Genomic DNA, 57338 nt, shown 5'->3' with positions numbered 1-57338 from the left:
TCGGCCGCCAGGCCCGCCCAGTCGACGGCCTTCGCGGACTCGGCGCGCTCCAGGGCCTCGTGGATGCGGTAGCGGAGGATGACCCACTTGGGGCTGACGCCGACGTGGGCGGCGAAGAGGCGTTGCAGCGAGCGCACGGACAGCCCCTCGGCACGCGCGAACCCGGCCACGCGCAGGATGCCGCGGTCGTGCCGGATCCGCTCGGCGAGTGCCATCGCCAGGGCGGCCTGGGGATCGGGTGCGGGGGCGAGCGACAGCAGGAAGGCGTCCAGGGCGGCGACCCGGTCGTCCTCCCCGTCCGGCCCGAGCACGGCAGCGGGCGCGGCGGCGTGGCCGGGCAGCGCCTCGTCCAGCGCGACCCGGCGCCCGGTCCAGTGGGACACCGGCACCGCCGGGGCGAACGGCCGGAACCCGCCCGGGCGGAACTGCACCCCGCACACCCGCCCCGCGCCCTCCAACTTCTGCGTGAACAGGCCCAGTCCGACGCCGGCGACCTCCCCGAGGTCCGGCGCGCCCGCGAAGCGCTGGAAGACGACGTTGACCGAGGGGTGCGGCACGACGTGCGAGGCGTACGGCTCGCCCAGGTCCCAGTCGATGAGCCAGTAGTGCTCCAGGTACGGCCGCAGTTCCGGCGCGGGGGCCCGCCGCCGGAAGCGCACACGGGCGAAGAGTTCCGGGGCGGCGACGATGCCCCGGGTGTCGCGCCGCGGTGTGTCCTGACCGGCCATGAGGGCGATGGTACGGCGGCGGGGTGTCGCGTTTGTTCAAGCCGGGCGCTCGCGGCCCGCCGTAGCGTCGCGGCATGACAGACACCATCGGTGAATTGCCGGCAGCCGTCCGCGACCGGGCTCTGCCCGTGGTGGCAGGAGTGCCGGACGACCGGTTGGCGGCGCCGACGCCGTGCGCCGAGTACGACGTGCGGGACCTGCTGAACCACCTCTTCCACGTGGTCGTCGGCTTCCGGGCGATCGCGGCGAGGCAGCCGGCGGACTTCTCCTCCACGCCCGACCGTCTCGCCGCCCTCGGCGACGGATGGCGCGACCGTTTCGCGGAGGAGGCCGCGCTGTTGGTGGAGGCGTGGGCCGTGCCCGGTGCCGACGAGGGGGTGGCCGGCTCGATGAACCTCCCGGCGCGCACCGTCGGCGGCATGGTCCTGCTCGACCTGACCGTGCACGCCTGGGACCTGGCCCGGGCCACGGACCGCGCCTTCGTGCCCGGCGAGGACGCGGTTCGGGTGCTGGCGGCCCTCGTCGACGAGATGGGTCGACGGCGCGCTCCATGAAGTTCTTCGGTGAGCCGGTGTCGTTGCCGCCGGGGCAATCGGGCTTCGGACGGCTGCTCGCCGCGACGGGCCGCGACCCGCGATGGAGCCCGCCGCGGCCCACACCCTGAACCGCGGGCCGCGGCCGAGGCGCGCCACCTCGCGGCCGTCGCCGCCGAAGCCCGGCACCCCCGAGCCGGCCGGGGCCCTCGCAGCGCCGAGGCGACGTTCACGCGGTTCCTGAACCGGCTGGTCGACGGCCTCGACATCGGCTGACCCGGTGCGCTGTGCGGATCCCGCGGCGCAGCCGCCGGGTCTTGTGCAACTAGTTGCACAAATCAGGGCCCGCGGTCTACAAAGGACGGGCGGCACTCCGCCGCGCCGATGCCCGAGGAGACCTCGATGAGCCGCTACCCGCATCTGCTGCGCCCGCTCGACCTCGGGTTCCTCACCCTCCCCAACCGCGTCCTCATGGGCTCGATGCACGTGGGGCTGGAGGAGGCCGAGCGCGGCTTCGAGCGCATGGCCGCCTTCTACGCCGAGCGGGCCCGGGGCGGCGTCGGGCTGATCGTCACCGGTGGCATCGCACCCAACGACCCGGGCCGCCCCTACCCGGGCGGCGCGCGGATGACCACCGAGGAGGAGGCGGACCGGCACACCGTCGTCACGCGGGCGGTGCACCGCGAGGGCGGCCGCATCGCGATGCAGATCCTGCACTTCGGGCGGTACGCCTACCACCCCGAACTGGTCGCGCCGAGCGCGCTCCAGGCGCCGATCAGCCCCCACGTCCCGCACGCCCTCACCGGCGACGAGGTCGAGCAGACGATCGAGGACTTCGTACGCGCCGCCGGACTCGCCCGCGCGGCCGGCTACGACGGCGTCGAGATCATGGGCTCCGAGGGCTACCTGATCAACGAGTTCGTCGCACCCGCCACCAACCACCGCGAGGACCGCTGGGGCGGGCCGTTCGAGAACCGCACCCGCTTCCCGCTGGAGATCGTCCGCCGCACCCGCGAACGGCTCGGCACCGACTTCGTGATCGTCTACCGTCTGTCGATGCTCGACCTGGTCCCCGGCGGTTCGTCCCTGGAGGAGGTCGTCGCCCTCGCCCGGGCGGTCGAGGCGGCCGGCGCCACGATCATCAACACCGGCATCGGCTGGCACGAGGCCCGCATCCCCACCATCGCCACCTCCGTGCCGCGCGCCGCGTACACCTGGGTGACGAAGCGGCTCATGGGCGCGGTCTCGGTGCCGCTGGTGACCAGCAACCGCATCAACACCCCCGAGGTCGCCGAGCGGTTGCTCGCCGACGGCTACGCCGACATGGTGTCCCTGGCCCGCCCGATGCTCGCCGACCCCGAGTTCGTCGCCAAGGCCCGGCAGGGCCGCGCCGAGGCCATCAACACGTGCATCGGCTGCAACCAGGCCTGCCTCGACCACACGTTCAGCGGCCGGCTGACCTCGTGCCTGGTCAATCCGCGGGCCTGCCACGAGACCGAACTCGTCCTCCTGCCCACCCGGTTGCGCAAGCGTGTCGCGGTCGTCGGCGCCGGGCCCGCCGGACTCTCCTGCGCGGTCACCGCGGCCGAACGCGGCCACGCCGTCACGCTCTTCGACTCCGCCGACCGGATCGGCGGGCAGCTCACCGTCGCCCGCAACGTCCCCGGCAAGGAGGAGTTCGACGAGACGCTGCGCTACTTCCGCACCCGGCTGGCCGAGGAGGGCGTGGAACTGCGCCTGAACACCCTTGTTACGCCGGAGACGCTGGCCGCGCACGAGCCCGGCTTCGACGAGGTCGTCCTCGCCACCGGCGTCGCGCCGCGCACGCCGCGGATCGAGGGCGTGGACCACCCCAGCGTGCTGAGCTACCTCGACGTCCTCCGCGACGGCGCCCCGGTGGGCGAGCGGGTCGCGATCGTCGGTGCGGGCGGGATCGGCTTCGACGTGGCCGGGTTCCTCACCGACGGCGGCGAGGGCGCGAGCCGGGACCCGGAGACGTACTTCCGGCAGTGGGGCGTGGACACCGGCTACGCGAACCGGGGCGGGCTGCGGGCTCCCGAGCGGCCGGCGCCGCCGCGCACCGTGCACCTGGTGCAGCGCAAGGCCGGCAAGGTCGGCGCGGGCCTGGGCAGGACCACCGGGTGGATCCACCGCACCGAGCTGAAGCACCGGGGCGTCACCATGGTCGCGGGAGCCGCCTACGACCGGATCGACGACGACGGGCTGCACATCACCGTCGGCGGCGAGCGCCGCACGCTGGCGGTCGACACCGTGGTCCTGTGCGCCGGGCAGGAACCGCGCCGCGACCTGTACGACGCCCTGCGCGCCGCCGGGTACGAGGTCCACCTCATCGGCGGCGCCGACGAGGCCGCCGAACTCGACGCGAAGCGGGCCGTCCGCCAGGGCACCGAACTGGCCGCGGCGCTGTGACCGCGGCCCGTCCGTAGGATGCGGGCATGTCGCTCCCGCACGCCATCCTCACCGCCCTCCTGGAGAAACCGTCCTCGGGGCTGGAGCTGGCGCGGCGCTTCGACCGTTCCATCCGCTACTTCTGGTCCGCGACGCACCAGCAGATCTACCGCGAACTCGGGCGGCTGGAGGAGGCGGGACTGATCCGCGCGCTGCCCGCGGCGCACCCCGCCCGGGGACAGAAGAAGGAGTACGAGGTGCTGCCCGCCGGGCGGCAGGAACTGGCGGGCTGGGTCGCCGCCGGTGACGAACCCCGGCCGATCCGCGACCCGCTGCTGCTGCGCATGCGCGCGGCGGCGGTGGTCGGGGGCCGCGGCCTGGCGGAGGAACTGCGCAGGCACCTGGCGCTGCACGAGGCCCAGTTGGCCGAGTACGCGGACATCGAGCGGCGCGACTTCCCGCCCGGCCTCGTGGCCGACGAGGACCGGCTGCGGCACCTCGTGCTGCGCGGGGGCATCGAACTGGAGACGTTCTGGACGCGGTGGCTCCGGGAGGCGCTGGCCGAGGTCGGGACGATGGACCTGGTCTGACGGGCCCGCCACGCGGCGCGGTCGGCGCGGGCGCCGCGTCGTCGCCGGGCCCGGTACCGGTCCAGGACGCGGTCGAGCAGCGTCTGCGGGTCCTGCGCGGGCATGTCCGCGACCCGCTCGGCCAGCAGATGGAAGAGGCCGCGCCGGTCGCGCGCTTCGCGGCCGACGAGGACCGGCTGCGGGACCTCGTGCTGCGCGGGGCCATCGAACCGGAGGCGTTCTGGACGCGGTGGCTCCGGGAGGCGCTGTCCGACCGACCCGCCACCCGGCGCGGTCAGCGCGGGCGCCGCAGGGCCAGCAGCGCCGCGTCGTCGCCGAGCCCGCCGCCCGTCCAGGCGTGGAGGTCGATCAGGACGCGGTCGAGCAGCGTCTGCGGGTCCTGCGCGGGCATGTCCGCGATCCGCTCGGCCAGCGGATAGAAGAGGCCGCGCCGGTCGCGCGCCTCGGACACACCATCGGTGTGGAGCAGCAGCAGGTCGCCCGGGCGGTAGGGCACGGACTGGGGACGGTAGCGGCCGCCGGTGAGCGGCAGCAGTCCGAGCGGCGCCGCGTACGCCTCCGGTACCACCTCCGCCACACCGCCGTCGTGGCACAGCAGCGGCGGAGGGTGGCCGCAGTTGACCAGGACGGCGGTGTCACCGGCGGGGGGTACGGTCAGCAGGACGGCGGTGACGAACTCCTCGGCTCCGCCGCGGCGCACCAGCGCGCCGTCCAGCCGGGTCGCCACCACGTCGAGGGCGGGTTCCGCGCGGGCGGCGTCGCGGAAGACGCCCAGCACGTCGGCGGCGGTCTTGACGGCGTCCAGGCCCTTGCCGCGCACGTCGCCGAGCAGGACCCGTACACCGAACCCGGTCTCCACGACCTCGTACAGATCCCCGCCGATCCGCGCCTCGGCCTCCGCCGCCACGTAGCGCACGGCCACCTGGAGTCCGCCCACCCGCGGCGGCGGGGGCCGCAGCAGCGCCCCCTGCGCGGCCTCGGCGACGCCGCGGACCTGCGCCAGTTCGCGTTCCCTGGCGGTGACGAGGACGACGGCCCCGGTGATGGTGAAGGTCACGGCCAGGACGGCGACCCCGGAGGTGACGTGCACCAGGGCGGGGACCCCTCTGTCGACCACGGCGAGGAGGAAGACCAGGCCGATCGCCACGACGCCCGCCAGCAGCGGCACGCGGGCCCGGCGGGACTTGACCCCGGCCAGCACCGGCAGTGCCGCCAGGACCGGTGACACGGTCGTCTCCGGACCGCTGATGATGTCGACGGCGACGCAGGCCGCGATGAGCGCGTACGAGGCGAAGAGGAACCACCAGGCCCACCGGGGCAGCGGCAAAGGGCGGGGGCGGGGGCGCGGGGTGCCGGGGCCGCGGGCCATGGGTGTCAGCCCTCCTGTCACCGCCGCCGACGGGTGCCGGCGGCGCCTGGTTCCATCTTCGCCGCAGCGGGCGGGGAGTGCGGGAATGAGCGGGGGGTGCCCCGCGTTGAGAGGGACATCCGATGGAAATGAAAACCATTGCGATGGCAGAAAGGACCCGCTCATGGCCCGCAGCGAGCAGCGCCCGGTGATCAGGCTCCGGTCGACCGCCGGTACCGGCACCACCTATGTGACCCGGAAGAACCGGCGCAACGACCCGGACCGCATGGTCCTCAGCAAGTACGACCCGGCCGTCGGCCGCCACGTGCCGTTCCGCGAGGAGCGCTGACCCAGCGCCGTCCCGGCAGAGCCCCACCGCCGTCCGTCCCACCACCGCACCTGACTGGAGGAGCGTCATGCAGCACGCGATCCACCCCGCCTACCGTCCGGTCGTCTTCCGCGACCGCAGCGCGGACCACGCCTTCCTCACCCGGTCCACGCTGACCAGCGACAAGACCGTCGTCTGGGAGGACGGCAACACCTACCCCGTGTTCGACGTGGAGATCTCCGCGGCGAGCCACCCGTTCTACACCGGCAATGCCCGGGTCATGGACACCGCCGGCCGCGTCGAGCGCTTCGAGCGCCGCTACGGACGCGCCGCCGCGCGCGGCTGACCCCGCCGCGGCCGGGAGCCGCGGGAACAGGGGAACAGGGGAACAGGGGAGCAGGGAGCACCGACGGCCGTCGCGGACCATCGCGGCGGCCGTCGCCGTGCCCGGGGCACCTCGGGGGATCAGCTCTTGCGGAAGCTGTACGCCTCCTGGGCCGCCGCCACGACGGCGTCCAGATCCCCACCGGCCGACGCCGTCACCACGGCGGCCACCGCGCCCTCCACGAAGGGCGCGTCCGCCAGGCGGGTGCGGGGCGGCAGACCGTCCTCCTCGGCCAGCAGGGTCTTGACCGTCAGCACGGCGCTCCCCAGGTCGGCGATGACCGCCACACCCTCGCCGCGGTCGACGGAGCGCGCCGCCGCGACGATCTTCTCCGCGTCGGTGCCCAGCCCGCCGTCGGGGGTACCGCCCGCGGCGGCCACCGGCACCTTCGCGCCGCCGCCGTTCAGCCCGGCGGCCATGTGAGCCACCGACTCCGCGACCGTCGCGCTGTGCGACACCAGCACCACGCCCACGGTCATTCCGCGCCCTCCCGCGACGTCATCGCGAGGACGCCGAGGAGCAGCGCCGAGGAGGTCGCCCCCGGGTCCTGGTGACCCGCGCTGCGCTCACCCAGATAGCTCGCCCGCCCCTTGCGCGCCACCAGAGGCGTGGTGGCGGTCGCGCCCTCGTCGGCGGCGATCGCGGCCGCCGACAGGGCCTCCGCCAGTCCCGCGCCCTTGTCGAGCGCGAAGGACAGCGCCTCCACGGCCGGGGCCAGCGCGTCCACCATCGTCTTGTCGCCCGGCGCGGCCCCGCCCAGCGTCGCGACCGCGTCGACCCCGTCGCGCAGCGCCTGGGCGAACTGCTCGGGGGTGACGTGCTCCGCGTCCCCGAGCGCCTTGCCGGCCTTGCGCAGAAGGGTGCCGTACAGCGGACCCGACGCGCCGCCGACCGTGCTGATCAGCTGCCGGCCGACCAGCACCAGGACGCCGCCGGGGGTGTCCGGCGGCTCCTTCTCGACGGCCGTGCGCGCCGCGATGAAGCCGCGCCGCATGTTGGCCCCGTGGTCGGCGTCACCGATGGGGGAGTCGAGCTCGGTGAGCCGGTCGGCCTCCCGCTCGATCACCGAGGCCGCTGAGACGAGCCAGCGGCGTATGAAAGCCGTGTCGATCGCCGCAGCCCCGGACGGTCCCTCGCTCATCTGTCGTGCTCCTCCTGCTTCTCAGGCGCCCCAGCACAGCGCCGGTGTGCTCACCGGCGCGTCCCACAGGCGCAGCAGTTCGTCGTCCACCTGGCACAGCGTCACCGAGGCGCCCGCCGCGTCCAGCGACGTGACGTAGTTGCCGACCAGCGTGCGGGCCACCGCGACGTGGCGGGCCGCCAGCACCCGGTGCACCTCGGCGTTGAATCCGTACAGTTCCAGCAGCGGCGTCGCGCCCATACCGTTGACCAGGAGCAGCACCGGCCCGTTCGGGCGCAGGTCGTCCAGGATCGCGTCGACCGCGAACTCCGCGATCTCCCCCGAGGTCATCATCGCCCGCCGCTCCCGGCCGGGTTCCCCGTGGATGCCGATGCCGAGTTCCAGCTCCCCGGCGGGCAGGTCGAACGTGGGGCTGCCCTTGGCGGGCGTGCTGACCGCGGTCAGCGCCACCCCGAAGCTCCGCGTCATCTCGTTCACCTGCCGTGCGACGGACTGCACGCGCTCCAGCGGCGCGCCCTCCTCGGCCAGCGCCCCGGCGATCTTCTCCACGAACAGCGTGCCGCCGGTGCCGCGGCGTCCGGCCGTGTAGAGGCTGTCGGTGACCGCCACGTCGTCGTTGACCAGGACTTTGGCGACCTGGATGCCCTCGTCCTCGGCCAGTTCCGCGGCCATGTCGAAGTTCAGCACGTCACCCGTGTAGTTCTTCACCACGAACAGTACGCCCGCGCCGCTGTCGACGGCCGCGGCCGCCCGCACCATCTGGTCGGGCACCGGTGAGGTGAAGACCTCCCCGGCACAGGCCCCGTCCAGCATCCCCCGCCCCACGAACCCCACGTGCAGCGGCTCGTGCCCCGACCCGCCCCCCGACACCAGACCGACCTTTCCGGCGACCGGCGCGTCCTTGCGGACCACCACCCGGTTCTCGATGTCGACCGTCAACTCCGGATGCGCGGCGGCGACTCCCCGCAGCGCATCGGCCACCACGGTCTCGGGGACATTGATCAGCATCTTCATTGGACGGTCCCTCCGGGGCACGGGATTCGTACACATGGCGAACAATCGCTGACATCAGCCTACGATCCACCGACTCCGGGGCAGGGCTGATTCCGCACAGAGTTCCGGATCGGCCACGTGGCCCGGCCGGGTTCCGCGGGGCCCGGACCGCGTGATCACGCCATTTGACGGCGGACGAGTTCGCGGAGCCGGCCCCCGGGGTCCGCGAGGAGGTCGGCGGGGCGTCCCTGCTCCACGACCCGGCCGTCGGACATGACGACGACGCGGTCCGCGTCCATGACCGTGGTGAGCCGGTGCGCGATGACGACGCGGCTGGCGCGCAGGGCGCGGGTGCTCTCGATGACGACCCGCTGCGTCTCGTTGTCGAGCGCGCTGGTGGCCTCGTCGAAGAAGAGGATGCGCGGGCGGCGGACGAGGGCCTGGGCGATCATGAGGCGCTGCCGCTGGCCTCCGGAGACCGTCGCGCCCCCGGAGATCATGGTGTGCAGCCCCATCGGCATCCGTTTGATGTCCTCCGCCAGGCCCGCCATCGCGGCCGCCTCCCACGCCTCCTCCTGTGTGAAGGCCTCGGCGCCGCAGATGCAGTCCAGGATGGAGCCGGTGAGCGGCTGGGCGTTCTGCAGGACGACGCCACACTGCCGGCGCACCGCGGCCTGGTCCAGGGCCGCGAGGTCCTGGCCGTCGTACAGCACGCTGCCGGCCGCGGGCCGGTCGAAGCCGATGAGCAGCCGCAGCAGGGTGGACTTGCCGCAGCCGCTGGGACCCACGATCGCCACGAACTCGCCGGGCCGCACCTCCAAGGACACGTCGTCCAGGACCAGGGGGCCGTCCGCGGACCAGCGAAAGGAGAGCCCCCGGGCCTCGATCGCCCCGGACAGCTCGCCGGGCTGGGTGCTGGCGCCCCGCACCTCGGGGAGCTGGTCGAGCACCGGCTTGATGTGCTCGTACATCGGCAGCGCGGCGGCGGCCGAGACCAGCGCCCCGGTGAGCTGGGTGACCGCGGTGAGCAGCATCGTCACGGCGGTGCTGAAGGTGAGGAAGCCGCTCGCGGACAGCGAGCCGCGGGCCGGTCCCGCCAGCAGCACGAACAGCAGCAGCGAGCACAGCGGGAGGTAGACCGCGTTGAGCACGCCCGTGAGGTTCCTGATCCGCCCGGTGCGCTGCTGGAGGTCCCGGCTGCGGGCGAACTCGCGGGCCCAGGCCGCGTAGGCGAAGCTCTCGGCGGCCGCGACGCGCAGCTTCGGCAGCCCGCGCAGGGTCTGGAACGCCTGGTTGTTGAGCTTGTTGCCCAGCTCGACCAGCTGCCGCTGCCACCGCAGTTGCCACAGCCCGAGGCCGAGGAAGACGGCGGCGATCACGATCAGCATGCCGATCGCGACCAGCGCCAGCGGGACGCTGAACACCAGCAGCAGGACGATGTTCATGGCGCCGACGGTGCCCGACTGGACGGCGACCGGGCCGACGCCGGCGAGGACGCGGCGGATGGCGCTGACGCCCATCGCGGCGCTCGCCAGTTCACCCGTCGAGCGCTCCGAGAAGAAGGACGTCGGCAGCCGCAGCAGCCGGTCCCAGACCGCGGGCTGCAAGGTGGCCTCGATGCGGCCCTCCACCCGCAGCAGCGTGAGGTTCTGCAGCAGCATGAAGGCCGCCGACACCACGCTGCTGACGATGATCGCGCACGAGACCTGCACGATCAGCCCGGTCTCCGCGCCGGGCACGTACCGGCCGAGCACCTGCCCGGTGGCGATCGGCACCAGCGCGCCGAGCAGCACGGTGATCAGCCCGCTGAGGATCAGGGCGCGCAGGTCGGAGCCGGTTCCGCGCAGGCTGAAACGCAGCAACCGCCAGGGGCGCAGGGGGTGTTCGGGCAGCGGCCGGTAGAACATCACCGCCTGCGGGGCGAACTCCGCGGCGTTGCCGGCCGTGACGCGGATGCGGCTGCCGCTGGCGGGGTTGACCGCGTCGTAGCCGCCCCGCCGCCACAGCAGCGCGACCGGCGTCCCCGACGCTGCCCGGTGCCCGACCAGCGGGCCGGCGTTCTCCCGCCACCACCGGCCGTCGAGCCGCACGGGGCGGGTGCGGATCCGCGACCCGACCGCGATGCGCTCGACCGGGTCGACGCGGTCGACCACGTCGACCCGGCCGACCCGGCCGACCCGGTCCCCGGCCGTTCCGCTCGCGGACGGGGACACGAGCGTGATCCCCGCGGCGCGGGCGACCACCCGGCAGACGGCCCAGGTCGTGTCGTCCGAGGCCGCCGAGGCACGGGACGGCGCCTTGCGGGAGCGGGCGATGGACGCGAGGAGCGCCTGGTCGGCCTGCTCGCGGACGGCCTCGCCGGCCCGGATGCCCGCGGCGGTGCGGTCCTCGTGGGCCTGCTCCAGCCGCTCGATCCAGCGGTCGAGCGTGGACAGCAGCCGGTACTGCTGGTTGACCATGCCCTGCCACATCGCGGCGTCGAGCAGCAGGTCGCCCGCCGCCTCGGTGCTGTAGGCCGCTCCGTACTGGACGCTGCCGGGGGCGACGGGGAGCCAGAGGATGTCGTCGTCCGCCACGGCCTCGTCCGCCGAGGTGCGGCCGTCCAGGGGGGCCTCGTACAGCACGCGCTGGCTGCGCCCCACACCGAGCGCGAACGCCTGCTCCAGCAGGCTCAGCGCCTGCTCCTGGGTGTCGTACGCCCAGGCGCCGTCGTACCCGGGGCGGTGCAGTTCGCGCAGCGGGACGCGGCGCAGGACGCAGGACGGCAGCGGGCGCCCGACGAGCGTGTGCTGCGGGCCCTCGACGGGTCCCAGCAGCAGGGTGCCCGCCTCCAGCCGGCCGAGGAAGTGCCAGTGCCCCTGCTGGGCCGCGTCGACGGCGAACAGGTCGAGGGAGCCCGCCACGACCAGCCACAGGACGTGCGGCCCCTCCAGGGGCAGGCTGCGCAGTCCCGCGCAGTCCACCGGCGTGCCGAGGCCGCCGAGGGCCGCGATCACCGGGTCGCCGGTGGTGCCGGCGGCGTCGGCAGCGTCGGCGGGTTGTACGGGGATCACGTCAGTGCTCCTTGACCAGGTGGGCGTAGGCCCCGCCTGCGGCGACGAGGTCCTCGTGCCGCCCGCGCTCCACGACGGAGCCGTGGTCGAGCACCACGATCTCGTCGCTGTCGCGCACGGTGCTGAGCCGGTGCGCGATCACCACGCAGGCGCAGCCGCGCCGCCGCAGGTTGTCGATGATGAGCTGCTCGGTCGTGGCGTCCAGGGCGCTGGTCACCTCGTCCAGCACCAGGATGCTGGGGCGGCGCACCAGCGCCCGCGCGATCTCCAGCCGCTGCCGCTGCCCGCCGGAGAAGTTGCGGCCGTCCTGCTCGACACGGCTGTGGATGCCGCCGGGACGGCGGGCGATCACGTCGTCGTACAGGGCGGCGTCGCGCAGGGCGGTCACCACGTCCTCGTCGGGGATGGACGGGTCCCACAGCGCCACGTTGTCGCGCACCGTTCCCTCGAAGAGGAAGACGTCCTGGTCGACGAAGGAGACGGAGGCGGCGAGCACACTGCGCGGGATGTCCTCCAGGCGCTGTCCGTCGATGCGGATCGCGCCCTTCCAGGGGCTGTACAGACCCGAGACGAGGCGCGAGACCGTCGACTTGCCGCTGCCGGAGCCGCCGACCAGCGCCACCTGCTGCCCGGGGGCGACCGAGAGCGAGAACCCCGTCAGCAGCGGCTTGTCGAGCGGGCTGTAGCCGAACGTGATCTCCTCCAGCGTCACGTGGCCCTTGAGCCGGCGGGTGCCGGCCTCGGCCTCGGGCCGCGAATAGAGCGCGTCCACGGGGAAGTTCTCCACGTCCTTGAGCCGGGCGACGTCCGCCGCGAAGTCCTGGATGCGTCCCGCGACACCGTTCAGCCGGGTCACGGGCGCGGTGAAGCGGGTGACCAGCGCCTGGAAGGCGACGAGCAGGCCGATGGAGATGTGGCCCTCCACCGCCCGCAGGCCGCCGATCCAGAGGATGAGCGCGCTGTTGAGCGTGGCGAGCGTGGGCGCGACCACCGACAGCCAGGCGCTCGGCACCCCCAGCCGCTGCTGCTCCTCCAGGGTGACCGCGTGCTGGCCCGCCCAGCGGCGGAAGTAGCCGTTCTCGCCGCCGGTGGCCTTCATGGTCTCGATCGACTGGAGGCCGGTGTAGGCGGTGTTGGTCAGCCGGGCGTTGTCGGCCCGCAGCTTCTGCGTCCGGGTCGCCCGCAGCCGGACCACGACCCGCATGGCGACGACGTTGAGCAGCGCGATCCCCACGCCCAGGACGGTCAGTTGCGGGTCGTAGCTCCACAGCAGCAGGGCGTAGAGGACGACCACGATCCCGTCCACCGCCGCGGAGGCCAGGTCGCGGGCCAGGGTCTCGGCGACGGCGTCGTTGGACTGCAGGCGCTGCACCAGGTCGGCGGGGCTGCGCTGGGTGAAGAAGGCGACCGGCAGCCGGAGCAGGTGGCGCAGGAAGCGGGCGCTGCCCAGCGTCGAGGAGATGACGCGGCCGCGCAGCAGGTTGGACTGCTGCACCGCGGTGAGGGCGGCGGTGAGCGCCACCATGGCGGCCATCCCCGCGAACAGCACACCGAGCAGCGAGGTCTGCTGCCCGATCAGGAACAGATCGATGTACGTGCGGCTGAGCGCGGGCAGCGCCGCGCCGACCCCGACCAGCAGCAGGCTGGCCAGCAGGGCCGTCAGCAGGGTGCCGCCGGTGCCGCGCAGGCGGGTGGGCAGTGCGGCGAGCACACCGGGTCTGCGGCCGCCGCGCTGGAAGTCCAGACCGGGTTCGAAGGTGAGGACGACACCGGTGAAGCTGGTGTCGAAGTCCTCCAGCGGCACGAAACGGCGGCCCTTGTCGGGGTCGTTGACGTGCACGCCGCGCCGGCCGAGGCGGCGGCCCGTGCCGTCGTAGACGACGTAGTGGTTGAACTCCCAGAACAGGATGGCCGGGGCGCGCACGCCGGTCAGCGCGGCCGTCTCCATCTGCATGCCCTTGGCGCGCAGCCCGTATCCGCGGGCCGCCTTGAGCAGGTTGCTGGCCCGGGAGCCGTCGCGGGAGACACCGCAGGCGATCCGCAGTTCCTCCAGCGCCACGTGGCGGCCGTAGTGGCCCAGCACCATGGCCAGGGAGGCGGCGCCGCACTCCACCGCCTCCATCTGGAGCACGGTGGGGGTGCGCACCGACGGGTAGCGGCGCGGTTTGCGGGACTTGGGCCGGGGGCGGGTGTCGCCCCGCCGGTGGCCGACCTGGGGCGGGGGAGCGGTCGCGGTCACGGGAGCAGCCAATCGAGCGGGCGCTGGGCGGCGAGGTGCACGGCGCCGTCGGCCAGGGTCATGGAGTCGAGGGCGTACGGCGGCCCGTCGGAGGACGACCACGCGTAGCCGGACGCGGTGCGGCGCGAGGTGTCCAGCCGCACCTGGACCGCGACGGGGCGCCCGGCGCGGGCGAAGGCCTGTGCGAGCTGGCCGTCCCCGAGGTAGGCGGTGATCTGCCGGGCCGTCTGCACGGTCCGCCCCACGGCCTGCACATGGCCGCGCAGCACGCCGTAGCGCTGCTGGGAGACCGATTCGACGGTCAGGTCGACGGCGGCGCCGACCGGCACGGTGGAGGCGCTGCCCGCGGGCACGTACAAGGTGGCGGTCAGCGGGTCGCCGGTGTGGGCGACGCGCTCCACGGCCGCCACGTCCGTACCGACGGTGACGACCGTGCCGATGGTGGCCGCCAGCGCGGTCACCCGGCCCGCGTCCACGGTGCGGATCAGGACGTCGCCGTCCGGGGTGCGCACTTTGAGCAGGGGCGCGTCGGCGGGCAGTCGCCCGCCTTCCTCGGCGAACACCCGGGTGACCTGTCCGGCCACCGGGCTTTGCAGCACATAACTGCCCTGGCCGTGTGTGAGAATTCCCGGGGCGTCCATTGTGGATGCGACGGAACCGGTGACCGCCCAGAATGCGGCGGCGGCCGTCGCGACAATCGCGACGGACATCACGAGGACGCCCCGCGGTTTTGCGAAACGCACCGGGAGATCGAGCTCCTCGGGCGATTGCAGCTTGGTGAGGGCTTTTTGTCGGAACTGCACTGGACTCTTCCCTCGGCCGTATTATTCGTTGTCGGTCGCCGGGGCCCTGTGCGTACAGCCCGCGGGCACGCCCGTGGGCCCCGGAAGGGAGGTTGCCGGGGCCCACGGTTGCGGTGCCGTCTCAGAGACCGGCGACGAGGCCGGTGGCCAGGCCGGTGACCGCGCCGGTGTTCAGGCCGGTGAGGCCCTCGACCGTGCCGACGACGCCGGCGACGGTGCCCGAGACCGGGGCGATGGAGTCGACGGTGCCGGTCACGTTGCTGACCAGGCCGCCCACCAGGCCACCGGAGACGTTGTCGAGGTCGGCGTCGGAAATCTCGCGGGTCTCGACCTGCGGGGTGAAGTTCATGATGGTGCTTCCCTTCGTGCTGACAGATATCGAGTGGCGAATCAGGGAGGACCTCCCGCCACCGCTGAGGATCCAAGCACGGGGTCGCGTGGCCCAGCCAATTGCCGGTGCGCGTGTTCGAATGTGGTTCGGATTGTCGACTTCACGTCGGGTCCCGAATTCCCACGGCTTGGTGCCAGGTTCTTCACGCGGAAGTGATGGACCGGCCCCGGCGGAACCGGGCACTCCGGATCAAAGGCCGCGCGGCGGAGGGTAGACCGGACGGCCGGTCGGGCGCGATATGTCGTCGGCGTGTGCGGTGTGCAGATTTACCGGAGGTAATGCGCCGGGCGGTAGCGTGGCACCCGGTGATCGACTCGGTTCGGGAGGTCTCGCATGCCCCACAGCGCACCGGTGGACGGATTCCGGCTCGCCTACGACCGCTGGGGTGCGGGCGCGCCGGTCGTGCTGCTCCACGGGTGGCCGGGCGACCGCGGCGACTACCGCGATCTGATCCCCCTGCTGGCGGGATTCTGCGACGTGGTCGTCCCCGACCTGCGCGGTTTCGGCGGCTCGGACAAGCACGCCGCCGAGCCCGCCGAGCAGTACGACTCCGCCGCCCAGGCGCGCAGCGTCCTCGGGCTGGTCCGCGAACTCGGCCTGCAGCGGCCGGTGCTGGCCGGCTACGACATCGGCAGCCGCGTCGCGCAGACCGTGGCGCGCGACCATCCGGACGAGGTGCGCGCGCTCGTCGTCGCCCCGCCGCTGCCGGGCATCGGGCGGCGCATGCTCGACCCGGGCGCACAGCGGGAGTTCTGGTACCAGTGGTTCCACCGGCTCCCGCTCTCCGAGGAGCTGATCGACGGGGACCCGGTGGCGGTGCGCACGTACCTGCGGCACTTCTGGACGCACTGGTCCGGGCCGTCCTTCACCCCCGACGAGGGGCGGCTGCTCCGCCTGGTCGGCTCCTACGGCCCGCCGGGCTCCTTCACCGCGTCCCTCGCCTGGTACCGGGCGGGCGCCGGCGCGGTGGCGAACGCGCTCGCGGAGACGGCACCGGCGGCGGAGGAGCGGATCACCGTGCCGACCGCGGTGCTCTGGCCCGAGTTCGATCCGCTCTTCCCCCGTGCGTGGTCCGACCGGCTGGCGGAGTTCTTCACCGACGTGACCCTCGAACTCGTCGACGGGGTGGGGCACTTCGCGCCCGTGGAGTACCCGGGGCCCTTCGCGGCGGCGATCCGCCGTGCGGTGGAGGGGGAGCCCTAGCCGATCTCCACCCCCGGTTCCACCCCTGGGTCCAGGTGCCGCGGGCCCCGCGTCGGCACGCTGGAGGGCATGACAGCAACCGAGTGGATCACGGACATCGCCCTCATCCTCGTCGTCTTCCGGCAGCTGCGGGAAGACCGCCTGCGCCCCCTGACGTTCCTCCTCCCGCTCGGGATCGTGGCCTTCGTGGCCCGCACGTATCTCGACACGGTCCCCACCGCCGGCAACGACCTGGTCCTGATCGGCACCCTGATCGGCGTCGGTGCCGTGCTGGGGGTCGCCGGCGGGGTCTACACCCGGGTCCGGGCCTCCGGCGAGCACATCCTGATCAAGGCCGGTGCGGTCTCGGCGGTCCTGTGGGTGCTCGGCATGGGCGCGCGGATGGGTTTCCAGATGTGGGTGGAGCACGGCGGCGGCGCGGACGACGTCGGCCGGTTCAGCGTGGCCCACCACATCACCAGCAGCCAGGCCTGGGTCGCGGCCTTCGTCCTCATGGCCCTCACCGAGGTGGTGACACGGCTGGCCACGATCTTCGTCCGGAGCCGGATGGTGGTCCGCACCCGGCGGACCGCGTCCGCCGCGCCCGCCCTCGACCACGTGGTGTGACCGTGACCTTGTCCGGAACACCGGTGGGCTATGGTCGGGCCATGCCCGCCGCCACGCCCCCCTCGCCCGGGCCGGCCCCGTCCCCGGGGGACGGCCCGCGGAAGGTTCCGGGGCGGGACCTGCGGGTGCAGTGGATCATCCCGGCCGCCGTCGTCGTCGCGGGGGCGCTGACCATCCGGCCGATGGGCCTCGGCGGCCAGGGCCTGGTGGTGCTCCTGCTCTTCCTGGTCAACTGCGCGGCGCTGCTGATCCGGACCCTGCCCGAGGCGAAGGTGCCCCAGCGGGCCGCCCTGGTCTGGTTCGCACTCGGCATCGTCGCGGCGGCCGCGCTGCTCGGCGCCGGCGACAGCGGGACGACCTACCTCTTCGCCTTCTTCATCAGCGGTCACCTCGGGTACCGGCTGGAGACCAGGTGGGCGCTGGGCCTCGCGCTGCTGTGCAGCGTGCTGTGCGGCGGCGTCCTGTACTACCGCCTGGGGCAGGGCCATGACGTACTGCCGTGGGCCCTCGGGCTCGCCGCGGGCGCCCCGGTGCTGGCGGGGATACTCAACCGCAGCCACCACGAGGCCGTGCGGGCCGCGCTCGCGGCGGCAGAGTCCGCCGAACGCGCAGCCCGGGCCGAGGCGCAGACGGCCGTGCTGACCGAGCGCAGCAGGATCGCCCGGGACGTGCACGACGTACTGGCGCACTCCCTCGCGGGGATCAACATGCAGCTGGAACTGGCCGACGCGCTGCTCGACACCGGGGACCTGGACAAGGTCCGCGAGGCCACCACCAAGGCGCACGGCATGGTCAAGGACAGCCTGAAGCAGGCGCAGTGGACCGTGCACGCGCTGCGCGAGGACGCCCTGCCGCTGGTCGAGAGCCTGTCCGCGATGGTCGAGTCGTCCGGCCATCGCGACGCGCTCGCCGTCACCGGCGCCGTCCGCGAGGTGCCGGCCCCGGTGACCCAGAACCTGCTGCGGATCGCCCAGGAGTCCTTGACCAATGCCGCCCGGCACGCCCCGGGCGGCGAGGTCCGCGTGGAGCTGGCGTTCGCCCCGTCCTCGACGGCGCTGACGATCCGCAACCGCCCCGCGACCCGTACCGTGACCACGGGCGCCGGGAGCGGGATGGGACTGATCGGGATGCGCGAACGCGTCGCCCTGCTGGGCGGGACCATCACCGCGGGTCCGGTCACCGAGGGACCGGACGAGGGCGGCTGGCAGGTGGAGGCAGTGATCCCCGATGAATGAGCAGACCGGGAACCGGACGCCGCTGCGGGTGGTCGTCGCCGACGACCAGGCCGCCGTCCGCGAGCCGCTCGCGGCCGTGCTCGCGCTGTCCGAGGACATCGACGTCGTCGCGGCCGCCGCGAACGGGGCCGAGGTGCTGGCCGCGGTCGCGGACGGGCCGGTGGACGTGGTGCTGATGGACCTGCGCATGCCCGTGATGGACGGGACCGAGGCGACCCGCAGGCTGAGCGAGGAGCACCCCGACGTGGCCGTGGTCGTGCTGACCACGTTCGCCGACGACGACTCGATCCTGGCCGCGCTGAGCGCCGGGGCCCGGGGCTATCTGACCAAGAACGCGGGCCGGCAGGACATCCTCCGCGCGATCGTGGCGGCCGCCGCGGGCCAGTCCGTGCTCGACCGCGAGGTGCAGAACCGGCTCCTCGCCACGGTGCGCCCCGGTCCGCAGGAGCCGGTGCGGCCGCTGCCCGCGGACATCACCCCGCGTGAGCGCGAGGTGCTCACGCTCATCGGCCGGGGGCTGCCGAACCGGGCCATCGCCGAGAAGCTGTTCATCAGCGAGGCCACGGTCAAGACGCACATCAACAACCTCTTCGCCAAGGCGGGGATCCGGGACCGGGCCGACGCCGTGCGCCGCGCCATAGCGGCGGGGCTGGCCTGATCTCCGCGCCGCGGCAGGCGCCCCGGACGGTCCAACGGAAAGTGTGTTCTGCCCTCTTGAGGGATCGTTGAACAATCCTTACATTGGTGGGCACGCCCGGTCCGCAGCACCGCCTGCCCCTGTGAGGTCGCCATGACAGCAACCCCGCGCCGCCCCCCGATCGTGAACGACGACCGTGCCCGCCGCTTCGTGCGCCGCGCTCACGTCAGGGCGACGGACTCCGAGTAGCGCCGTACGAGTTGCCGCTCCGCATCGTCCAGGTACGACGCGAGCAGCAGCTCGGCCTTGACCAGATCGGCGGCCCGCAGGGCGGTGAGCAGCTCGCGGTTGCGGCCGAGGTAGGGCTCGTGGAACTCGCGCGGATTGTCCATCGCGTGGAAGACCAGGCGGAGTTCGGCGAGGACGCCGGTCATCAGCTCGGTCAGCCGCCGGCTGTGCGCCAGGTCCACCACCGCGTGGTGGAAGTGGATGTTGGCTGTGCCGAGTGCTCGCCAGTCGTCCTCCCCGGCGGCGCGCTCGCCCTCCTCGACGGCGGCCTCCGCGGGCGTCAGGTCGTACGGCGGGGCGCCGAGATGGCGGACCACCGAGCACTCCACGAGGCGGCGCACGCGGTAGATGTCCACCACGTCCTGCACGGTCAGGACCCGTACGAAGACGCCCCGGTTGAGCTCGTGGACGAGCAGCTTCTCGTGCGTCAGCAACCGGAACGCCTCGCGCAGCGTGTTGCGCGAGACACCGAGGGCCGTGCCGATGGCGTCCTCGGAGAGCTTGGTCCCGGGGGACAGGAAGCCCTCGGAGATCCGGGTGCGCAGGATGTCCGCGACCCGGTCGGCGGTGCTGGAACGCCCCAGCAGGGCACGGTCGCCGGCCAGAACGGCCGGATCGAGCTCGGCTGCCATGTCACATCCCTCGTCTCACGGGCTCGCAGAGCCCCAGTCAATCGAAAACCCGGGGACGAGACAACAGGTTCCTTGTCGGATTGTTCAACGAGAATCTAGGGTGGCAACTGTGAAGGAATCCCTTCTGACCCCGTCGGCGGCCCGGACGATGTTCCGGGACGGCACCGCCCGGCCCACCACCGGCTGGTGCTCCGCCTACACGCAGGTCAACCTGATCGCCGTGCCCGCCGACTGGGCCCAGGACGTGGCCCTGTTCTGCCGGCGCAACCCCAAGCCGTGCCCGCTGCTGGACATCACCGAGCCCGGCGCCCGGAGCACCGCGCTCGCCCCCGGCGCCGACCTGCGCACCGACCTCCCGCGCTACCGGGTCTGGGAGAACGGGGTGCTGGTCGAGGAGCCCCAGGACGTCGTCCGCCACTGGCGCGACGACATGGTCTCCTTCCTCATCGGCTGCAGCTTCACCTTCGAGACCGCGCTGCGCGGTGCCGGGGTGCCGCTGCGCCACGTCGACCAGGGCCGCAACGTCGCGATGTACCGCACCAACCGCTACTGCCGCCCCGCCGGCCGGCTGTGGGGGCCTGTCGTGGTGTCGATGCGGCCGGTCCCGGCGGGGCTCGTCGGCACCGCGGTCCGGGTCACCGCGCGGATGCCCGGCGTCCACGGCGGCCCCGTCCACATCGGGAACCCGGCCGCCCTGGGCATAGCGGACCTGAACCGCCCCGACTACGGCGACCCCGTGCAGGCCGAGCCCGGCGACGTGCCCGTCTTCTGGGCCTGCGGGGTGACGCCGCAGGCCGCACTGATGGCCTCGCGCCCGCCGTTCGCCATCACGCACGCGCCGGGGTACATGTTCATCACCGACATCCGGGACGTCGACCAGCAGGTCGCGTGAGACGGCACCCGCAAGGTTGCGAGGAGAAGCGAGGAGAGCCGCACCACCCATGACCCACACCGTGATCGACCTCAACGCGGACCTCGGAGAAGGCTTCGGACGCTGGTCCCTGACCGACGACGAGGCCATGCTCTCCGTGGTGACCAGCGCCAACGTCGCGTGCGGTTTCCACGCGGGCGACCCCTCCATCATGCGGCGGGTGTGCGACCGCGCCGCGGCCGCCGGCATCCGGATCGGCGCCCAGGTCTCCTACCGGGACCTGGCCGGATTCGGGCGCCGGGCGATGGAGGTGCCCCCGGAGGAACTGGCCGACGAGATCAGCTACCAGATCGGCGCGCTGGAGGTGTTCGCCCGCGCCGCGGGCACGGGCGTCGCGTACGTCAAGCCGCACGGCGCCCTCTACAACCGCGTGGTCGCCGACGCCGGGCAGGCCCTCGCGGTCGCCCGGGGCACCCGGCTCGCCGGCCCCGCGCTCCCCGTGCTGTGCCTGCCGGGCTCCGCGCTGCACCAGGCGGCGGCCGAACTCGGGCTCCCCACCGTCGCGGAGGCCTTCGCGGACCGCGCCTACACCGCGGAGGGCACCCTCGTGCCGCGCCGCACACCGGGCGCGGTCCTCACCGATCCCGACCGGGTCGTCCGGCAGGCCGTCGCCCTCGCCCGCGACGGCCAGGTCACGGCGATCACCGGCGAGACCGTCACCGTCCGCGCCCGGTCCCTGTGCCTGCACGGGGACACCCCCGGCGCCGTGGGACTCGCCCGCCGGGTCCGCGCCGCCCTCGGCGAGGCCGGCCTGGAACTGGAGGCCTTCGCATGAGGCTGCTGCCGGTCGGCGAGGACGCGCTCCTGCTCGACCTCGACTCCTCCGAGCAGGCCCAGGCCTGCCACGCCGAACTCCTGCGCCGCCGCGACCGGGGCGCCCTCCCGGCGGTGCGCGAGATCGTGCCGGGGGACCGCACCGTACTGCTGGACGGCGTCCCCGATCTCCCCGCCGTGCGCGCCGTGCTGCGCGACTGGCCGGTGCCGTCGCTGCCGCCGGACAGCGGGCCCCTGGTGGACATCCCCGTCCGGTACGACGGCGCGGACCTCGGGGTCGTCGCCGAGACCTGGGGCGTGTCGCGGGACGAGGTCGTACGCCTGCACTCCGGCACCGAACACCGCGTCGCCTTCTGCGGGTTCGCACCCGGCTTCGCCTACATGACGGGCATGGACGAGCGGTACGCCGTCCCCCGGCGGGCCGAGCCCCGCACCTCGGTCCCCGCCGGCTCCGTCGCGCTCGCCGGGCACTACACCGGCATCTACCCGCGGGCGTCGCCCGGCGGCTGGCAGGTGATCGGCACGACCGATGCGCGGCTGTGGGACCTCGGCCGGGAGCCCGCGGCCCTGCTCGTACCGGGGACGCGCGTGCGCTTCACCCGGGTCGGGGACGCGGAGGGGGAGACGGACGCGTGAGCCACGGCACCCTCGTCGTCGTCCGCGCCGGGGCCCTCACCACCGTGCAGGACCTGGGCCGGTACGGGCACGCCGCGCTCGGCGTGGCCCGTTCCGGGGCCCTGGACGGGCCCGCGCACCGGCTGGCCAACCGCCTGGCCGGCAACCCCGCCGGAGCGGCCACTTTGGAGACCACGCTGACCGGGGTCGCCGTCCGGGCCGGCCGCGCCCTGACGGCCGTGGTCACCGGTGCCCCCGCGGCCGTCCGGGTGGACGGCCGCCCGGCGGCGTGGGCCGAGCCCGTGCACGTCCCGGCCGGTGCCGTCCTCGACATCGGCCCCGCCACGAGCGGCGTGCGCAGCTATATCGCCGTCTCCGGGGGCGTCGCCGTGCCGGAGGTGCTGGGCAGCCGCTCCGCGGACCTGCTGTCGGGACTCGGCCCCGCGCCGCTCGCGGACGGCGACGTGCTGCCGCTCGGCGCTCCCGCGGGTCCGCCCGTCCACACCGATCTGCCGCCCTGGCAGGGGCCGCCGGGCGAACTGGTGCTGCCGGTCCTCCTCGGCCCGCGCGACGACTGGTTCAACCGCGCCGCGCTGCGCACCCTCACCGCGGGGCACTGGACCGTCTCCCCGCACAGCAACCGCATCGCGCTGCGGACCGTCGGCCCCGCCCTGGAGCGGGCCGTGGCACGAGAACTGCCGAGTGAGGGCATGGTCGTCGGCGCGGTCCAGGTGCCCCCGGACGGCAGGCCCGTCCTGTTCCTCGCCGACTCCCCGACCACCGGCGGCTATCCCGTCATCGGCGTCGTCCCCGAACGCCACCTGGCGCCGGCGGCCCAGGCCGCACCGGGCCTGCCGGTGCGGTTCACCCTCCTGCGCTGAGCAGTGCGCGCGGTGCGGTTCATGTGGAGTAGAGCGTCTCCAGGTTGTCGTGGAGCTGGTGGGCCAGCGGCGGTGCGGCGTAGGTGTCGGTCATGACCTCGATGCAGCAGCCGGTGCCGGCCTTGTCCGCGGCGTCCATGGCCTGGTCGAGTTCGGCGAGGGTGGACACCCGGGCGGTGAACCAGTCGTCGCAGCCGAGGGCCTTCGGCAGTTCGGAGTACCGCCAGTTGGCCAGGTCGTTGTAGGCGACGTCCGGGTGCTTGCAGAGCATGCGCTCGATCAGGTAGCCGTGGTTGTTCAGGACGAACACCACCGGCCGCAGGCCGTACCGGCCGAACTGGCTGATCTCCTGCGCGGTGAGCTGGTGGGAGCCCTCGCCGGTGATCAGCACGACACGCCGGGAGCCCGCGGCGGCGACGGCCGCGCCGACCGCCGCGGGGGTGGCCCAGCCGATGGAGCCCCACAGGGTCTGGTTCTGGAACGTGGCGCCGCGGGGCAGCCGGGCGAAGGCCAGGCCCATCGAGACGGTCCCGGTCTCCGCGACGAGGATGTCGTCGGGCCTGAGGAAGCTCTCCCAACGGGGATACAGGTTCTCCGCGGTGATCGCGTCGCCGGCCTTGCCGCCCGCCGGGGTCATACGGCTCACCTCGGACGTCGGGCGCGGCCACTGCCTGCGGGGCAGCGCGCGGGCCAGAGCGCCGAGGAGGTCCTTCATCTCCACACTCTGGTAGGTCATGCCGTCGACACTGACGTGGTGGTGGCAGATGCTGATGGTGCGGCCGGGGTCGAGGTGGGCGGTGAACGCCCCGGAGTTGAAGTCGTGCATCAGCGCGCCGATCAGCACGACGACGTCCGCGTCCTCGACGAAGCGGCGGACGCTCTCGTTCATGAGCTTGCCGTCGTACATGCCGGCGTACGCGCTCTGGTCCTCGTCCAGGACGCCCTTGTCGGCCATCATCGTGGCGAAGGGCAGTCCGGTGGCGTCCAGGAACCCCTGGAGATCCGCGCCGAGGCCGGAGCGTTCGGTGAGGATGCCCGGCAGGGCGCAGGCGCTGTCCGCCTGGCCGAGCATGTCGGACACAGCCCGGACGGCCGCCTCCAGTTGCGCCGGGTCGCTGGCGGACGCGGGGATGGGGTGCGCCTCGCCGACCACGGGCATCTCCGCGAGGTCGGCGGGGAAGGCCATGTAGACCGGACGCCGGTGGTGGAGCGCCGCCGCGATCAGGCGCTCGGTCTCGGCCGCGGCGTTCTGCGGCGTCATGATGGCGCTCGCGCACACCACGGGCTCGGACATCTTCCGGAAGAGGTCGAACTCGCCGTTGCCCAGGGTGTGGTGGACGAGCGAGTGGTGCGCCTGGACGGGCATCTTGGGCATCCCGACCAGGTGGAAGAGCGGGAGGTGCTCGGTGTAGGCGCCGGCGATGCCGTTGATGGCGCTGAGCTCGCCGACGCCGTAGGTGGTGCAGACCGCGCCGATGCCGTGGATCCGGGCGTACCCGTCGGCGCTGTAGGCGGCGTTGAGCTCGTTGCAGCTGCCGATCCACTCGATGCCCGGATGCTGGGCGATGGCGTCGTTGACGGGGAACGCGTAGTCGCCGGGGACGCCGAAGACATGACGCACGCCGATGTCGTGCAGCCGGTTCAGGACGTGCTGGATCACGGTGGTGGGCATGGGGAGGTCTCTTTCCTTCTGGCGCCGCCGCCCCGGGGACCGTGACCGACGGCGGCGGGGAGCCCGCGTCGCGGCCCGGCAGGCGGATCGTCACGGAGAGTCGCTTATGGTGACATATAAGGACATACCTCGCACCATTCTCCCGGCTCCCGGGGGACCCGCAACCGGGAGAGCGGCGCGGCGGCGCGGCGGCGGCCCGGTGCGGGACCGCGCCGAACGGACCGCGCGGTCCTATGCTGGCCCCATCCGGAAGGGGGAGAGCGCCATGCGCGACACGGACCCCGGGCTCTTCGGGCCCGCATCGGTCACCTGGCAGATGCACGGGGACCCCATGATGTGGGTCGCCGGAGTCAGGGCACTGTATCTGCAGGCACTCCACCCCCGGGCCGTGCGGGGCGTCACGCAGAACTCCGACTTCCGGAAGGACGCCTGGGGCCGGCTGCTGAGGACCGCGGACTTCGTCGGCACCATCACCTACGGGACGACCCTGGAGGCCGAGCGGGCCGGCGCGCGCGTGCGCGGCATCCACCGCAGGCTCAGCGGGCGGGACCCGGACAGCGGCGCCCGGTTCGGGGTCGACGACCCGGAACTGCTGCTGTGGGTGCACTGCGCCGAGATCGACTCCTATCTGTCCGTCGCCCGTGGCTCCGGCTACCGGCTGAGCGACGCGCAGGCCGACGCCTACGTCGACGAACAGCGCCAGGCGGCGCGCCTGGTGGGCCTGGACCCGGCGGGCGTGCCGGCCGACACCGCCGAGCTGTCCGCGTACTTCGAGAAGATCCGGCCCCGACTGGCCCTCACGCCCGAGGCCCTGGAAGTCCACGCCTTCCTGCGCAGGCCCCCCGTGCCGGCGGCGCTGCTGCCCGTGCGCGAGGCCCTGTGGGGGCAGGCGGCCGCCCTGGCGTACGCCGCGCTGCCGCCCTTCGCCCACGAACTGTACGGGCGGCCCGCGCCGTCGGTGCCGGTGACGCTGCGGCGCCTGCGCGCCACGGGACGCGTACTGCGGGCGGTCCCGTCGTACCTGCGCTGGCAGTTGCCGCCCGGCCACATCCTCAAGGCGGTCGGCCGGCTGGGCCCCGGGACGCATCCCTCGGCGTACCGGCTGCGCGAGCGGGCACGCTCCGGGAGCTGACCGGCCCCACGGCGATACGCCCTGCGGCGATATGCCCATCGGCTGCCCTCACGGCCATACTGGGGGAGGGGAGAGTCGGGGAACGACGGGGGCGGCGCGCGGCATGAAGGCGGTACACGAAGGCGACACCGTGCTGCAGGGACGGTACCGGCTGCTGGAACGCATCGGCCGCGGCGGCATGGGCGAGGTCTGGCGGGCGGAGGACGAGGCGCTGGGGCGGGAGGTCGCCGTCAAGTGCCTGAAGCAGCTCAGCCCGGCGATGGACCCGTCGATGGGCCGGGTGCTGCAGGAGCGGTTCCGCCGCGAGGCCCGGGTCGCCGCGGCGCTGCCGCACCGCGGGATCACCGTCGTGCACGACTTCGGCGAGTACGAGGGCGTGCTCTTCCTCGTCATGGAGCTGCTGGAGGGGCGGGATCTGCGCCGGCTGCTCGAGGACAACGGCGGCGAGCCGCTGCCCCTGCCGGACATCACCGACATCGCCCTGCAGATCGCCGACGCCCTCGCGTACACGCACGCCCGGGGCATCGTGCACCGCGACCTGAAGCCGGCGAACGTCGTCCGGCTCACCGACGGCGCCGTCAAGATCTGCGACTTCGGCATCGCGCGGCTGGGCCACGACATCGGGTTCACCTCCCGGCTGACCGGGACCGGCGTCGCCATGGGCACCCCGCACTACATGTCGCCGGAGCAGATCGGCGCCGACGAGTCCATCGACCACCGCAGCGACCTGTACTCGCTCGGCTGCGTGCTCTACGAACTGGCCACCGGCGCACCCCCGTTCGACCTCGACGACGCCTGGGCCGTACTGGTCGGCCACCGCGACACGGCGCCCGTGCCGCCGCGCGAGCACCGCCGCGACCTCCCCGCCGGGCTGGACCGGCTCATCCTCGACCTGCTCGCCAAGGAGCCCGGGAACCGGCCGCAGAGCGCGGCGGACGTGGCGGGGCGCCTGGCGCCGCTGCGGGACGCTCCCGCTCCTGTGCCCGTCGCCGTCACGGAGGCCCGGGCGGAACTTCCCCCGTGGGCGCGGCAGGTCGGGTTGCGGCCGGGCCCGCGCGTCCCGCGGGCGGCGGCGGACCGGCCGCCGGCGAGCGCTGCCGAGGCGCTGCGCACCTACGAGGACGTCGCCGCCGCGCGCGCCGGCAGCCTCGGCCCGGACCACCCCGACACGCTGGCCGCGCTCCAGGAGGCGGCGTACACCCTCGGCCGGCTCGGCCGCCACACCGAGGCGCACGCCGCGTACACCACCGTGCTGGCCGCCCGCGAACGGCGGCAGGGCGCCGACCACCCCGACACGCTGCACTGCCGGCACAACCTCGCCGTCACGCTGGGCCGCCTGGGCCGCACCGCCGACGCCCACACTCTGGCGGCCGAGGTCGCCGCCTCCCGCGCCCGCGTACTGGGCCCGGACCACCCCGACACGCTCACCACGTGCGGCGAGACCGCGCATCTGCTCGACCTGCTGGGCCGTTGGTCGGAGGCCCGCCTGGAGTACGACCGCATCGCCGCCACGCGCGCCCGCGCGCTCGGCCCGGAGCACCCCGAGACCCTGGCCGCGCGGCACGAACTGGGCGCCTGCCTCGGCCGGATGGGCATGTACGCCGAGGCGTGCGCGCTCTACACCGACCTGGCGGGGATCCGCGCCCGGGTCGGCGGCCCGGACCACCCCGAGACCCTGCGCGCCCGGTACGGCCTCGGCCTCAACCTGGGCCGCCTCGGGCGCTGGCAGGACGCGCTGACCGAGGCCCGCGCGGTCGCGGAAGCCCGTGCGCGGGTGCTGGGCGCCGACCACCGGGACACCCTCGTCAGTCGCCGCGAGGCCGCCGTCGCACTCGGCTGGCTCGGGCGGTGGGAGGAGGCCCTGGCCCTGCACGGCGAGGTCGCGGCGGCGCGTGAACGCGTCCTGGGCTCCGCCCACCCCGATACCCAGGCCAGCCGCGCCGACGAGCAGCAGTGCCGCGAGCGGCTCGACCGCCCCGCACGAGCGGCAAGCCGAGGCCGCGGCCGGCCGGGTCGGCTGACTGTCCGTCAGAAGGCTGCCTCTTTGCGCGTGTCCGGGGCCGGTGTGCTGCGTGGTCGGGCGGGGGCGTGTGGGCGTCGACGCCCGTCGTGCGGCGGCCGCGAACGCGACGGGGAGCGAGTCCCCCGCCCGGGGCGGTCCGGGTCCTCCTCGCACGGCCCTCGGTCGCGGCCGCGGGGCGCGTCATTGGTGCCCCTGCATCCGTCCGGCGCCGGCGCGTGAACGTCCTTGGCGCAGGCCGGCCGCGTCGACGAGGAGCCGTGCCGGGAGCGGCTCGACCGCCCCCGCGCGGGCAGCCTCAGGGGCCGCACCCCACTCCTCGTGGGCCGGCGTCGAGCACCACGGGCGAGGTGGAGGAAGACGCCCTGCAGTGCACTGCCGAGCGCGGTCGCGTGGCGGGGCGACCGGCCGGATTGGCTGACTGTTCGTCAGAAAGCTGCCTCCTTGCGCCTGTCCGAGTCCGGCGCGCCGCGCGGTCGGCAGGGGCACCCGGCGCGGCGACGCCCGCAGTGCTGTGGCGGTGCGCACGCTCCGGCGAGCGGGTCCCCACGGAGCAAGGCCCCGGGCCGCCGTACGCACGGAGGGGCCCGGAGCCGCGTCCTGGCCGGGACGCGGTCCGGGCCTCGACGGCAGCCGCGGGGGGCGTCGTCGGCGCCATCGGTTCCCCCCGCCGCGCCGCGAGCCCCGGCGACCTGACCGGGCGGTCGCCGGAGCGCCTCGCGGGGCGGGGGCGCCTACTGTGGGGGTGGGTGGAGGGAGGCGCGTCCGATGATCCGACCCGTGACCGTGGGCCTGGACAGGTCGCCGGAGAGCCGTGCGGCGGTGCGCTGGGCGGCGTGCGAGGCGGTGCGCCGGAACGTGCCGCTGCGGGTGGTGCATGCGGGCGGCCATCCGTACGGGGACGGGATGCTGCGCGAGGCCGCGGAGGAGCTGGCGGCCACCCACCCCGGGCTGACGGTGACCACGGACGTGGCGGACGCACCGCCCGCGGAGCTGCTGGTGGCGGAGGCCGGGCGGAGCGAGCTGCTGGCGCTGGGTTCGCAGGGGCTGAGCGGGCTGTCCGGCTACGTGGTGGGGACGGTCGGCCAGGCCACCCTGGCGCGGGCGACCCGCCCCGTCGTCGTGGTCCGCGACGGCGGTGCCCCCGAGGTGCTGGACCCCCGGCCGGTGGTGCTGGGACTGGCCCTGCGGCAGGGCGCCGCCGACGTGACGGCCTTCGCCGTGGAGGCCGCGCAGCGCGGGGGCACGCCGCTGCGGGCGGTCCACACCTGGTCGTACCCGCCGATCTACCGGTACGCCCCCGCGGCGATGGACCCGGCCTGCGGCGCGGAGATCGCGGCGGGTGAGAAGCACGCCGTGGCGGCCGCGATGGAGCCCTGGCGGGAGAAGGCGCCGGGCGTGGAGATCACGGAGGAGGTCGTCGCGGGCAACGCCGCGCAGGCCCTCGTCGACGCCGCCGCGGGCGCGAGCCTGCTGGTCGTCGGCCGCCGCAGCCACCAGCCTGCCTGCCTCGGGCCGACCGCGCACGCCGCGCTGCACCACGCGCCCTGCCCGGTGGCCGTGGTCCCGTACGAATGACGCCCGCGGGCCCGGGGTAGCGTCGGGCGCGTGGACGATCTCCGTACGGCACACGTGAACGGCGTCCGGCTGGCCTACCGCACCTGGGGCGAGCCCGGGGCCCCGCCCCTGGTCCTGCTGCACGGGCGCGGGTCGGACGGCGCGGACTGGGCGCCGGTCGTGCCCGGGCTGGCACGGACCCACCGGGTGTACGCGCCCGACCTGCGCGGGCACGGCGGCAGCGAGTGGCCCGGGGAGTACGCCTTCGAGGCGATGCGTGACGACGTCGCCGCGCTCCTCGACTCGCTCGGCCCCGGACCGGTGGCCCTGGCCGGGCACTCCATGGGCGCCGTCGTGGCCTACCTGCTGGCCGCCGCCCACCCGGAGCGGCTGACGGCGCTCGTCCTGGAGGAACCCGTGCCGCCGGACCCCGCGGTGCCGCCGCGGGCGGTGCCCACCGGCCCGGAGGGCGGGGAGACCTTCGACTGGCGGGTCGTCGCGGCCGTCAACCGGTGGATCAACGCGCCCGATCCCGGCTGGTGGGACCTGCTGGGCGGCATCGCCTGCCGCACGCTCGTGATCGCCGGCGGCCCGGGCAGTCATGTCTCCCAGGACGGGATCGGGCGGATCGCCGCGCGCATCCCCGGCGCGCGGCTGGTGGCGACCGGTGCAGGGCACCTGGTCCACGAGACCGACCCGGAGCGCTTCCTCGCCGAGGTCAGTCCGTTCCTGGCGGGTTCTCGCCGCCCCTGACCGGCAGGCCCGCGGCCCGCCAGGCCTGGAAGCCGCCTTCGAGGTCGGTGGCGCGCGGCAGCCCGATGTCGTGGAGGGAGGCGGCCGCGAGGCTGGAGGTGTAGCCCTCGGAGCAGGCCACGATCCAGCGCACCTCGTGCCCGGTCGCCTCGGGGATGCGTGCGTCGCTGAGCGGGTCGAGCCGCCACTCCAGCACATTGCGCTCGATGACCAGCGCCTCCGCGAACTCGCCCTCCCGGGCCCGCTGCGCGGCCGGCCGGATGTCGACGAGCAGCGCCTCGCCGGCGGCGAGTTCGGCCGCCGCCTCCCGGGGCCCGATCCTGCGCAGGCGCTCCCGGGCGCGGGCGAGCATCCGGTCGATGCCGGAGGGGACAGGGGTTTCTTCGGGCCCGGTCATCGGACGGCCTCCCGGAGGACTGCGGACGGGGTCGGGAGCGGTGCGGGCACGACCGCCGGTTCCGGCGCGTCGGTCAGCACCGTACGGGTACGGCGCAGCGAGCCGGTGTCGTCGACCGCGTAGTAGGCCATCGCCGTCAGCGGCGGCGAGTAGGCGTGCACGCTCACCGCGGGCGCCGCGGACGCGTTGACGACGTCGTGCACATGCCCGAGGGGGAAGCCCGCGCCGCGTCCCGCCGCCAGTTCGCGGCCGGTGATCCGGCCACGGCCCTCGCGGTCGTACGTCCAGCGGTGCTCGGTCAGCACACCGCTGACCACGGTGAGCGCGCCGAGCGACCCCGCATGGTCGTGGAGTTCGGTGGAGGTGTCGCGCGGCCAGGTGATCAGCCAGACGTCGACGTACGGGTCCTGGTGCAGCCGCGTGTACCAGCGGCCGTCCAGCAGGTGGACGGGCTGGTGCGCGCCGTCCTCGACGGCTTGCGCGTAGCCGCGCACAAGGGCGCGCAACTGGGGGAGGACGAGCGGCGTGGGACCGCTCGCCCTGTCGTGCAGGGCCATGGGAATCGCTCCGGAGCAGTGGTCGCCCGACGCCCCGCACGCGGCGGGAAGGTGTCGCGGGGGTCGGTGTGGACGGGGCGGACGTCAGCCCCGGCGACAGCTCTGGTCGAAATGGTGCGCACGACGGCCCGGCCACAGCGGCCCCAGGTTCCAGATGTTCGTGCGCATGAGCCCATGAAACCACAGGACGCGCCCCGCGTCGCGCCCCTTGCCGCACTCGTCACAGGGGCACGACGCGACCGGCGATCGTGCGCGCGCAGTCGATGGACTCCGTGTGTGTCGTGTCCACTTCGAGGTCGTAGATCACTCCGCGGTGCACCAGGCCGGCCTGCGCGACGGCCATCCCCGGCACGCGGTCGCCGCGCGCGGTCTCGCGCCCCGCGGCCACCTCCGGTGCGCAGCGGACCCCGACCCACAGGACGTCCAGTCCGTCCAGCGCCCGCCGCCAGCGGTCCTGCGACGACGCGCCACCGAGGAACACCTCGTCCACGACCACCCGGGCCCCCGCCCGTGCCATCTCGCCGATGCCCCGCGCCCATGCCTCGTCCAGCGCCCGGAACCCCGGTCCGATCGTGACCTCGCCGTCCGTGCCGAAGGCGATGCCGAGGCCGGAGTCCGAGGCGCGCAGCGCCGCCGGCATTCCCTCGATCAGGGTGTCGACGCCGAAGGTGAGCCAGGTGTCCGGCAGGAGCAGCGCCTGAAGGCAGCGCGCGATGCCGGACTTGCCGGAACTGGAGCCGCCGTTGAGCACGATCACGCGGGGAGCCATGGAGTCAGGCTAGGCGCCGCCGGCCGCGGGCGGCACCTCAATTGCCGCCCGGCGTCCGGCGGGAGAGCCGGCGCAGCCGTTCGGCCTCCTCCGGCCGCAGGTTGGGGTCGCCGAGCCTCGCGGCGACCGCCTCGGCCAGGCGCGGCGCCGGGTCCACCGCACAGTCCCGGAGGAATCCGCGCAGCAGCACCCGGACCCCGGCGCGCTGCATCCCGCCGAGCACGACCCCGCGCAGCACGGCCACGGTCAGCGCCGCGTCGGCGGCCGGATCGCCGGCCGCGGCGCTCCGCCAGTCGATGACCACCGGCCCACCGGGCGTGAGGACCACGTTCTCGGGGTGCAGGTCGAGATGGAGGACGCGGTCCTCGCCCGCACGTCCGGTGGGGAAGCGCCGCGGCAGCCGGCCGGGGGGCGGGACGCGGTGCAGCGCGGCCTGCAGGCGGCCGAGCGTGCGCCCGTGTGCATAGGCGCGCCACGGGTGGCGCCCGAGGTCCTGCGCCATGGTGGGGCCGGTGAGCCGGTCCATGACCATGTCGGCGCCGCTCACGTCGTGGACGCGCGGCACGGGGCAGCCCTGCTCGGCCAGGTACGCCATGAGGCGCGCCTCCTCGCGCGCCGGTCCGCCGTCCCGGTAGCGGCGCAGCACCCGGGAGGCGTCCAGGGCGAAGACGTCCGCGTCCCGGCCGCGGCCGATCAGTTCCACAGCGCGGCGGCGAGCTCCGCGGCGGTGGCGACCTTCCCGAAGCGCGGCAGGTCCTGGGTGACGGCGGCGCTGTGCTCCTCGGCGGTCAGCGCGGCCATCGCGTCCTCGGCGAAGTGGAGTTCGTAGTCGTGGTCGGAGGCGGCCCGCGCGGTGGACTCCACGCCCATGTTGGTCGCGATGCCGCACAGCACCAGGGTGTCGATGCCCTGCCCGCGCAGCAGTTCGTCCAGGCCGGTGCGGTGGAACGCGCCGACCGAGCGCTTGACCACCACGGTGTCGCCGTCCTCGGCGAGGCCCGCCACCAGGTCGCTGCCGGGCGGCTGCTCGTCGACGCCGGGGCGTTCGACCCGTACGAGGAAGACCGGTGCCCCCGCCTTGCGGAACGCGGCGGCCAGCGCCGAGGACGCGGCGACGACCTCCTGCCCGGAGTACGGGGCCAACGGCAGCCCCACGATGCGGTCCATCAGGTCGATCACGACAAGTGCCGTGCGCTGCGGGTCGAGACGCGTCATGGGCACACCCTAGGCACCAGTGCCGCGACCTGACCCGGTGAACCGGAAATCGGCTGGCGGAGGCACGTATTCCGTGGTGACGGGCCCGCGGCCCGGGCGGCGTACGCCCATCCGCGCGCGGGGTGGAGGGACGGGTTCCACGCCACGCGCGGGGCGGCGGAGCCCCTCCCCGGCGCGGGCGACCCGTCGGATCAGGCCACCCCGGAGGGTGACGCGGGCATGAACCCGTACCGGGGCCGGGCAGGTTCTCCCATGACCTGTCCGGGCCCCGGCACCCTCGCTAGGCTGGCCCGGACGACGCAGTCGGGAGGAGCACGGACGTGGCCGAGAGCACGATCGGATCGCCGTTGTCGGGTGGTACGAAGCCGCAGCTGGATCTGGCGAAAGCCGAGTGGCAGTCGAGCAGCCAGGGGACGGGCGATGTCCAGATCGCCTTCGTCGAGGGCTACATCGCGATGCGGGACGGCCGCAACCCCGAGGGGCCGTCCCTGGTCTTCACGCCCGCGGAGTGGCGCGCCTTCGTCCTCGGCGCCCGTGACGGCGAGTTCGACCTGACCTGACGGTCCCGCGGCGCACGCGCCGCGCCCGTACGCCCCCCGGGGATCCGCTCCGGACCCCCGCATGCGCACACCACCGTCCGGGCCGGCGCGCCGCGGGCCCGGACGGTGCGCCGTTCTTGACGGACCGTCATGTCGATGGATACGCTCACAACGTGGCGTTCTTTCCGAACTGCCGCCGTGCGACGCGCACTTGGGTGTCGCGTCATGCCGCCCGCCCGCCCGCACGCTCCCGGACGGAGCCGATCGCGGCGCGAACGTTTGCGAACAGGCAGCACCAGTTCGCATGTATCCACTCACCCAGCGTCCCCGTGGGCGTACGCTGAGACGTCACCGGACAGGCGTCCGGACGTCAGCGGCGCGCTCCGGCGCGCGCCGGGCCAGGGCCATCAGGGCCAGGGGGTGCACACATGACTCAGCGCACGCCGAAGTCCCGGCGGCCACTGCTGGAACGCGAAGCGGAACTTGTGGCCGTCGACGAGGCGCTGGCCGAACTCACCGGGATCAGGGCCGGCGCCGACGAGCCGGGGCGGCAGCACGCCGGCCCGCGCCGCGGCGGGCTGCTCGCCTTCGCCGCCCCCGCCGGACTCGGCAAGACCACCCTGCTCACCGAGACCCGCCGCCGGGCCTCCGAGCTCGGCTGCACCGTGCTCTTCGCGCGCGGCGGCGACCAGGAGCAGGGCGTCGCCTTCCACGTCGCCCGCCAGCTGCTGCAGCCCCAGCTCGCCGGCGCCGGCGAGCCGGAACTCCGCAGCACCCTGGGCAGTTGGTACGGCATCGTCGGCCCCGCGCTCGGCCTGTGCACCGCCGAGGGCGGCGCGACCCCCGACCCCCAGGGCATCGGCGACGGACTCGACTGGGTCCTCACCCACATAGCGGTGCGGCGCGCCCCCGTGGTCCTCGTCCTGGACGACGCCCATTGGGCCGACCCCGAGTCCCTGCGCTGGCTGGCCTCCTTCGCGCCCCGCGCCGAGGAACTCCCCATGCTCGTCGTCGTCGCCTACCGGCCCGACGAACTGCCCGCCACCGCCGAGGCGTTCCGCGGTCTGCCGGACCGCTCCGGGAGCCGTCCGATCGGCCTGGAGCCGCTGAGCGCCGCGGCCATCGGGCAGTTGGTGCGGGCCACCGTCGGCGACCACGCCGACGACGCGTTCTGCCGCGAGTGCTGGGCCGTCACCGCCGGCAACCCCTTCGAGGCCGTGGAGCTCACCGCCAAGGTCGTCGACCGGCGGCTGAACCCGGAGGAGTCCAGCGCCCACCTGCTGCGCGACCTGGCCGCCGCCGCCAAGGGCAGCGGGCTCATCTCCCGGCTGGAACGGCTCGGCGCCTCCACCGTGCGCATGGCCTGGGCCGCCGCCGTCCTGGGAACGTCCATCTCCCCGGCGATCGCCGCCGGCGTGGCCGGCCTCGGCGGCGAGGAGGCCGCCGACGCGGCGGACCGGCTGCGCAAGGCCCGCATCCTCACCGGCGGCGACACCCTGGAGTTCGTCCACCCGCTGATCGCCACCGCCGTCTACCGGGCGATCCCCGACGCGATCCGCGTCGCCCTGCACGGGCAGGCCGCGTGGGCGGTCGTCGACGCCGGCCTCGGGCCCTCCGCCGCCGCACGGCACCTGCTGGAGACCCACCCCGAGGGCGACCCCTGGGTCGTCGCGCAGCTCCGCCAGGCCGCCCGCGACACCACGCGCGCCGGTGCCCCGGACGCCGCCCGCCGCTACCTGGCCCGCGCCCTGCGGGAACCCCCTGCCTACGACGACCGGGCCGCGGTCCTCTTCGAACTCGGCTGCTCCTCCCTGCTGAGCGAGCCCGCCACCACCGTCAACCACCTCCGCGCGGCGCTGGAGGAGCCCATCGCCGACGCCGGGCTGCGCGACGCGATCATCTACCGGCTCTCCCAGGCCCTCGCCCACTCCGACCGGCTGGGCGAGGCCGCCGACACCGTCGGGCAGGCCGCCCGCACGGCCGGCAACGCCCGGACCCGCCTGCGCATGCAGGAAGAGCAGTTCATGTGGGACGCCTTCCGCAGCGACGAGCAGGACTCGCCCGCGCGCTCCCGCCGGCTGGCCCGCCTCGCTGACCGGCTCACCGGACGCGACCTCACCGAGCGGTACATCATCGGCCTGCGCGCCTGGGACGCCACCTTGCGCGGCGAGCCCGCCGAGACCGCCCTCGCCCATTCCGACCGCGCGCTGACCGGCAGCCTGCCCTGGGCCAGCGAGGACTTCGGGTTCGAGGTCCCCGTCCTGGTCGCGATGACCTACATGTACGCCGACCGGCCGGGCCGGGCGGAGGAACTCTTCGCCGTCGGCATCGGCGACTACGAGCGCCAGGGCTGGCGCGGCGCCCACCTCGCCTTCGGCTACTCCCTGCTGGGCTACGTCCGCTACCGCCGCGGACGCCTCGCGGAGGCCGAGGACTTCGCCCGCGACGGCCTGCGCCTGGCCGACCGCGTCGGCCGGGGCACTCCCGTGCTCTGGTACAGCGTCGCCATCCTCATCACGATCCTGGTGGCCCGCGGCCGGGTGACGGAGGCCACCGCCCTCGCGGCGGAGTACGAGTTCGGCGAGCCGTTCCCGGCGGCCGTCACCTTCCCCGACGCCCAGACCGTTTACGGCGAGCTGCTGCTCGCCCGCGGCCTGGTCAGGGACGCCATCACCCAGCTGAGCACCGTCGGCCGGCGCCTCGACCCGCGCGGCATGCGCAATCCCGCGTGGAGCCCCTGGCAACTGCACCTCGCCGTGGCCGAGGCCCACGACACCCCCGACCGGGCCCGCGCCACCGCCGCCGAAGCCGTCGAACGCGCCCGCCAGTACGGCACCGCCTCCGCCATCGGCCAAGCGCTGCGGGTGGCCGCCGAGGTCGCGCCCCAGCCCGAACGGCTCAAGCTGCTCCACGAGGCCGTCAGCCATCTGGAGCGTTCCCCCGCCGGCTACGAACTGGCCAGGGCCCTGGTCGACCACGGCGCCGCCCTGCGCCGCGAGGCCCACCTCCAGGAGGCGGCCGAGCAGCTGTACCGCGGACTGGAGACGGCCGTCCACTGCGGCGCCGACGCCCTCGCCGAGCGCGCCCGCGACGAACTGGCCGCCGCCGGGCTGCGACCGCGCCGGCTGCGCGCCACGGAGACCGACGCCCTGACCGCGCAGGAACGGGCGGCCGCCGCCCACGCCGCCCGCGGCATGGACGAGGACGGCGTCGCGGCGGCACTCGGTGTCGACGGCGAGACCGTCACCCGCCTGCTCTCCGCGGTGTACCGCAAGATCGGCACCGACCTGGCGGGCCTGCCGCGGGCCTTGTCGGTGTAGGTCGGCGGCCCCGGGCACGTACGGGGCCCGGTGACCGTACGATGGGCGCATGTCGTTCCTCCGCCGCCGCAGTGCCGCAACGCCCACAGGGCCGGAATTCGACGTCCTGGCCATGGACCCGGGCGACTGGCCGGGCGAACTGGGCGCCGGGCTGCTGCCCGGGGAGGACGGCACCTGCCAGGGCATCTTCCTGCGCTACGACCTGTTCGGCGGCCGCGGTCCCGCCATGCTGATCGGCAACCTCCCCGAGGGCTCGCCGGCCCGCGACCTCGAAGAGGGCCAGCCTCCCTTCGAGGTGGCCCAGCTGCTCGACGCGCTCGGCAACGAGGAGCCGGTCGAGGTCGTCGGGACCGAGGACACCCCGGTCATGCACGGCGACAATCTGCTGATCGTCCGCAGGATCAAGCTCTCCGAGGGGCGCGTGTCCTGCACCCAGTTCGACCGCAGCGACGGTGTGCTCGTCACCATCGCCACCTGGGACCGGCCGATCACCGACGACCTCTACCAGCTGCTCAAGCCCCTGCCGGCGGAGATGTTCCAGCAGGGCTGAGCCCCGCCTCGGACGGCAGCACGGTCACGTCCTCGGCCTTCACATAGGCCACCCGGTGGCCGAACTGGATCTCGTAGAAGAGCTGTCGGCCGCGCACCACGACGTGCTGCGCGATGTCGAAGGTCGTCGTACGGAAGAACTCGCCGCGCGTCGTCCCGCCGACCACGTACCGCTGCCCCGCGAGGAGTGTGTACGGCAGCGGTGAGTCGGGTTGCACCGGCACGCCTGCCGGATAGGCGGCGGCCTCCGGATAGGCACGTCCGTACACCGGGACCTCGGTGCGCCCGGCCTTCGGGGTGATCACCCAGCCGCGGCCGTCGAAGGCGGTCGGCTCGGTGCGCGGGTTGCGGAACCACGCCTCCTGCCCCAGGTACCAGATCGCCGTCCAGTCGCCGCGGCGCCCGGCGACGGCGTACTGCTGGCCGGTGGACGCCCGGGCGCCGGTGTCGTTGACCCCGGTCGTGGTGTCGCCGGCCGGGTGCAGGCCGATGTCCTTCACCAAGGGGGCGTCCTCGCGCGGCTCGGTGTACAGCCGCACGGCCTCGGAGCCGCGGACGGGGCACGCGCCGCCCGCGGTCGCGCAGCCGGTGTAGGCCGGGCGGTTGGTGTCGTAGTCGGGGGCGATCGTCACCAGGCCGCCCGTGGGGCCCGCGGTGGCGTGGAACGGTGCGCCGATCAGCCAGAAGTAGTGCGCCCAGTCCCAGTACGGACCGGGGTCGGTGTGCATCCCGGCGACGGAGCCGGCCGTGGCGCCGGGGACGTTGTCGTGCCCGAGGATGTGCTGCCGGTCCAGGGGGATGTCGTAGCGGTGCGCGAGATACCGCACGAGGCGGGCCGACGCCCGGTACATCGCCTCGGTGTACCAGGTGCCGGGCTCGGTCAGGAAGCCCTCGTGCTCGATGCCGATCGACTTGGCGTTGACGTACCAGTTGCCGGCGTGCCAGCCGACGTCCTTGGTCCGCACGTGCTGGGCGATGCGGCCGTCCGCCGAGCGGACGGTGTAGTGCCAGGCCAGGTAGTCGGGCTTGCGCACCAGTTGGAGCGAGGTGTCCCAGGTGGCCTCGGTGTCGTGGACGACGATGTAGTCGATCGACTGGTCGTGGGGGCGGTCGGCGAGGTCGTGGTTGCCGTAGTTCTTGTCGCCGTACTCGGTGTAGGGCGCGGGCAGCCATGTGCACGCCACCGTCAGCGGGCACTCGGCGCCGTCCCGGTCGACGTCGTGCCCTGCGGGCGTGTGGACCTGGGCGCCGTCCGGGGCGAGTCCGGGGTGCGCCTCCAGGGCCATCCGCTGGCCGTCGTCGGTCGTGCGCCGGGCACCGTCCCGGATCAGCTCGAAGACCTCGTCGGCGAAGGCCGCCGCGGACGGGGTGTCGTCGGTGCCCACGTAGCGGGCGATCGCCCCGTACCACTGTGCGGGGTCCCGACTCAGCGGCGCGCCCAGGGACTTCTGTGCCTGGGCGAGCAGGGCCGCGCCGCCCTCGACATTGGCCGCGGCGCGTTCGCGCAGATCGGCGGCGCGCAGGCCGGTGAGCCGGGCCGCGCGGTCGAGCGTGGTGAGCGCCGCGGGCAGCGGACGCGTCGCCGGGGCCGGCAGGCCGACGTCGTGGAGCGGTCGCTGCTCGTCGCCGCGCGGGTCCTCCCCGCCGTCACCTCGCCGAGGGAGGCCGGCGAGTGCTGTGCGGGCGTCGGTCAGGTGCATGGGCCCGTAGCCCGCGCTGACGCTGGGCAGCCCCTGATGGCTGTCCCAGCGCGACTCCAGGTAGGAGACGCCCAGGAGCACGCTCTCGGGCACGTGGTAGCGCTCGGCCGCCGTCGCGAAGGCCTGTTGCAGCGGGGACCGTGCCTCCGCGGGTGCCGCCCTTGCGGCGGGCGCGGGGGAGAGCGCCGACAATGCCGACACCAAGGCGCCCACGGTGACACGCGCCGTAGCCGCGGTGACGGCCTTCCGGTGCCGGCGTCTCGCGGGGTGGGGGGTGACTCCTCGCACTGAAGCCTCCTGTGTGACGCACGGAGCGGATCGGGAACCACAGCGGTGTCCCGCGTCCGATCATCCGTCAACTACCGGAGGAGAAGTGCGTTTGTGCATGTCAGCGCCCGTGTCGACGTCCTCGCTGACACGGGCGCCGTGGCCTGCGGTGCGCCGGCGGAGTGGTCCGCCGCTGCCCGTTCGGTCCCGGCTGACGGGCCGTGTGCCCCCGTCCCGCGATGGCACACAGCCACCGGGCGGGGGCGGAACGGCCCCGAACCGCCCCGCAGATCACCTCGTACCGACGGCGGCCCGTACGGCCCTCCGGGCGAGCCCGGCGTCGTCGTGCAGCCGGCGCAGCAGCAGCCGCTGCTCCTCACCGGCCTCCGCCGCGCCCGGACCGGCCGGGACGGTGCTGCGCATGGTGCGCTGCATGGCGGTCTCGTAGGTGCGGATCTCGCGCGTGATCACCAGCATGAGATTCACCAGGAACGCGTCACGCGCGATCGGTCCCGCGGCCTGCGCCATCTGGCTGATCTGACGCCGGGTCATCGGGTCGTCGCCCAGTATCATCCACAGCACCGCGAGGTCGTAGCCGGGCAGGTACCAGCCCGCGTGCTCCCAGTCGACCAGCACCGGGCCCGCCGGGGAGAGCAGCACGTTCGACAGCAGCGCGTCGCCGTGGTTGAACTGCCCCTGGACGTGGGCCAGGCCGTGCAGCATCTTCTGCAGGTCGCCCATGTCGCGGTCGGTGAGCAGCCCCAGCTCGTGGTAGCGGGACAGCCGGGCCGCGTAGTCGACGGGGGCGTCGAAGACACCGGCCGGCGGCCGCCACATGTTGAGGCGGGAGATCGCGCCGAGCGCCATCCGCACGTCGGCGCGCGGGGGCGCCTCGGAGGGGTGCCGCTGGAGGGCGGCGACGCGTCCGGGCATGCGCTCCAGGACCAGCGTGCAGCTCTCGGGGTCGGCGGCGATCAGCCGGGGCACCCGGACCGGCGGGCGGTGCCGCACGAACGCCCGGTACGCGGCGATCTCGTGCCGGTACCGCTCCACCCAGCCGGGGGAGTGGTCGAGCAGGCACTTGGCCACGGCGGGCGCCCGCCCGGAGGTGCCCACGAGCAGCACCGAGCGGCTGCTGCGGCGCAGCATCTGGACGGGGGTGAACTCAGGGGCGATGCGCTGCACAGAGGCGATGGCCGAGCGCAGCTGCGCGCCCTGTGGGCCGGTCAAGTCGAGCCTCCCGCTGAGCGGATGGGAGACACCGCCCGGGGCGCCCCGTCGGGGGGCGGGAAGCACGGGTCGCGGACGTACGGCGGTCCCTGTCCCGGCGAACCCCGGGAACTGAGTCGGCCGGGGCGGTGCGGACACGGAGGACGATGCTGAATACATGAGGGGGAGACAGATCCCTTCGTGTGCCAACGAGCTCTTGACGAGGTGGTGGGCCGGCGCGTGGGGCGGATCGGTTCCGGGCCGGGGCCGTTCCCGCATCCTGGGGAATGCGGGTCCGGGCCGGCGGTCCGTTCCTTCCACGCGCCGTGCCCCCTCGCGGACAAGTACGCACCGGCATCTCAAGGTGTTCAACGCTGATCGGCGTTTTTCGAAAGATGCTCGATTGCGACCGTTCGCGAGCCGGCGGGTGCCGGGCCGGGTGGCGCGTTCTTACTTGACCACTGATTGCGGGTGGCAGACCATCTGGCGAACCCTGGCGAACCCTGGCGAATGCTCGCGGCGGCCGTGACCGGCCATTAGTGTCAAGAGTGCCGAGGAACCTGGGGGCTTGAATGGACAAGGAAGCCAACACACGGCTCGCGGACCTGTTCGCACTCACCGGATGGTCCAAAGGGGAGCTCGCGCGATTGGTCAACCGGCAGGCGGCGGCCATGGGCCACCCGCAGCTGGCGACCGACACATCGCGCGTGCGCCGTTGGATCGAGACCGGGGAATCCCCGCGCGAACCCGTCCCGAGCGTGCTGGCCGCACTGTTCACCGAGCGCCTCGGCCGTGTCGTAACCATCGAGGATCTCGGGTTCGGCCGGCACCGGCGTACGGGAAAGAAGGAGTCCGTCAGCGCCGACGGACTGCCCTGGCCACCGGAGCGAACAGCCGCGGTCCTCACCGAATTCACGGGAATGGACCTCATGCTCAACCGACGCGGTCTGGTGGGCGCGGGCGCCGCGCTCGCCGCGGGCTCCGCAATCAGCAACGCCATGTACGACTGGCTCCACACCGATCCGGCGCCCGGCGCCGGAGCACGGACCAGCGGTGACCCCTTCGCCGCCGACGCCGCCTCCTACGACCGGTACGAGGCGGCCCCCATCGGCTCCCAGGAGATCGAGGCGCTGGAGCGCTCGGTCGAGGTGTTCCGCGCCTGGGACGCGGCCCGCGGCGGCGGGCTGCAGCGCAAGGCGGTCGTGGGCCAGCTCAACGAGGTGGGCGGCATGCTCGCCTACCACCACCCCACGCACCTCACACGCCGCTTGTGGGGCGTGGCCGCCAACCTGGCGGTGCTGGCCGGGTGGATGTCGCACGACGTGGGCCTGGAGCCCACCGCCCAGAAGTACTTCGTGATCGCGGCGCACGCCGCCCGCGAGGGGGGCGACCGGCCGCGGGCCGGCGAGGCGCTGTCCCGTGCCGCCCGGCAGATGGTGCACCTGGGCCGTCCCGACGACGCGCTGGACCTGATGAAGCTGGCGCAGTCGGGCTCGGGGGAGCAGACCCTGCCCCGCACCCGCGCCATGCTCTGCACCATCGAGGCCTGGGCGCAGGCGTCCATGGGCCGGGGCCAGGCGATGCGCCGCACCCTCGGCGAGGCGGAGGACCTGTTCGCCTCCGACCGGGGCGACGTCCCGCCGCCCAGCTGGATGCAGATGTTCGACGAGGCCGACCTGCACGGCATGCAGGCGCTCGCGTACCGCACGCTCGCCGAGTACGAGCCGCTCGCGGCCCGGCAGGCGCAGCTGCACGCGGGCCGGGCACTGGAGTTGCGCGGCAAGGGCCGGGAGCGCTCCAACATCTTCGACTACATCTCGCTCGCCTCGGCCTGCTTCATCGCCGACGACCCGGAGCAGGCGGACCGTTACGCACGGCTCGCACTGCTCACCATCCAGCAGAACTCCTCGGTGCGCACCTGGGACCGGCTGCGGGAGATGTACCGGCTCACGGCGCGCTACGCCGACTTCACCAAGATCCAGGATCTGCGCGAGGAGATCGAGAACTCACTGCCCACCCCGAAGCGCCGTGGCACCGCCATCTGATCAGGCCGTGCCGCCCGCACCGTCCGACCGGGTGCCCCGCACCGGGACCAGCCGACTCGACGCCGAACGAGCCGGCTCTCCCGAGCGCTTCGGACATCCCTGAGGAACGGGCCGCAGGGCCATGTGAGGTGGAAGCGGTGACGCATACCGTGACCGTCCGCTGCCGCACGGCCGCGTCGGTCAGTGGAACTTGGCGATGAGCACGCAGGCGTCGTCCTCGCGCTCGGGGGCGCCGAGTTCCTCCACCACGATCCGCACGCACTCCTGAGGAGTACGGGCCCGGGCGAACCTCGGGCCGAGCTCCAGCAGCCGGCGCACCCCGACGGGGACGTCCGTGGCCGACCCGCGACCCGGGCGGCGCGGCGTGAGCCCGTCGGTGTGCAGCACCAGCACATCGCCGGGCATCACCCGCAGGCTCGCCTGGCCGTACTGCGCGCCCGCGGTGGCGCCGAGGAGCACACCCTCCGGCGCCTCCAACTGCCGCCCCGTCCCGTCGCGGAAGAGCAACGGGGCGGGGTGGCCCGCCTGCGACCACAGCAGGCTGCGGTCGGCGGGGTCGTAGCGGCAGCACAGCGCGCTGCCCAGGGCGGGCTGGGCGGAGCTGTCCAGCATCTGGTTGAGCCACCCCATCAGCGGGCCGGGCTCCAGGCCGGCCACGGCCATGCCGCGCAGCGCACCGAGCAGCATCGCCATACCGGACGTCGCGGACACCCCGTGCCCGGTGAGATCGCCGACGGTCAGCAGCGCGGAGCCGTTGGGCAGTTGCAGCGCGTCGTACCAGTCGCCGCCGATGAGGGCGCTGGTCGCGGAGGGCAGATAGTGCGCGGCCAGGTCGACCGCGGGCGGGCCGCCGTCCTGCGGGAACCGCAGGGAGCCGCGCCACGGCGGCAGCACGGCCTCTTGAAGCTCGACCGCCAGCCGGTGCTCGGTCCGCGCGATCTGCCGCTCGCGCTGCAGCGAGTCACGGGTCTCCCGCAGCGTCCGCTGGCTGCGGCGCAGTTCACTGACGTCGCGGAGCACCGCCCACATCGAGGCGGTGGCGCCGGCGGCGTCGAGCACCGGCTCGCCCACCATGTGCACGGTGCGCACCGCGCCGTCCGGGCGGACGATGCGGAACTCGCAGTCGATCGGCCGGGCGTCCACCAGGCAGCCGGTGACGGCGGCGCTGAGGACCGCCTGGTCCTCGGCGAAGAGGAAGGTGGGCAGCTCGTCCAGGGTGAGCGGACCTTCGTGCCGCCCGCGCCCGAAGATGCGGTACAGCTCCTCGGACCACTCGACACCGTCCGTGACCAGATCCCACTCCGCGCTGCCGGCCCGGCCGAGGGCCTGCACGGCGGCGCGCCCGGGAGCGGGGACGGAGAGGAAGGTCTCGGGTGGCGCGGCGGCCGCGGCGCCGGGCTCCGTGCCGGGTCCGGCCGCGGCGTCGGAGCCGGATTCGGGGAACCCCTCGCGGAGCTGGCCGAGGTGCTCGCCGAGGTCGTCCAGCTGGTGGACGGCCAGGTCGCACAGCGCGCGCTGCCAGCGCTGACGCGGGTCCTCCGTGTCGTCGGCCGCGTCGCGGCGCACCGCGTCGACCTTGCCACGCAACTGACGTGCCTGGGAGATGAGCGCGTCCACGGCACCGGGCTCCGGTTGCGTGGTGGCACGATCCTCATGCAGATGGGGCGGCATGACGCTCTCCGAACATGTCTCCGATGCGGACGCCGGCCGAACTGGGGCCGTACGGATGGTCCGGTCACGACTGTTGCACAAGGCGTGAGGGCCCGTAAGGGTTTCGGCGATACCCGATCCGGTGGTGCTTCCGGCATATGCCGGGAGCCTTGCGGTCCGTGACGTGTTCACCCTCCGCGGAATCGCCCGGTCCGGGTAAGCTGCCGCCCGTCGACCGCGGGGGCCGCGCGGGCCGCCCCGGGCCTGGGTGAAGGGTTTGAACCCGGGACGATCTGCGAAGATACCTCGCAGCCGGCAACGGAAAATCCCGTTGCCAACCTACCCCCCGCACCGGATGCTGACCTCATGTTCGACCCCGACATAGCGCCCAGCGGTACCCTTCTCGGCCTCCTCCAGCGAGGACGCGGAGACGGGACCCTGCATGCCCTCGCGGCGCAGCGAGCCGACGCGCTCGCCGCGCTGGAGCAGTGCGTCCTGCGCGACCCCCGCCACGACTGGCGCGTGGAGTCGCGCTCCCTTTATTACGCGCGCCTGTACTCCGAGCTCGAGGGTCCGCTCGACGGCATCGAACAGCATCTTTTCGCCCCGGAAGACCTCGTCGGGGCCGACGGGACCGACGCGACCGTCGGGACCGGCACTCCCGACGAGCACCGCTGCGGCCTCGCCCTGTCCGTGCTCGGCCACCTCGCCGGCTACGGCCGCCGCGACGCCGTGCTGCTGCTCCGCCGCTACGCCGCCTCCGGCGGCAACTGGGAATGGGCCCTGGACGAGCTCGCGGTGCGTGACGACGACGAGGCGCTGCGGGCGCTCGGCCCCGCCGTCCTCGCCCGCTTCCCGCGCACCCCCGAGGGGGACGCGCGACTGGCCGCCGCGCTGCGCGAGGCGTACGAGCCGCGGCCGTGGCGGCTGTGGGCCGAGGACGCGGACCCCGAGGTCTCGGAACGCGTGCGCAAGGCCTCGGAGCAGACCGCCTTCGACCGATGGCAGCGCCAGCTGCGGCCGGCCGGCCCCACCCCGGGGTGGAGCGTGCGCGCCGTGCTCGACTGGGCCGAGGAGGGCCTGGCCGAGAACCCGCCGCAACACCGCGACGCGCCCGCCGCCCGCTGTCTCGCCGCCGTCGCGGGACCCGAGGACCGCGACGAACTCCTCGAAGCCGCCCGCAGCGGTCCCGACGCGGCCCGCGCCGCCGCCCTCAGGCATCTCGCCGACCGCCAGGACCGCGCCGCTCTCGATCTCGTCGAGGCGGCCGCCGCCGGACCCTCCGAGATCGTCGCCCGCGCCGCGCTCGAGTCGTTCGCCCGCATGCGCAGCGTCGCCGCCGTCACCCGCGCCCGCGCCTGGTCCGCCCGTGAGGACGCGCTCGGTGCCGCCGCCGCCCGGATGCTCGCCTGCCGCGGCGGCGCGGAGGACGCCGACCGCGTCCTCGGCGCTCTGCGCCGCCTCGTCCAGCACGAGGGGGCCGACGCCGACGGACTGGCCGAACTCGTCGAGGGCACCGGCCGCTTGAGGATCGACTGCGCCGCCCCCGTACTGCGCCACATCTACCGCGAGACCTCCTCCTCCCAGCTGCGCGGCGTCGCCGCCCACGCCCTCGCGTCCACCGACCCCTGCTTCGGCGCCGGCCTGGCCGTCGAGTGCCTCTGGGACTGCGAGGAGACCACCCGCGAACTCGCCGCGCGTGCGGCCACCACCGCGGACGTCCGCGTGCTCGCCCAGCTCCGCCGGCTCGCCGCCGACCCGGCGGAGGAGGCGGAGGTCCAGACCGCCGTCCGCGGCCGCCTCAGCTCGGGCGAACCCGCCCGCTGACAGGCTCCCTGGGGCGCGGCCCCGGGGGTGAGCGCCGTCCTTCGTCGCGGACGGCCCGGCGACCGGCTGCGAGCAGTCCGCCCGCGAACTCGCCGCGCGTGCGGCTCGCCCAGCTCCGCCGGCTCGCCGCCGACCCGGCGGAGGAGGCGGAGGTCCGGACGGCCGTCGCCTTGTCGCGGACGGCCCGGCAACGGACGTGGCATGCACCGGTTTTCGGACACATTCGCGAGGTGCGGGAACTCGCCGGGAACCGGCGGCGTTCTCCCAGCACGGACGGCACTCGCACCGCCGCATGACAGCCGCAGGACGGCACCTTTCGGGGCAGTCGATCAATTGGGCCCGGTTCGCCCGGGGACCGGCGCTTCGGGCGGAAGGCCCAGTGAGGGGCCAACGCTCACGGCCCGTTCCCCAAGGTGAAAGATCCACGTGGCCGGGAACACGCCCAGAGAGCCGACAACGTCCGTATGCGAGTAGCCATCGTCACCGAGTCCTTCCCTCCCGACGTCAACGGAGTGGCCCACTGCGCCCTGCGTACGGCCGAGCACCTGGTCCGCAAGGGCCATGAACCGCTGGTGATCGCGCCAGCAGGACCGCACGACGTACCACCCGGGGACGACCCGTGTCCCGTCGTCCGGGTGCCGTCGCTGCCGCTGCCCGGCTACCCGCAGGTCCGGGTGGCGCTGCCGAGCCGCCGGACCGCCGCGGCGATCGCCGCGCACCGCGCGGAACTGGTCCACCTGGCCAGCCCGTTCATCCTGGGCGTGCGCGGCATGGCCGCCGCCACCCGGCAGCACCTCCCGGCCGTGGCGGTCTACCAGACGGACCTGGCGGGCTACGCGCGCACGTACCTGAGCCTCGGCGAGAGCACCGCGTGGCGCCGCATCCGCGCCGTGCACTCCGCCGCGGACCGCACGCTGGCGCCGTCGAGCGCGTCGCTGCGCGACCTGGAGGAGCACGGGGTGCCGCGGGTCCACCTGTGGCCGCGCGGTGTGGACTCCTCGCGCTTCGACCCCGGGCACCGCGACGAGGAGCTGCGCCGTGAGCTCGCCCCGAACGGCGAGGTGCTGGTGGGCTACATCGGCCGCCTCGCCCAGGAGAAGCACGTGGAGCTGCTCGCCGGCGCGTGCCGGCTGCCCGGCGTGAAGGTGATCGTCGTCGGCGACGGGCCGAGCGCCCCGAGCCTGCGCGAGGCACTGCCCGGCGCGGTCTTCCTCGGCCGGCGCACCGGCCACGACCTGGCGCGCATCTACGCGTCGCTGGACGTCTTCGCCCACACCGGCCCGTTCGAGACCTTCTGCCAGACGGTGCAGGAGGCCATGGCATCCGGCCTGCCGGTCGTCGCCCCCGCCGTGGGCGGTCCGCTGGACCTGGTGACGCACGGCCGCACGGGCCTGCTCGTGCCGCCCCGCGACATGGACGCGCTCACCGAGGCCGTACGGGCGCTCGCCTCCGCGCCCGCGATGCGCGACCAGTTCGGCGCCGCCGGCCGGGCCGACGTCGCCGCCCGCACCTGGGAGGCCGTCGGAGACCTGCTGCTCGACCACTACGCCCAGGTGATCGACGCCCGTGCGGCGGTGGCCGCGTGAACCGCCCCCTGCGCATCGTCCGGCTGGCCAACTTCGTCACCCCCACCTCGGGCGGCCTGCGCACCGCGCTGCGCCACCTCGGCGAGGGCTACGTCGCCGCCGGCCACGAATCCGTCCTGATCGTCCCCGGGGCCACCGGCTCCGACGAGATGACCTCCCAGGGCCGCGTCATCACCCTCCCCGGCCCGCTCGTCGCCGGCACCGGCGGCTACCGCGTGCTGACCGGACGGCCGCGCCTGGAGCAGCTCCTGGACTCGCTGCGCCCGGACCGCCTGGAGGTCTCCGACCGTACGACGCTGCGCTGGACCGGCGAGTGGGCCCGCCGCCGCCGGGTGCGCGCCGTCATGGTGAGCCACGAGAGCGTCGACGGTGTTCTGCGCACCTGGGGCATGCCCAGCGCCATGGCACAGAACGCCGCCGACCGCATCAACCGGCGCAGCGCGCACCACTACTCGCGCATCGTGTGCACGACGGGCTGGGCCGCCGCCGAGTTCGAGCGGATCGGCGCCCGCAATGTGGTGCGCGCACCGCTCGGCGTCGACCTGGAGAACTGCCACCCCTCGCACCACGACCCGGAGTTGCGGGCCCGGTACGCGGGCGGTGCGGAGATCCTGATGGTGATGTGCTCGCGGCTGTCGCCGGAGAAGCGTCCCGGCCGCGCGCTGGAGGCGCTGGCGTACATGCGCCGCCAGGGCATCGACGCGGTGCTCGTCGTCGCCGGCGAGGGCCCGATGCGGGAACGGCTGGAGGCGCGCGCCCGCGAGGCCCGGCTGCCGGTCTCCTTCCTCGGGCACGTCTCGGGCCGGCACTCGCTGTCCGCGCTCCAGGCCACCGCCGACGTGGTCCTGGCGCCCGGCCCCGTGGAGACCTTCGGGCTGTCCGCCCTGGAGGCCCTGGCCTGCGGCACCCCGGTCGTCGCCAGCGCCCTGTCCGCGCTGCCCGACATCCTCGGCCCGGCCGGTGCCGCCGCCACGGACGACGGCCCCGCCTTCGCCGACGCGGTCAGCCACCTGCTGTCCCGGCCCGAGCACATCCGGCGCGCCGTCGCCCGTGCCCAGGCCGAGCGGTACGGCTGGCCCACTGCGGTCAACGCCTTCCTCGCCGCCCACGACGCCGCTCCGGTGTACAGCCCGGAGGTCGCGACATGACCGCGGCGGGCACCGACACACCGGTCGCCGCCGAGCTGCCCGGACCCGCGGCCCCCGTGGCCGCTGTGGCGTCCGTGACGGCCGCGCCGGTCGCACAGACAGTGCAGGTAGTGCCGGTCGCTCCGGTCGCTCCGGTCGTCCCGGCGGCCCTGCCGGTCACGCCTGCCGTCCCGGCCGACCCCGTCGCGCCGCCCGCGCGGACGTCCGTACCGTCCATGGTGTCGAAGCTCGGCACACGCGAGGTGCGTTTCGTCGCGCTCGGCGACTCCCTCACCGCCGGGCTCGGCGACCCCGTCCCCGGTGGATGGCGCGGCTGGGCCGCGCTGCTGGCCACGAGTCTCGCGGCGGAGCCCTCGGACGTACGGATGATCAACTGCTCGCGCAGCGGCGCCCTCACCAAGGACGTCGCCGAGGAGCAGCTGAAGGAGGCGCTCAGCCACCGTCCGCACATCGCGTCCGTGGTGGTCGGCGCCAACGACACCCTCCGCGGCTCCTTCGACATCGGCACCGTCGCCCGGCGGCTCGACGTGGTCGTGAGCCAACTGCGCGCCCACGGCGCGGTCGTGCTCACCGCCTGCCTGCCCGATCCCGGCCGCATGCTGGGGCTGCCGTGGCCGCTGGCCCGCCCGCTGGGGCGGCGCATGGCCGAACTGAACGCGGTCGTGCACGCCCTGTCGGAGCGGTACGGAGCGGTGCATCTGCACGCCGCCCGCCACTCGTGGGTCGCCGACCGCACGTCGTGGAGCGCGGACAAGCTGCACCCCAGTGAGCTCGGACACCGCCTGCTGGCCCGCGAGTTCCACAAACTGCTGGTCGCGGAGGGACTGCCGGTCGGCGAGCCGCCGTCCACGGTCCCCGGGGGTCCCGGGCCCAGCACCGCGGCGAGCGTGCTGTGGATGGCCACCAAAGGCACGCGCTGGGTGGTGGCCCGCTGCACGGACCTGCTGCCCGACCTCATGCGGCTGGCCGGCCAGGAGGCCCGGCACCGCCTCGCGGGCACCGACGGCCTGCTGGACGTGCGGTCCCGGCACGCCACCGAGCTGGCGCTCGCACGCCTTTCGGGCGTGACGCCGACGACGACGTGACCCGGGACCGCGCCCCCGTCCGGGTGGGCGCGGGCCGGTCCGCGGGCTCCCGCGGCGAGCACGAGAGGCGCGGCCACGGGGAGGGACGGGGGGAGACCACGGGGACGGGGTGAGGAGCACAGGGGACAAGGCGGACGGCAGCGGGACGGACCGGCCGGACCGCGTCGTTTCGGCCGATGTCGGTGGGACCGCCTAGTCTGTCGTCGTGACCACCACCGTTCCGCACCAGTTCAGCGGCGGTGTCCGGCCCGCGCCGGGACCCGCCGCCGACGAGGGCCTGGCCCGTCGGCTCAAGGCCCTGGCCTGCACCGCGCCGCTGCACGATCTCGACGTCCGCAAGGCCAACCTCGCGGGCGAGTACTCGGTGTACGCGATGGCGGAGGTCGCCCTGGCCGCCATCGACCTGGTCACCCTCAACATGGACTTCGACACCGGGGCCGACCACGACCAGATAATCTCCCGGCTGCTGCCCCGCGTCGCCGCCCAGGCACCCGGCCGTTCCGCCGCCGAGCACGAGCGGGTGGCCCGCTGGGTGCTGGAGAACCTGATCAACGTCGGCAGCGTCGACCGCGGTTTCCGTGCCGTTTACGGCACTTTCGCCCCCGACGGGGTCTATGTCCGCAGGGATTACGACTTCAAGCTCGTCGAGGAGGTACCCGGCCGCGACGGCACGGTCTACCTGCGCACCACGGACGAGGCCGTCAACGTCCTTGTCGGCGCCCTCGACACCGACGTCACCAGCGCCCAGATCGCCGCCGAGGTCAAGCTCGAGGTGCTGGTCAACCGCGGCCGCCTCGCCGACGCCCAGCTCGCCGCCGAGCAGGCCCGCTACCGCACGGTGCAGTACGCCGAATCGCTGCGCCGCGCCCTGGACGCCACCCGGCGCAACGTCCGCGCCGTCGACTGGCTGCGCACCGTGCCCGACATGATCGACGAGGCGCTGGCCCACGTCGCCGACCGCTACCGGCACGAGAACGCGATCCTCACCAACATCCGCAAGGCCCGCGACGAGGCCGAGGACCCGGAGAACAAGCGCCGCGCCGCCGAACTCGTCGACATCGTCAAGGACTGCATCCGCCGCCACACCCAGCTCCAGTCACGGCTGCTGGAGGCCGGCCCCATCTTCCGCGCCGAGCAGGACCGCCAGGCCTTCGCCGCCCCGCGCGGCAGCGCCCTCGTCGGAGTGCTCGACCTGTACGGGCAGCTGGTCGCCCCCGTCCTCCCGCTCCCCGTGGAACGGGCGCTGCGCGTCACGGACGCCTGGTTCGCCCGGGGCACCGGCTTCCGCACGGCGTCCTGCGTGCGCGTCACCGACCTCGTGGACGCGCTGCTCACCCCGCCGCTGGAACGTGAGCACCTGGGCGCCGAGATGCCCGAGCCCGACCTCATCGCCACCCCGGACGACAGCCGCTTCAGCGACGAGCAGCTGGAGTCCGCCCTCGATCTGCTCGACCTGCCGCACGACGCCCCGCGCCGGCTGTCCGGCCTGCTGGCCGAGGCCCGCCGCCGCGATCCCGAACTGCCCTATCTGGTCGCCCTGCTGGCCGTGCACGCCGCCAGCCCGCCGGTCGGTACCGCCTACCGCCAGGGCGAGGAGCGCCTGCTGTTCGCCGTCGACGACGGCACGCGGCTGGAGGACCCCGAGTTCGGCGGCGCCGACCTCATCGTCGGCACCGCCCGGCTGGACGCGGCCGGGATGGCGGCGGACCGCTCGGAGGTGGCGTGACGACCGGCATCCCCCCGCGCCGCACCGGCGCCCGAACGACCGCACACCGCACCACCGTCCGTCCCCAGGAGACCACCCCGTGAGCGACCACCGCGAAGGCGAGAGCGCGCCCCAGCCCGCACCCTCCGCCGGCACGGCGGGCGTCACCCCCGCCGACGCCGCGGACGCCGCCCGCCTGGTGGCCTTCGGGCTCCAGCCGAAGCTGCTGCCCGCCCGCGACGCCGAGTACGCCGAGCTGATCCGCCGCTACCGCGAGGACCCTTCCTTCGCCCGGCTCGCCGACGCCGTCGCCACCGGGCTCGGTCTCGTCGTGCTCGAGGTATCGCCCCGCGCGGGCATGGCGATGGCCGCCGGTGAGGACTCGGTCTTCGCCGTCCGCATAGGGGACTACTCGCGCCGCGCCGCGTCCGACGCCGGGGACCGCTTCCTGCACGGCCTGGCCCATCTGGCCACCGCCGCCATGGCGTTCCCCCGTCCGGAGGACCTGGCCGACGACGCCTACATCGGCCGGGTCACCGTCAACGGCATCGACGGCTTCCTGCGCCAGGCCTGCCGCCGGCTGGAGCAGCGCGCCGAGGAGCTCGGCGAGAACACCGACCCGGCCAGCGACGCCCCCGGCCTGGAGGCCGCCTGGCGCGTCTATGTGCGCCGCAGCTCGACCGGCGCGACCAAGGACGCCCGCCGGCTCGCCGGTTCCACGACCGGCATCGTCGGCAAGGCGGTGGCGTTCCTCGTCGACTCCGGCTTCCTGCAGCGCACGGGCGACGAGTCCGGCGGCACCTTCCGCACGACCGCCCGCTACCAGTTGCAGGTCCGCGACATGGCCGGGAGCGCGGCGATGGCGGAGCTCCTGGACCTGGGCATCGTCCCGGTGGCCGACGGCTCCGCCGCGCTGCTGCCGCCCGAGGACGACGAGGACCTGGACCTCGTCGCCGGTGCGGGCCTGCCCTTCCACTCCTGAGCCCCGCCCCCGACCCCGCCCTGTCCCGCACACCGACCCCCGTCGCCCCCGTCCCCGATCCCTGACCACCACCACGAGAGTCCGCCATGTACGAGCTGTCCCGGGTCCGCCTCTACTCGATCGGGCCTGCCGGCGCACGCTACGCCGACACCGTGCTGGATCTGCGCGGCGTGGGCGAGCCCGTGCCCCAGCCCGCCCCCGCCCAGGCGGAGTTCTTCGAGGAGGAGCCGGCCGGGCCGCCTCGCCGACCGGCGCCCGCGGGCGTGCTCTTCCTGGAGAACGGCGGCGGCAAGTCGGTCCTGCTGAAGCTGATCTTCTCGGTCATGCTGCCGGGCCACCGCAACACCCTGGGCGGCGCCAGCTCGGGCGTGCTCCGCAAGTTCCTGCTCGCGGACGACTGCGGGCATGTCGCGCTGGAGTGGCAGCACACCGTCACCGGCGAACTGGTCGTGGTCGGCAAGGTCAGCGAGTGGCGGGGCCGCCAGGTCTCCTCCGACCCGCGGCGGTTCGCCGAGGCCTGGTACTCCTTCCGCCCCGGTCCCGGTCTGAGCCTGGACTCGCTGCCCTTCGCCGAGTCCACCGCGGTGCGGCCGTCCGCCGAGGGCACCTCGGGTGCCCGGGGCCGCCGCCGGACGATGAAGGGCTTCCGCGACGCCCTCACCGACGCCGGCCGCTTCTACCCGCACCTGGACGTGGTGTGGGAGGAGATCCACGACCGCTGGAACGAGCACCTGGGGCTGCTCGGCCTCGACCCGGAACTCTTCCGCTACCAGCGGGAGATGAACGCGGACGAGGGCGAGGCGGCCGGTCTGTTCGCGGTCAAGAAGGACTCCGACTTCACCGATCTGCTGCTGCGGGCCGTCACCGACACCCGCGACACCGACGGGCTCGCCGACCTCGTGCACGGCTTCGCCGGGAAGCTCGGCCGCCGCGCCGAACTCACCGCGGAACGCGACTTCACCGCGGGTTCCCTGGAACTCCTCGGCCGCATCGTGGACGCCGCGGCCGCCCGCGACCGGGCCCGCGCCGTGCACGCCCAGTCCGAGCGCCGTACGCGGAGCCTGGCCCGGCGGCTGTCGGCCCGCGCCCACGAGGAACGCGGCCGGGCCGCCGACCTCGCCCAGGAGACGGCCCAGGCCGCGCACACCGTCACCGACGCCGACGCCGCCCGGGGCCGCGGCTCCCTGATCGCCGCCGAACTCGCCTACCGGCACGCCTCGCTGGCGCTCGCCGTCGGCGAGAAGAGCGCCGCGGCACTGCGCCGTGAACTGGGCGACGCCCGCACGCTCCAGTCCGCCTGGCAGGCCGCCGAGATCGTGCTGCGGCACCGCGCCGCCGCCGACCGCCTCGCACGCGTCACCGCCGCCATCCGCGAGGCCGAACGCGACGCCGCGCCCGCGCTCGCCGCCCGGACCAAGGCCGCGGGCGACCTGGTGCGGGCCCTGCACGCGGCCGCCGACACCGCCGACGAGCGCGCCGACGCGGAGGAGGAGCGGTCCGCGGAGTTGCAGGCGCGCTCCGAGGCGGCGCATCGCGACGCCACCGACGCGGCGACCGCCGCCCAGCGTGCCCGCAGCGAGTCCGGTCACCTGGCGCAGCGCCTCGCCGAGGTGGAGCAGGAGACGACCGAGGCAGTCCGTGCCGGATGGCTCGACGACTCCGCCCCCGACGCCGACCCGGCGCGCGCCGCGCTGGAGGCCTCCGACGCCGAGAAGGCCGCCGCGGGCGCCGCCGAGGCGGCCCGTGAGGCCGCTCGCCGTACCGGGGACCTCGCCCGGGTGGCCGCCGCCGCGGAGTCCCGTGCCGAACTCGCCGCCGCCCGCGCCGCGGACGCCCTCGCGGCCGCCGAGACGGCCCTCGCCGCCGAGACGCGGGTCGCCGACGCCCTGGCCGCCGAGCCGCGTCTCGTGGAACTGCTGAGCCTGCCGCCGGCCGCGGACGGCGGCCGTTCCGCCGGTGAACCGGCCGCCGCGATCCCCTCGCAGGCCACCGGCGCACGCCGCCCCGCCCCGGAGGACTCCGTACCGCGCGACCCCGCGGACGGCCCGCTGAGCGCCGCCGAACTCGACGGCTTCGCCGAGTCGTTGCGGGAGATGCTGGAGGGCGCCGTCGCGTCCGCCGAGCGCCAGCTGTTCGACCTGCGCACCGCCGCCGCCGACGACGCCCGCATCCTGGCCGCCCTCGGCGACGGCGGTCTGCTGCCGCCCAGCGCGGACGTGCTGGCCACCGTCGAGTACCTGGGGGAGCACGGCATCCCCGCCCTCCCGGGCTGGCGCTACCTCGCCCAGGCCGTCGACCCGGTGGACCACGCCGCGGTGCTCGCCGCCCGGCCGGAGCTGGTGGACGGCGTCGTCGTCACGGACCCGGGCACCCACGCACGCGCCCGCGAGGTGCTGGGGCAGGCGGCACTGCTGCCCCGCTCCACGGTGGCGGTCGGCACCTCCGCCGCGCTCCTCGCGCCGCCCGCCCCCGCCGGTCCCGAGCCGGAGGTCTTCCTCGTGCCGCCCAACCCGGCGATGCACGACGAGCTGGCCGCCGACGGCGAGCGCCGGACGCTGCGCGCGCGGGCCGGCGCCCGCGAGGAGGACATCCGGGGCCTGGCCGCCCGGCTGGCCGAGGACCGTACCCTCGCCGCCCGGCTGTCGTCGTGGCGGGACGGCTGCCCGCCGGGCCGACTCGGCGAACTCGCCGAGTCGGTGGAGACCGCCCGGACGACCGCGGGGACCGCCCGCGACGACCTCACCGAGGCCCGCGGCCGGCGCGTGGAGGCCGACGAGGCCGCCGCCGAGGCGACCCGGCTGCGCGACGAGCGGCAGGAGGCGGCCCAGCTGGCCCGCCGCGCGGCCGACGCCCTGGCCGGCCTGGCGTTCCGGCTGCGCGAACGCGCCACCTGGCAGCGCCGGACCCGCGAACTGGCCGAGGACGCCGCCGAGGCGGAGACCCGCGCCGAGGCGTGCCTGCAGCGGGCCCGCGCCGCCGACGAGGACCGCCGCGCCGCCCAGCGCGCCGCGGACGACGCCCGCCGCACCGCCCGCGTCCTGCGCGCCGAGCGCGCCGAGATCACCGGCGCCCCCGACGAGGCGGCCGCGGACGGCGAACGGGACGCCGAGGGCCCGGCCGGGGCGCTGCCCGCGCTGCGCGAGGCGTACCGCGCGGCCTCGCAGCTGTACGAGAAGGTCGGCGTCGGCGCGGACCTGCGCGCGGAGCAGGCACGGGCCGAGAGCAGCGAGCAGTCGGCCCTCACCGAGCTGGAGCGCCTGAGCAACAAGGTCCGCACCCGCGCCGCCCAGTTGCTGGAGGGACCGGACGGCGCCGACGGCCCGTCCCGGCAGGCCGCCGCCGCCCGTGCCGAACAGCTCGTCGGCACCCTGGACTCGCGGGCCGCCACCGCCAGCGAACAACTGGGCCGGCTGCGCGGCGAGGCGGAGCGGCACGCCCCCGCGGACGGCGAGGCGCACACCGGGCTGCCCGGGGAACTGGAGCCCCGCGACGCCGAGCACGCCCAGGAACTGCTGCGCGGCGCCAACGTCGAACTCGCCGCGCGCACCGAGGCGCTGGAGGTGGCCCGTGCCGCCCACGGCGACCTCGTCCGCGCGCACCGCGGCGCCGAGGACGCGGCGAGCGGCTTCGACGAACTGGCCGCGCTCCTGCGCGACCTGCTCCGCGACGGCGACCGCCCGGCGGACGAGGAGGACGACGAGCCCGAGCCGTACTCCGGCTCCCTGGAGGAGGCCAGGACGGCCGCCGCCGAGGCCCGCCGCGGTCTGCGCGGCTGCGCCGCCGACCTGTCCGGCGCCGAGGCGCAGTTGCGCGAGGCGGGCGACGTCCTCGTACGGCACGCCAACGCCGCCCGCTACGAGCAGGTCAGGACCCCCGCCCGGCAGCAGATCCGGGAACTGCCGGCCTCGGCGCTGCCGGAGCACGCGGCGGCGTGGCACACGGCGTTCGAGCCGCGGCTGCGCGTACTGACCGACGAGCTGGAGCAGTTGGAGCGCAACCGCGACAGCATCGTGGACCGGCTGCGGGGCCTTGTGGAGTCCTCGCTGGCGACCCTGCGCTCCGCGCAGCGGCTGTCCCGGCTGCCGGAGGGCCTGGGGGAGTGGTCGGGGCAGGAGTTCCTGCGCATCCGCTTCGAGGACCCGGACCACGCCGTGCTGGGCGAGCGGCTCGGCGCGGTGATCGACGAGGCCACCCGCGCCGCCGTCCGCAAGAACTCCGATCTGCGGCGCGACGGGATGTCCCTGCTGCTGAGCGCGGTCGCCGCGGCGCTGGAGCCCAAAGGCGTGGCCGTGGAGATCCTCAAGCCGGACGCCGTGCTGCGCGCCGAGCGCGTGCCCGTCGGGCAGATGGGCGACGTCTTCTCCGGCGGCCAGCTGCTCACCGCGGCCATCGCGCTCTACTGCACCATGGCGGCCCTGCGGAGCAACGACCGCGGCCGCGACCGGCACCGGCACGCGGGCACGCTCTTCCTGGACAACCCCATCGGCCGCGCCAACGCCACGTACCTGCTGGAGTTGCAGCGCGCCGTCGCCGACGCGCTCGGGGTCCAGCTGATCTACACCACCGGCCTGTTCGACACCACCGCGCTCGCGGAGTTCCCGCTGGTGGTCCGGCTGCGCAATGACGCCGACCTGCGGGCGGGCCTGAAGTACATCAGCGTCGAGGAGCACCTGCGCCCCGGACTGCCGCAGCAGGACCCGGAGTCCGAGCCGGTGCACGGCGAGATCACCGCGACGCGGATGTTCCGCCGCCCCGCGGAGCAGCCCGCCGCGCAGGACGCCGGCTGACCGGGCCGGCGTTCGCCCGGGTCAGGGCTTAGGTGTATTGGCCCGGAGCGTTGTTGACGCGGCTGATCGGGGGCTTGCCTCCGAGTGCGGTGTGGCAGCGATGGTGGTTGTAGGTGTGGAGGAA

The 57338-nt window shown here is 74.6% G+C and carries 47 protein-coding genes and 1 pseudogene (1 of these 48 running past the window's edge); 29 read left to right on the top strand and 19 right to left on the bottom strand.

Translation table 11 applies throughout. The features are described 5' to 3' along the window. Positions 1-728: the 5' portion of a DUF6597 domain-containing transcriptional factor gene (locus ACIP64_RS32580; protein ID WP_401593828.1), read on the bottom strand. The gene continues 82 nt to the left of window position 1, outside the view; only the first 728 of its 810 coding nucleotides appear in the window; it begins with the start codon at positions 726-728; its stop codon lies off the left edge, out of view. 74 nt (positions 729-802) lie between these two features. On the opposite strand from ACIP64_RS32580, the gene ACIP64_RS32575 reads away from it, so the two are divergent. From ACIP64_RS32575 to ACIP64_RS32560, 4 genes and pseudogenes are all read left to right on the top strand, one after another. Next, on the top strand, positions 803-1282 hold the full coding sequence (locus tag ACIP64_RS32575; RefSeq protein WP_401593825.1) for a TIGR03086 family metal-binding protein: 480 nt from the start codon (positions 803-805) through the stop codon (positions 1280-1282). 381 nt (positions 1283-1663) lie between these two features. Continuing rightward, positions 1664-3691 carry an FAD-dependent oxidoreductase gene (locus ACIP64_RS32570; RefSeq protein ID WP_401593822.1) on the top strand — a complete coding sequence of 676 codons (2028 nt, stop codon included), beginning with the start codon at positions 1664-1666 and terminating at the stop codon, positions 3689-3691. A gap of 26 nt (positions 3692-3717) precedes the next feature. Beyond that, on the top strand, positions 3718-4260 hold the full coding sequence (locus tag ACIP64_RS32565) for a PadR family transcriptional regulator (protein ID WP_401593819.1): 543 nt from the start codon (positions 3718-3720) through the stop codon (positions 4258-4260). Next, positions 4212-4499 (top strand): annotated as a pseudogene (locus tag ACIP64_RS32560) (hypothetical protein); the annotation flags it as partial. The gene ACIP64_RS32565 and the pseudogene ACIP64_RS32560, both read left to right, overlap by 49 nt. A gap of 35 nt (positions 4500-4534) precedes the next feature. Here ACIP64_RS32560 and ACIP64_RS32555 read toward each other — a convergent pair. Continuing rightward, positions 4535-5629, bottom strand: a complete 1095-nt coding sequence (locus ACIP64_RS32555) for a PP2C family protein-serine/threonine phosphatase (protein ID WP_401593816.1) — start codon at positions 5627-5629, stop codon at positions 4535-4537. A 163-nt stretch (positions 5630-5792) separates the two neighbouring features. Between ACIP64_RS32555 and rpmG the strand changes: the two genes are divergently transcribed. Then, positions 5793-5957: a 50S ribosomal protein L33 gene (gene rpmG / locus ACIP64_RS32550; RefSeq protein ID WP_319664230.1), complete on the top strand. Its 165-nt coding sequence runs from the start codon at positions 5793-5795 to the stop codon at positions 5955-5957. A gap of 67 nt (positions 5958-6024) precedes the next feature. Then, entirely contained in the window at positions 6025-6282 is a 258-nt protein-coding gene (locus tag ACIP64_RS32545; protein WP_401593812.1) for a type B 50S ribosomal protein L31, read from the top strand. 119 nt (positions 6283-6401) lie between these two features. On the opposite strand, the gene dhaM is transcribed toward ACIP64_RS32545, so the two are convergent. The 7 genes from dhaM to ACIP64_RS32510 form a co-directional block, all read right to left on the bottom strand. After that, complete coding sequence (dhaM, locus tag ACIP64_RS32540) at positions 6402-6800, bottom strand: dihydroxyacetone kinase phosphoryl donor subunit DhaM (protein ID WP_401593809.1); 399 nt, start codon at positions 6798-6800, stop codon at positions 6402-6404. Beyond that, entirely contained in the window at positions 6797-7462 is a 666-nt protein-coding gene (gene dhaL / locus ACIP64_RS32535) for a dihydroxyacetone kinase subunit DhaL (RefSeq protein WP_401593806.1), read from the bottom strand. Before dhaL ends, dhaM begins: the two co-directional genes overlap by 4 nt. Before the next feature lie 21 nt (positions 7463-7483). Further along, positions 7484-8476, bottom strand: a complete 993-nt coding sequence (gene dhaK / locus ACIP64_RS32530; RefSeq protein WP_401593803.1) for a dihydroxyacetone kinase subunit DhaK — start codon at positions 8474-8476, stop codon at positions 7484-7486. 155 nt (positions 8477-8631) lie between these two features. Next, positions 8632-11508, bottom strand: a complete 2877-nt coding sequence (locus ACIP64_RS32525) for an NHLP bacteriocin export ABC transporter permease/ATPase subunit (RefSeq protein WP_401593800.1) — start codon at positions 11506-11508, stop codon at positions 8632-8634. A gap of 1 nt (position 11509) precedes the next feature. Continuing rightward, the gene (locus ACIP64_RS32520; protein ID WP_401594026.1) at positions 11510-13630 is read right to left on the bottom strand and encodes an NHLP family bacteriocin export ABC transporter peptidase/permease/ATPase subunit; all 2121 of its coding nucleotides are present in this window, start codon (positions 13628-13630) and stop codon (positions 11510-11512) included. Positions 13631-13743: 113 nt separating this feature from the next. Then, the gene (locus ACIP64_RS32515) at positions 13744-14550 is read right to left on the bottom strand and encodes an HlyD family efflux transporter periplasmic adaptor subunit (protein WP_401593797.1); all 807 of its coding nucleotides are present in this window, start codon (positions 14548-14550) and stop codon (positions 13744-13746) included. Between the two features lie 121 nt (positions 14551-14671). Further along, entirely contained in the window at positions 14672-14899 is a 228-nt protein-coding gene (locus tag ACIP64_RS32510; RefSeq protein ID WP_360911726.1) for a type A2 lantipeptide, read from the bottom strand. Positions 14900-15274: 375 nt separating this feature from the next. On the opposite strand from ACIP64_RS32510, the gene ACIP64_RS32505 reads away from it, so the two are divergent. The 4 genes from ACIP64_RS32505 (at position 15275) to ACIP64_RS32490 (ending at position 18643) form a co-directional block, all read left to right on the top strand. Beyond that, positions 15275-16144: an alpha/beta fold hydrolase gene (locus ACIP64_RS32505; protein WP_401593794.1), complete on the top strand. Its 870-nt coding sequence runs from the start codon at positions 15275-15277 to the stop codon at positions 16142-16144. Between the two features lie 69 nt (positions 16145-16213). After that, positions 16214-16750 (top strand): hypothetical protein, encoded by a 537-nt coding sequence (locus ACIP64_RS32500; RefSeq protein ID WP_401593791.1) that lies wholly within the window; start codon positions 16214-16216, stop codon positions 16748-16750. Positions 16751-16791: 41 nt separating this feature from the next. Next, positions 16792-17985 carry a sensor histidine kinase gene (locus ACIP64_RS32495; RefSeq protein ID WP_401593788.1) on the top strand — a complete coding sequence of 398 codons (1194 nt, stop codon included), beginning with the start codon at positions 16792-16794 and terminating at the stop codon, positions 17983-17985. Further along, positions 17978-18643 carry a response regulator gene (locus tag ACIP64_RS32490; RefSeq protein WP_401593785.1) on the top strand — a complete coding sequence of 222 codons (666 nt, stop codon included), beginning with the start codon at positions 17978-17980 and terminating at the stop codon, positions 18641-18643. The genes ACIP64_RS32495 and ACIP64_RS32490 overlap by 8 nt, the downstream gene beginning before the upstream one ends. Before the next feature lie 200 nt (positions 18644-18843). Here the strand turns inward: ACIP64_RS32490 and ACIP64_RS32485 are convergent, their stop codons facing one another. Beyond that, positions 18844-19542 (bottom strand): GntR family transcriptional regulator, encoded by a 699-nt coding sequence (locus ACIP64_RS32485; RefSeq protein ID WP_401593783.1) that lies wholly within the window; start codon positions 19540-19542, stop codon positions 18844-18846. Positions 19543-19651: 109 nt separating this feature from the next. On the opposite strand from ACIP64_RS32485, the gene ACIP64_RS32480 reads away from it, so the two are divergent. Genes ACIP64_RS32480 through ACIP64_RS32465 form a run of 4 tightly spaced genes read left to right on the top strand, consistent with a single transcriptional unit; the run spans position 19652 to position 22743 of the window. Beyond that, complete coding sequence (locus ACIP64_RS32480) at positions 19652-20434, top strand: putative hydro-lyase (protein WP_401593780.1); 783 nt, start codon at positions 19652-19654, stop codon at positions 20432-20434. A gap of 49 nt (positions 20435-20483) precedes the next feature. After that, a complete protein-coding gene (locus ACIP64_RS32475; RefSeq protein WP_401593778.1) occupies positions 20484-21248 on the top strand; it encodes a LamB/YcsF family protein in 765 nt (254 codons plus the stop codon). Further along, positions 21245-21883, top strand: a complete 639-nt coding sequence (locus ACIP64_RS32470) for an allophanate hydrolase subunit 1 (RefSeq protein ID WP_401593775.1) — start codon at positions 21245-21247, stop codon at positions 21881-21883. Before ACIP64_RS32475 ends, ACIP64_RS32470 begins: the two co-directional genes overlap by 4 nt. After that, positions 21880-22743, top strand: a complete 864-nt coding sequence (locus ACIP64_RS32465; RefSeq protein ID WP_401593773.1) for a biotin-dependent carboxyltransferase family protein — start codon at positions 21880-21882, stop codon at positions 22741-22743. Before ACIP64_RS32470 ends, ACIP64_RS32465 begins: the two co-directional genes overlap by 4 nt. A gap of 19 nt (positions 22744-22762) precedes the next feature. Here ACIP64_RS32465 and ACIP64_RS32460 read toward each other — a convergent pair whose 3' ends face one another. Beyond that, entirely contained in the window at positions 22763-24415 is a 1653-nt protein-coding gene (locus ACIP64_RS32460) for an alpha-keto acid decarboxylase family protein (protein ID WP_401593771.1), read from the bottom strand. Positions 24416-24680: 265 nt separating this feature from the next. Between ACIP64_RS32460 and ACIP64_RS32455 the strand changes: the two genes are divergently transcribed. The 4 genes from ACIP64_RS32455 (at position 24681) to ACIP64_RS32440 (ending at position 29877) form a co-directional block, all read left to right on the top strand. After that, the gene (locus ACIP64_RS32455; RefSeq protein WP_401593768.1) at positions 24681-25547 is read left to right on the top strand and encodes an oxygenase MpaB family protein; all 867 of its coding nucleotides are present in this window, start codon (positions 24681-24683) and stop codon (positions 25545-25547) included. Positions 25548-25650: 103 nt separating this feature from the next. Further along, complete coding sequence (locus ACIP64_RS32450; protein ID WP_401593766.1) at positions 25651-27789, top strand: tetratricopeptide repeat protein; 2139 nt, start codon at positions 25651-25653, stop codon at positions 27787-27789. 546 nt (positions 27790-28335) lie between these two features. Further along, entirely contained in the window at positions 28336-29145 is an 810-nt protein-coding gene (locus tag ACIP64_RS32445; protein WP_401593763.1) for a universal stress protein, read from the top strand. A 30-nt stretch (positions 29146-29175) separates the two neighbouring features. Continuing rightward, positions 29176-29877: an alpha/beta fold hydrolase gene (locus tag ACIP64_RS32440; RefSeq protein ID WP_401593760.1), complete on the top strand. Its 702-nt coding sequence runs from the start codon at positions 29176-29178 to the stop codon at positions 29875-29877. Here ACIP64_RS32440 and ACIP64_RS32435 read toward each other — a convergent pair. The 5 genes from ACIP64_RS32435 to ACIP64_RS32415 all read right to left on the bottom strand — a co-directional run bounded on the left by ACIP64_RS32435 (position 29843) and on the right by ACIP64_RS32415 (position 32815). Next, complete coding sequence (locus ACIP64_RS32435; RefSeq protein WP_401593757.1) at positions 29843-30274, bottom strand: rhodanese-like domain-containing protein; 432 nt, start codon at positions 30272-30274, stop codon at positions 29843-29845. The two genes, ACIP64_RS32440 and ACIP64_RS32435, sit on opposite strands and share 35 nt — an antisense overlap. Further along, complete coding sequence (locus ACIP64_RS32430) at positions 30271-30831, bottom strand: cysteine dioxygenase (RefSeq protein WP_401593755.1); 561 nt, start codon at positions 30829-30831, stop codon at positions 30271-30273. The genes ACIP64_RS32435 and ACIP64_RS32430 overlap by 4 nt, the downstream gene beginning before the upstream one ends. Before the next feature lie 220 nt (positions 30832-31051). Further along, positions 31052-31600, bottom strand: a complete 549-nt coding sequence (gene cpt / locus ACIP64_RS32425) for a chloramphenicol phosphotransferase CPT (RefSeq protein ID WP_401593752.1) — start codon at positions 31598-31600, stop codon at positions 31052-31054. Between the two features lie 37 nt (positions 31601-31637). Next, complete coding sequence (locus ACIP64_RS32420) at positions 31638-32303, bottom strand: phosphotransferase (protein WP_401593750.1); 666 nt, start codon at positions 32301-32303, stop codon at positions 31638-31640. Then, on the bottom strand, positions 32294-32815 hold the full coding sequence (locus ACIP64_RS32415; RefSeq protein ID WP_401593747.1) for an isochorismatase family protein: 522 nt from the start codon (positions 32813-32815) through the stop codon (positions 32294-32296). Before ACIP64_RS32415 ends, ACIP64_RS32420 begins: the two co-directional genes overlap by 10 nt. 320 nt (positions 32816-33135) lie before the next feature. Here ACIP64_RS32415 and ACIP64_RS32410 point away from each other — a divergent pair, with 320 nt between their 5' ends. The 3 genes from ACIP64_RS32410 (at position 33136) to ACIP64_RS32400 (ending at position 37224) form a co-directional block, all read left to right on the top strand. Then, positions 33136-33375 (top strand): DUF397 domain-containing protein, encoded by a 240-nt coding sequence (locus tag ACIP64_RS32410; protein WP_401593744.1) that lies wholly within the window; start codon positions 33136-33138, stop codon positions 33373-33375. Between the two features lie 407 nt (positions 33376-33782). Further along, complete coding sequence (locus ACIP64_RS32405) at positions 33783-36674, top strand: ATP-binding protein (RefSeq protein WP_401593742.1); 2892 nt, start codon at positions 33783-33785, stop codon at positions 36672-36674. Positions 36675-36723: 49 nt separating this feature from the next. Further along, positions 36724-37224, top strand: a complete 501-nt coding sequence (locus ACIP64_RS32400) for a hypothetical protein (RefSeq protein ID WP_401593739.1) — start codon at positions 36724-36726, stop codon at positions 37222-37224. On the opposite strand, the gene ACIP64_RS32395 is transcribed toward ACIP64_RS32400, so the two are convergent. Both ACIP64_RS32395 and ACIP64_RS32390 read right to left on the bottom strand, forming a co-directional pair. Beyond that, complete coding sequence (locus tag ACIP64_RS32395) at positions 37187-39211, bottom strand: N-acetylmuramoyl-L-alanine amidase (RefSeq protein WP_401593736.1); 2025 nt, start codon at positions 39209-39211, stop codon at positions 37187-37189. The genes ACIP64_RS32400 and ACIP64_RS32395 overlap by 38 nt on opposite strands. Positions 39212-39481: 270 nt before the next feature. Beyond that, positions 39482-40579: an aminoglycoside phosphotransferase family protein gene (locus tag ACIP64_RS32390; RefSeq protein ID WP_401593734.1), complete on the bottom strand. Its 1098-nt coding sequence runs from the start codon at positions 40577-40579 to the stop codon at positions 39482-39484. Positions 40580-40971: 392 nt separating this feature from the next. Here ACIP64_RS32390 and ACIP64_RS32385 point away from each other — a divergent pair, with 392 nt between their 5' ends. Then, positions 40972-42444: a hypothetical protein gene (locus ACIP64_RS32385; protein ID WP_401593731.1), complete on the top strand. Its 1473-nt coding sequence runs from the start codon at positions 40972-40974 to the stop codon at positions 42442-42444. 180 nt (positions 42445-42624) lie between these two features. On the opposite strand, the gene ACIP64_RS32380 is transcribed toward ACIP64_RS32385, so the two are convergent. Beyond that, positions 42625-44115 (bottom strand): PP2C family protein-serine/threonine phosphatase, encoded by a 1491-nt coding sequence (locus ACIP64_RS32380; RefSeq protein WP_401593729.1) that lies wholly within the window; start codon positions 44113-44115, stop codon positions 42625-42627. A 345-nt stretch (positions 44116-44460) separates the two neighbouring features. Here ACIP64_RS32380 and ACIP64_RS32375 point away from each other — a divergent pair, with 345 nt between their 5' ends. The 7 genes from ACIP64_RS32375 to ACIP64_RS32345 all read left to right on the top strand — a co-directional run bounded on the left by ACIP64_RS32375 (position 44461) and on the right by ACIP64_RS32345 (position 57214). Continuing rightward, entirely contained in the window at positions 44461-45921 is a 1461-nt protein-coding gene (locus ACIP64_RS32375) for a HEAT repeat domain-containing protein (RefSeq protein WP_401593726.1), read from the top strand. 464 nt (positions 45922-46385) lie between these two features. Then, positions 46386-47507 (top strand): glycosyltransferase family 4 protein, encoded by a 1122-nt coding sequence (locus ACIP64_RS32370; RefSeq protein ID WP_401593723.1) that lies wholly within the window; start codon positions 46386-46388, stop codon positions 47505-47507. Further along, positions 47504-48655: a glycosyltransferase gene (locus ACIP64_RS32365; protein WP_401593720.1), complete on the top strand. Its 1152-nt coding sequence runs from the start codon at positions 47504-47506 to the stop codon at positions 48653-48655. Before ACIP64_RS32370 ends, ACIP64_RS32365 begins: the two co-directional genes overlap by 4 nt. Further along, the gene (locus ACIP64_RS32360) at positions 48652-49740 is read left to right on the top strand and encodes an SGNH/GDSL hydrolase family protein (protein WP_401593718.1); all 1089 of its coding nucleotides are present in this window, start codon (positions 48652-48654) and stop codon (positions 49738-49740) included. Before ACIP64_RS32365 ends, ACIP64_RS32360 begins: the two co-directional genes overlap by 4 nt. A gap of 205 nt (positions 49741-49945) precedes the next feature. Then, complete coding sequence (locus ACIP64_RS32355) at positions 49946-51466, top strand: hypothetical protein (RefSeq protein ID WP_401593715.1); 1521 nt, start codon at positions 49946-49948, stop codon at positions 51464-51466. A 79-nt stretch (positions 51467-51545) separates the two neighbouring features. Beyond that, positions 51546-52427, top strand: a complete 882-nt coding sequence (locus ACIP64_RS32350) for a hypothetical protein (RefSeq protein WP_401593712.1) — start codon at positions 51546-51548, stop codon at positions 52425-52427. Positions 52428-52513: 86 nt separating this feature from the next. After that, a complete protein-coding gene (locus tag ACIP64_RS32345; RefSeq protein ID WP_401593709.1) occupies positions 52514-57214 on the top strand; it encodes a hypothetical protein in 4701 nt (1566 codons plus the stop codon). The last annotated feature ends 124 nt before the right edge of the window (positions 57215-57338 follow it).

This window comes from Streptomyces sp. NPDC088733 (assembly GCF_044751185.1).
Taxonomy (GTDB): Bacteria; Actinomycetota; Actinomycetes; order Streptomycetales; family Streptomycetaceae; genus Actinacidiphila.
This window is presented reverse-complemented; position numbering and strand designations above follow the sequence as displayed.

What these genes read in the sequence shown, in the direction of transcription:
- ACIP64_RS32575 (WP_401593825.1), top strand. Translation starts at nt 803, where the DNA reads ATGACAGACACCATCGGTGAATTGCCGGCAGCCGTCCGCGACCGGGCT.
- ACIP64_RS32570 (WP_401593822.1), top strand. Translation starts at nt 1,664, where the DNA reads ATGAGCCGCTACCCGCATCTGCTGCGCCCGCTCGACCTCGGGTTCCTC.
- ACIP64_RS32565 (WP_401593819.1), top strand. Translation starts at nt 3,718, where the DNA reads ATGTCGCTCCCGCACGCCATCCTCACCGCCCTCCTGGAGAAACCGTCC.
- ACIP64_RS32555 (WP_401593816.1), bottom strand. Translation starts at nt 5,629, where the DNA reads ATGGCCCGCGGCCCCGGCACCCCGCGCCCCCGCCCCCGCCCTTTGCCG.
- rpmG (WP_319664230.1), top strand. Translation starts at nt 5,793, where the DNA reads ATGGCCCGCAGCGAGCAGCGCCCGGTGATCAGGCTCCGGTCGACCGCC.
- ACIP64_RS32545 (WP_401593812.1), top strand. Translation starts at nt 6,025, where the DNA reads ATGCAGCACGCGATCCACCCCGCCTACCGTCCGGTCGTCTTCCGCGAC.
- dhaM (WP_401593809.1), bottom strand. Translation starts at nt 6,800, where the DNA reads ATGACCGTGGGCGTGGTGCTGGTGTCGCACAGCGCGACGGTCGCGGAG.
- dhaL (WP_401593806.1), bottom strand. Translation starts at nt 7,462, where the DNA reads ATGAGCGAGGGACCGTCCGGGGCTGCGGCGATCGACACGGCTTTCATA.
- dhaK (WP_401593803.1), bottom strand. Translation starts at nt 8,476, where the DNA reads ATGAAGATGCTGATCAATGTCCCCGAGACCGTGGTGGCCGATGCGCTG.
- ACIP64_RS32520 (WP_401594026.1), bottom strand. Translation starts at nt 13,630, where the DNA reads ATGGAGGCGGTGGAGTGCGGCGCCGCCTCCCTGGCCATGGTGCTGGGC.
- ACIP64_RS32510 (WP_360911726.1), bottom strand. Translation starts at nt 14,899, where the DNA reads ATGAACTTCACCCCGCAGGTCGAGACCCGCGAGATTTCCGACGCCGAC.
- ACIP64_RS32505 (WP_401593794.1), top strand. Translation starts at nt 15,275, where the DNA reads ATGCCCCACAGCGCACCGGTGGACGGATTCCGGCTCGCCTACGACCGC.
- ACIP64_RS32500 (WP_401593791.1), top strand. Translation starts at nt 16,214, where the DNA reads ATGACAGCAACCGAGTGGATCACGGACATCGCCCTCATCCTCGTCGTC.
- ACIP64_RS32495 (WP_401593788.1), top strand. Translation starts at nt 16,792, where the DNA reads ATGCCCGCCGCCACGCCCCCCTCGCCCGGGCCGGCCCCGTCCCCGGGG.
- ACIP64_RS32490 (WP_401593785.1), top strand. Translation starts at nt 17,978, where the DNA reads ATGAATGAGCAGACCGGGAACCGGACGCCGCTGCGGGTGGTCGTCGCC.
- ACIP64_RS32485 (WP_401593783.1), bottom strand. Translation starts at nt 19,542, where the DNA reads ATGGCAGCCGAGCTCGATCCGGCCGTTCTGGCCGGCGACCGTGCCCTG.
- ACIP64_RS32475 (WP_401593778.1), top strand. Translation starts at nt 20,484, where the DNA reads ATGACCCACACCGTGATCGACCTCAACGCGGACCTCGGAGAAGGCTTC.
- ACIP64_RS32470 (WP_401593775.1), top strand. Translation starts at nt 21,245, where the DNA reads ATGAGGCTGCTGCCGGTCGGCGAGGACGCGCTCCTGCTCGACCTCGAC.
- ACIP64_RS32460 (WP_401593771.1), bottom strand. Translation starts at nt 24,415, where the DNA reads ATGCCCACCACCGTGATCCAGCACGTCCTGAACCGGCTGCACGACATC.
- ACIP64_RS32455 (WP_401593768.1), top strand. Translation starts at nt 24,681, where the DNA reads ATGCGCGACACGGACCCCGGGCTCTTCGGGCCCGCATCGGTCACCTGG.
- ACIP64_RS32450 (WP_401593766.1), top strand. Translation starts at nt 25,651, where the DNA reads ATGAAGGCGGTACACGAAGGCGACACCGTGCTGCAGGGACGGTACCGG.
- ACIP64_RS32445 (WP_401593763.1), top strand. Translation starts at nt 28,336, where the DNA reads ATGATCCGACCCGTGACCGTGGGCCTGGACAGGTCGCCGGAGAGCCGT.
- ACIP64_RS32435 (WP_401593757.1), bottom strand. Translation starts at nt 30,274, where the DNA reads ATGACCGGGCCCGAAGAAACCCCTGTCCCCTCCGGCATCGACCGGATG.
- ACIP64_RS32430 (WP_401593755.1), bottom strand. Translation starts at nt 30,831, where the DNA reads ATGGCCCTGCACGACAGGGCGAGCGGTCCCACGCCGCTCGTCCTCCCC.
- cpt (WP_401593752.1), bottom strand. Translation starts at nt 31,600, where the DNA reads ATGGCTCCCCGCGTGATCGTGCTCAACGGCGGCTCCAGTTCCGGCAAG.
- ACIP64_RS32415 (WP_401593747.1), bottom strand. Translation starts at nt 32,815, where the DNA reads ATGACGCGTCTCGACCCGCAGCGCACGGCACTTGTCGTGATCGACCTG.
- ACIP64_RS32405 (WP_401593742.1), top strand. Translation starts at nt 33,783, where the DNA reads ATGACTCAGCGCACGCCGAAGTCCCGGCGGCCACTGCTGGAACGCGAA.
- ACIP64_RS32400 (WP_401593739.1), top strand. Translation starts at nt 36,724, where the DNA reads ATGTCGTTCCTCCGCCGCCGCAGTGCCGCAACGCCCACAGGGCCGGAA.
- ACIP64_RS32390 (WP_401593734.1), bottom strand. Translation starts at nt 40,579, where the DNA reads ATGTATTCAGCATCGTCCTCCGTGTCCGCACCGCCCCGGCCGACTCAG.
- ACIP64_RS32385 (WP_401593731.1), top strand. Translation starts at nt 40,972, where the DNA reads ATGGACAAGGAAGCCAACACACGGCTCGCGGACCTGTTCGCACTCACC.
- ACIP64_RS32380 (WP_401593729.1), bottom strand. Translation starts at nt 44,115, where the DNA reads ATGCCGCCCCATCTGCATGAGGATCGTGCCACCACGCAACCGGAGCCC.
- ACIP64_RS32375 (WP_401593726.1), top strand. Translation starts at nt 44,461, where the DNA reads ATGTTCGACCCCGACATAGCGCCCAGCGGTACCCTTCTCGGCCTCCTC.
- ACIP64_RS32370 (WP_401593723.1), top strand. Translation starts at nt 46,386, where the DNA reads ATGCGAGTAGCCATCGTCACCGAGTCCTTCCCTCCCGACGTCAACGGA.
- ACIP64_RS32360 (WP_401593718.1), top strand. Translation starts at nt 48,652, where the DNA reads ATGACCGCGGCGGGCACCGACACACCGGTCGCCGCCGAGCTGCCCGGA.
- ACIP64_RS32345 (WP_401593709.1), top strand. Translation starts at nt 52,514, where the DNA reads ATGTACGAGCTGTCCCGGGTCCGCCTCTACTCGATCGGGCCTGCCGGC.